Origin of the sequence: Paenibacillus turicensis, from assembly GCF_050461185.1 — a bacterium.
GTDB lineage: Bacteria > Bacillota > Bacilli > Paenibacillales > Paenibacillaceae > Fontibacillus > Fontibacillus turicensis_A.
This window is the reverse complement of sequence record NZ_JBCMOR010000015.1, coordinates 57,672-115,342: the sequence shown is the minus strand read 5'-3', so window position 1 is coordinate 115,342 and position 57,671 is coordinate 57,672. Positions and strand designations below refer to the sequence as shown.

Genomic DNA, 57,671 nt, shown 5'->3' with positions numbered 1-57,671 from the left:
AGTAATCTCTTGATCAAATTTAATAATTTCTCTTAGGTGATCACCTGTCTATATTATCATATTTTAAGGCTCATTTTATATTATTGAATATGCAGGGTCTAAAGTCCCTTGACATCATTTCTCAAAACATTTATTTTGTTAGTAACAATTAGTTATTAACAAATAGATACTAAGATGATTATGCTAACACACAAAAACTAATAGATAGGCACATATCGATTAAATATAAGCAAAGTGGTGAGTGAGGGTATGAGACATGAAGAGGGAAGGACGATCAGAGAGGAAGAAGGAATGCTCCAAAATAAAGAAGAGATGCTCCCAAATGAGGGAATGATTCGAGATCGTAATGGATTAACGGAACCACAATTTTTAGCACAATATGATGTCGGAGATTATGAGCGGCCTTCTGTAGCTACGGATATGGTTATTTTTACGGTGATGGACACCGAGAAGGACAACTATCGGAAGTTGCCTGAGAAGGCACTACGTGTGTTATTGATCCAGCGGGGAGGACACCCATACTTAGGAAAATGGGCGTTACCAGGTGGGTTTGTCCGGCCTAACGAGACAACAGAGCAGGCGGCGGTGCGTGAGCTACGAGAGGAAACAGGGGTAGACCATGTTTATTTAGAACAGCTTTATACATTTAGTGAGCCTCATCGTGATCCTCGAACATGGGTGATGAGTTGTTCATATATGGCTTTAATTGATAGCAGTCAAGTCGAGCTTCAGGCAGGAGATGATGCAGATCATGCAGCATGGTTTACGTTATCTTACCGCCTCATTAGAGAGCAAAAGGAGATCTTGGAAAGTGGTGTCATACGTTCATGGCATTACGAGCTGATATTAACTTCGGATAGGGATACACTTACAGCCCTCGTGGAGCGCAAAATGACGTTGACACAATCAGCAACACATACAGAGTACAACATCCTTTCTAATGATGGCTTAGCTTTTGATCATGCCAAAATTATAGGTGCAGCAATAGAACGCTTAAGAGGTAAGGTTGAGTATACAGGGATCGCCCTTCATTTGATGCCACAGCTATTTACACTTACTGCACTCCAGCAGGTGTATGAGGTCATTTTAGGTAAGGAATTGTTAAAGGCGGCATTTCGCCGTAAGGTGGCGCATCTGGTAACGGAAAGTGATCATTATACGGAAAATGCAGGGCATAGACCTTCTCGCTTATACCGAAGAAATTGGGAGATGATGTCATGATTTATAGTTTAGAAGCTTTACGTAAAGCCCATCAGGCTGGGGAAAAGTTTAAATATTTGTTTTTTTGGGGTCATACGCCACCTGCTGATGGTGTGGTTAATCAGAGCTGCTTTAGTCAGTGGTGGCACAGTTCCTTTGAAGTAAATGGGGTCGCGTACTCTTGTACAGAACAATATATGATGGCAGAAAAGGCGCGTTTATTTGGCGATGAAGAGATGCTGGCGGCGATTATGAAGTCGAAGCACCCGAAGGAAATGAAGGCGTTTGGTCGAGCGGTAAGAGGGTTTGATCCGGAAGTTTGGAATAGCAAATGCTATGACATTGTAAAGGAAGGCAATCTGGCGAAATTTTCACAAAATGAATCACTATGGGATTTTATGAAAACAACAAAAAATCGCATTTTAGTTGAAGCCAGCCCACGTGACCGGATATGGGGAATTGGGATGGGTAAGTCTAATCCAGATGCAGAAAACCCGATGAAATGGCGTGGTAAAAACTTACTGGGCTTCGCTTTAACAGAGGTGCGAGATCAGTTACTTAATCAATAGGAAAACAGATAAAAGATACAAATGTAGGAGGTAAGAAGTGATGCAGATGAATCGAAAAGAGGTTGCGGCAGAAACCGTTAAAATAGTGGAACAAGGGTACTATCTGTATGGAGATCGAAAAATTAATATTGCAGAGGTTCAGCAACACGCAGAAGATCACTGTGTACTAATAACACCCAATGAAGCACAGCAGGTATTGGAAATATATCAAGCCAAGGCGCAAGCGAATCAAGAAAATCATGCACCCAAACAGCATGTTGTGAATCAGGCGGCTGTGGAGGTCATTACTGAGCTTTATCAAGCAGGAATTGAGAACATTGGCGTACTTAATTTTGCTAGTGCAAAAAATCCAGGTGGTGGCTTCCTTAATGGAGCAATGGCACAAGAGGAAAGTCTCGCCGCCTCCAGTGGATTATATGGGACACAGCTTCGCCAGCCTAGATATTACGAGGCCAATCGTGCCTTTAAATCAATGATGTATACCCATCATGCGATCTATTCCCCTGATGTTGTATTTTTTAGAGATGGTAAATTCGAGCTGTTGGCTAATCCTGTATTTGCTTCGGTCTTGACATTACCTGCGGTTAACTATGGTCAAGTTATACTCAAAGGGGAGGATAAGGATCAAGCAGAGATCGTAATGAAGGAACGAATGGCTGTATCCCTTGCTCTATTTGCGAAGAACGGACATCGGACTTTAGTGCTTGGTGCGTATGGATGTGGAGTATTCCGCAACGATCCAGTTAAAGTGGCTCAGTGGTGGAAGGAGCTAATTGAAGAAGAAGGGTATGGAAGCTTCTTTGATGAAATAATTTATGCCGTTTTAGATCGCTCAAAGGATCAAGCCTGTATTGAGGCGTTTGAAAATGCGTTCCCAACTCAATAGTTCAGTAGCGTAGGTTATAAAGGTTGTGTGTAGCCTTATTCTTTTATAACGGAAAGTATTTTTATGAAGACTGAAAGATTTGGTGAACTACTTGGGAGGAAATTATGATTTTATCAGAGATACAAGGAGATTTATTTGAAATTGGTCAGGAATATAAGCTTGCACATTGTATCTCCGCAGATGCGAAGATGGGGGCGGGGATTGCAGTACAATTTACAAAACGTTTTGACCTAAGTGCTTTACAGGCACAAGCGGCGACCCACCCTTTAGAAATCGGGTCATGTTACCCTGTGGGGAGAACACTGAATCTGGTAACCAAAGCGAAGTATTGGCATAAACCAACTTATGGTACATTAACTGCGGCAGTGGCTTCACTGCGGGATGTGTGTTTGGAGCAGGGGATTAGCAAAATAGGAATGCCACAAATCGGTTGTGGGTTAGATCGGCTAAAGTGGGATAAAGTGAAGGCGATTATCACGAAAACCTTTGAAAATACTGAAATTGAAATTGTTGTATGTTCTTTGTAAGAGGAGCATTATAGCAGGTGCGTTATAGGAGGTAAAACATGAATTATTATAATGATGGATCACAGGGGAATGAACCCCAACAAAGCAAGGAAGATGTAAAGCTAGGCCGCTTTCTAAGTCTAGTATTACGTCACAATCCTGCCGCAGCAAAAATTAAGCTAGATCAGCAGGGATATGCAGATGTAGAGCAACTGCTCTCAGGAGTAAATCGAGCCGGCTGGAAAATAGACAGAGATAGATTGGAGCGCATTGTAAGGGAAAACAACAAACAACGATATAGCTTTAATGAAGATGGGACAAAAATACGTGCCAATCAAGGCCATTCCTTAGCTGTAGACGTGGAGCTGGAGCAGCAGGTTCCTCCCATGGTGTTATATCATGGCACAGCATCCCATGCTGTAGATAGCATCAAAGCGAAGGGAATTGTAAAGGGAACGAGACAACATGTCCATTTAAGTGAAGATGTAGATACAGCGCATCGAGTTGGCAGTCGGCACGGGAAGCCTGCAATTTTAACGATTAATGCGTTAGCTATGCATGAGCAAGGTTTTGTATTTTACCGCTCAGCGAATGGTGTATGGTTGTGTGATCATGTCCCTTGGCAATATGTGACGTCTACAGCTTTCGGAAAGTAATAATTTGAAAAAAGCGAGCAGACGAAGTTACTTCACTTCCTGCTGTGCACCTATACTAAAAACCTTTTGTTGTAGTAAATCGACGGCAGCTTCAATCTGCTGTAGATCGGTTATAGGGATGTCCTTAATTAGCTCGTTAAATCTGGCTTCAACAATGGAAAAGGTATGCTTCATCATGGCTTCTCCTTCAGGGGAGAGGCTTATATATTGTTTGCGACGGTCATGGGGAGAGTCATGCTTTAGGCATAGCTGTTTCTCCATGAGTTTTTTTATTTCTCGACTTGTATTGGGCATTGATATATGTTGACACTCACTAATTTGACTTAGTGTAAGGGGCTTGCTCACAGCAAGTTGCTCCAAAATGCGGTATTGCACAGGAGTAACGTCGTCTGCCTTTACATTTTTACTTAGATTTTGTGTAGTTTTAATCACATCAGATGTAAACAGTAGTAACTTTTGAAATAATACACTTTTGTCCAAAATATTCACCTCTTTCAAGTACGATAACAAATTAATTATCATAATACAATTGTCATAAAACAATTATCATTTGACATATAAATAATGACATGATAGGATTTTGTTATCAAAAGATAACTGTTTTTATAATTTTAGAAGAGGTGGAGCATGAACACATTAATTATATATACACATCCTAATCACGAGAGCCTAAATTACGCTTTTTTGCAGAAAGTACTAGAAGGTTATAAGCAAAATCCACAGGTAAAGGAAACTCAGGTGTTAGATTTATATGAAGAGGGCTTCGATCCTGTCCTTGTGCACAATAAGGAATTACGTAGACGCGATATGCATCTTGTACCCGAGCTAGCAAAATATAGAGAACAGCTGCTGTGGGCGGATCAAATTGTGTTTATTTATCCGATCTGGTGGGGGAGACCGCCTGCGATGCTGATCGGTTATATTGACCGTATGTTTGGTTCTAACTTTGCTTATCGAGATAAAGGGGGTTGGTTCCCAGAGGGATTGCTGAAGGGCAAATCAGTAGTTTGTGTATCAACCATGAAGGGACCTACGCACTACCCACTACTTCTGCTTAACAATGCTCATAAAAAATTAATGAAAACAGCGTTGTTTAACTTTGTAGGAATTAAGAAGGTGAAGTTTTTTGAGTTTGGTAATATGGAAAGTCCAAAAGGGAAGCAGGCGCAGAAGCTGGAGAAGGTGCAACGGTATTTTGCAGGGGTGAAGGGATAAAGGACACAGTCGTTGTTTTAGCAAGCTGACCTGTCAACTTTGAACATTAAACTATCTAATACAAAGGATGTCTTTGCACAGAAATACATCTTCAATTTATAGGGTTTGATCGTTTATTTTGGATATTTTTCTGGGCAAAGACAATTGTTTATTTTAACTAGTACTACGAGTTATTTATTTTAGCACTTGTTCTACTCAAGATGTTTAAAGTTTTTGTTATCCTTATCTCTCGTACTCTCACTCGTTGGTGCTACACCACCAGGAAGGACCTTTTGATTTCGGTAGGAATAATAATAATTTACGTCAGGTTCATCTTTGTATATAACCTTAATATTATATTGATCATATCCTAATAACTTATTTACCCAATGAAAATTTACGCTAAGGGAATAATCATTCTGACTGTATCCATGTTCCTGCAGATGCTTAACAACCACTTCTTCAATTTGATCTTTTTGAATCCATGGGTTAACCACGAAAATATATGTGGGAATGGCAATAACAATTATAATCAGTATAACAATAGTATATTTTCTCAATTTACTCATGGAATCCCCCCGACCATTCCTCACGCAACAATCCCATACGGATTGAATCATAATACACGCCTTTATAATAACGGCATTTTCGCATACGACCTTCCATCTGCATCCCTAGCTTTTCCGCACAGTGGATCATTCTTGGGTTGCCTGACCAAGTTGTTAGACCAACACGAGCGATGTCTAGGTTTTCAAATAAGTAACTAATCCATAGCTTTAAGGCTTCTGTTCCATATCCGCCATTCCAATATTGAGAATCATAAATATCAATCCCCATTTCAAGCCAATGTGTCGATTTTTCCTCCCAATAAAAAGACACCTCACCAATCACCTTGTTATCAGCTTCAATAACGAGAACCTGAGCTACGTCCTGGGCGCTCTTAATAGTAATATGTTTTTGCATTTTTTCGGCAAATTGGGTCTCTGTAATAATTTCTAATGGAAAATAAGGAGCATCAAATTGGCGCCATTCGGGATGTGTAGTCCCATAGATGTAACTGTAAAGCTGAGGGAGGTCAGAGGCTACAGGAGGTCGTAGCTTTACTTTTTCACCTATTAAAATAAGATCGGGCATGGATTTCGCCTGCTTTCTATTTTCTTTCACTGTAATAATTTATGAGCTATTCGTTTTTAGTTAATATGGTAGTTGCACGTATATTTCAAAAGAAATATAATAAAGATAGAAATAAGGGGCCGTGCGCTAACACGACACCCTTGCACAATAGCCGCTTTTAAGGGCGGGGCTATAAAGGTTAAATCTAATAAAAAATAGACCATTACCTTGTCAGGGGCGGTCTATTTTTTATTATTATGGAAAGAAAGTATAAGTACAACTAGTGTCGCAAATGAAATCATTAGCGTCAAAGCTTGGTATACTTCCATGGCATCGTCCCCCTTTCCTGGAGGATTTAGCCGACCGCCCTTGCAAGCCTATTCTATTGTGTAAGGATAATTATACCATACTGTGTATTCATTTTATCCATATTCGCATCTGACTTTAGTTAGGGTATACTTAAAATATTAGATTTTTATGAAAAGGGAAATTAAATAATTAATGCTTGATAGCTAGCGAAGTTGGCTACAGTGCAGAGAGTTCTTTCGATCGTTGTTAAACCTATATTCCTTTTTTAATTAAAAATAGTTGTGGGAATCAAGTTTTAAATACGAACGTGTCCACTTCTCCAGAATCTCTCTGCCCCTCCGCTAATTCTGTTAGACGTACAAGTACTAATTATTAGAGCAATCACCCTTTTTATAAGCTGAGTGAAGCTAGAAGTTAGAAGTTAGGAATAAAGGAGACCAACCATGAACAAGCAATCCATCTATGGATTAACATTAGAGCAAATGACGGATTGGACGTTGAAGCAAGACTTTAAGCCATCTCGTGCAAATACATTATGGACACAATTATATCGTGATCGTGTGCATCAATTTAGTGATATGGAGCAAGACAGCAAAGCTGCGATAGCTTATGTTTCTTTGTTACAGGAGCAGTTTCAGATGACGACTCTAGAAGAGCATGTTAAACAGGAGTCCGCGGATGGTACGGTTAAGTTTTTATTCCGTTTACATGATGGGCACTTAATTGAGACTGTGCTTATGCGTCAAAAATATGGGTTATCTGTCTGCGTCACTACACAAGTGGGCTGTAACATCGGCTGTAGCTTTTGTGCGAGTGGGTTGTTAAGCAAAATCCGTAATTTAACGAGTGGTGAAATTGTAGAGCAAGTTATTCGTGTGCAACAGTTTTTGGATGACCGTGGTCAAGGTGAAAAGGTGACGCATCTTGTAGTGATGGGCATCGGTGAGCCATTTGATAACTATGACCATCTTATTAATTTCCTGAATATTATTATAGATCATAAAGGGCTTGCGATTGGTTCACGTCGGATTACGGTTTCTACGAGTGGACTCGCACCTAAAATTAAGGCATTTGCCGATGAAAATTTAAGGGTCAATTTAGCGATTTCATTACATGCGCCTAACAATGAGCTTCGCACCTCAATTATGAAAATTAATGCTGCGTTTCCACTGGAAAAGCTAATGGAGGCAGTGGATTATTTCTGTGAGGTTACGAATCAGCGAGTTGCTTTTGAATATATTTTGCTACAAGGAGTAAATGATCAGCCTGAGCATGCGAAGGAGCTAGCAGAGCTGATGATGAGTCGTAAGGATGTTTCTAGCGTTAACCTGATACCGTACAACCCAGTAGACGAACATATTCAATATGGACGTAGTCTTAAAAATGATGTGCTTGGATTTTATGATATTTTGAAAAAGCATGGCATTAACTGCACGATCCGTCAGGAGCATGGAACAGATATCGATGCCGCTTGTGGTCAGCTTCGTAGTAAGCAGATGAAGCGGGAGGGTAAGGCTCAGGAAAAAATCGTGTAGTCTACGAAGAAGTAGGAGGATATGAGAAGTAAAGAATGTGAGGGAGGCAGGCAACGAAGATATGAAGGCAAACTATTTCGTAGAGCAAGCAACGATTCATGATGTTCCTCAACTCGCAATTCTATTTGATCAATATCGTGTATTTTACGGACAAGCCTCAGATGTGGAAGGGGCAAAGCAATTTTTGCTGGATCGCTTCAATCATGCCGAGTCTGTCATTTTAGTTGCTAAAGACAATGCGAACATTGTGGGCTTTACGCAGCTTTACCCCACCTTTTCCTCTATTTCTATGCAGCGTTCGTGGATTTTAAATGATCTGTATGTAGCTGAGGAACACAGAAAGCAAGGAATTGCAGAGCAGTTGTTAGAGCAAGCTAAACGTTTTGCGATGATAACAAATGCTAAAGGCATTGCGTTGTCCACAGCACCAACTAATAAGCAGGCGCAGGCTCTTTATGAGAAGTTGGGTTATGTAAGAGATGATGAGTTTTATAATTATTTCTTAGGGCTAGTTTAATGAGCAATAAAAATATTTTTTTGATGAGTGTACTCTCAGATATTTAAATAATTTATATCCTCAGACACTTTAAAAATCGCTGAGGGTATTTTTTTGTAACTTACTTTTAAATGTGAGACAGAGACTATTGCAACTAGAGATATAATGAAAATGAGGTGCTGATAATGAAGGTATATAAATATAAGACACATCCTAAATCAATGTTATTGAATTTTGCAGATGTTAATAATTTAGATGAGTATCTTTGTATTGATTTTGATGGAAGCTCTTTTAAGTCGGCATGGTCTCCACCTAAACTAAAAACACAATATAAACGTCAATATAAAGATTTCCCCAATTTTCTCTCCGCTAAACCAGTTATTTCTGCCCGAGTAAAGGGAATTATCGAACCATATGTAAGCAAAGAAGTAGAAATTTTATCTCTCCTACACGACCAACTGGAATTATACATGCTTAATGTAACTAATTTGCTGGATTGTATCGATTGGCAACGATCCATTAAATCAGACCAATCTGGTTCAATTATTCGATTTGATAAACAAGTATTTGACTTTAGTAAAATACCAAGTGATACATATATGTTCAAAATTAAAGAAGATGCTATTATCGAGACTTATTTTACTGATAATTTCAAAAATTTAATAGAAAAGCACAAGATTAAAGGATTAGACTATTCAATCGAATTTGACTCCGAGTTTACTTTGGAGAAGGAGCAAGAGCTACAGCGAAAATATGAAGCTACGCTACGTGCTATTGAGGAGTATGATGGAGAGGTATTTTCTTTTGAAGAAGGAAGAAAACGATTGGAGCAATGCAAGGCGTTTGCAAGTGGGACTTGGAAGATGCAGCTTACGAATAAAGGAGATTTTGTATTAGGACAACTACAGCAAGATTTAAGTTATAGTTGGTTAAGTCCAATCTATATCCCCCCTGTTTTATTAGGACACATGTGGCATGAAGTAGAGCGTTCAGAGATCTAGCTATAAATATTATGATGAAGAAATCTATAATGCCCGAATAGGAGGGGGACGATGAAACGGAAAAAATTCCTCAAATCATTGTTAGTTCTACTTGGTTTAATCATGATTGCAGTTGCAATTTTCTTGTTTAATTATGATTTTCCTAAAAGGATTGATGTTGAGCGTACAGCTGTTGTTTTTAAGCTTACTGATCCTGACTCAGCTAAAAAAACATCTATTAAAATTGCTGAAACGTTGTATAAACCTCTGTTTAAGCAACATAAATTTATTGGTAACTTTATAATAGATGACTATGATTTCACTAAAGAGCAAGAGTTTACTTTTTATATTACGGATAGAAAAAAAGAAATAAATATGAGTGCTCTATTTTATCTAGAAGCTTCCCCGCCCCATGATATTGAAAATAATAGTCTAATCTGGTTTGATGATCAATTCGAGAACATTAATATTTGGCCGTCTAAGGACTGGATAGAGCAGGACTCAACTTATATTGCTACAGGTAACAGCTACGAACAAGCAATAGAAGTACAGAATATGATGAGAGATAAATTTGGTGAATCGTTTGTCCCTCATGCTGTAAAATAAACTGATTGGATCTCGTTATGATTATTCCGGCAATCATTTATACCACAGCAATAATAATGTTTTCCATTTAAATAGCCCATGCATGAATAGATCTATTCCCATGCATGGGCTATTATAATCTCTTTTTATTTACCAAAAACAAGAGTGGTATTGGATGAACCAGCATATTTAACGACGAATTCCTTGATATATTCAGGAGTTCTTACCTCATAGGAGTAATTATTTTTTGGATTCCAATTTGTAGACGGTGATTTTTTATTTTTAATTACTGGGAAGCTGCCTACATCCTTGAAGAAGCCAGTACCTTTATCATCAAGTATACCGCCTTTTTCACTTCCAGCACCAAAATAATTGTTTTCTGAATAGATTTTCGCTTGTGTTGCAATTGTAAATCCTAAGTTGAAGTTATTAATATAATTGTTTTTAATGTGGAAATAACCATATCTCATTAACCCAGGAGCACGAGTATAAACATTTTCAAAATAATTGTTAGCCAGTGTAATATGTGGGAGTCCATTGTATTGTTGTTGTGAGTCATCAGGGTATCCAAGAATAAGTCCGTAACGATGATTCATAAATCTAGAGTTACTTATGGTGATGTAATCAGCACTTTGTCCAATGTACAATAGTTTGTCCAAATCGCTTCCATTAGGATTATAACTATGTCCTGCAAAGGTAACGTGGTCAATCCAATAGTTAGAGCCAGAAGTGAGATATAGCTGTATATCATCGTTTGCATTCATATTTGGGCTATGCTCAAACGTTAAGTTTTGGAAAATAACATTTTTTGAGGCGCCCGTTGTTCTGAGGTTAATGTTTTTCAAAGTATGATTGGCATAAGAGCCCACAAGGGTTTTATTTGCTCCGATGTTTATTTTTACTAGAGAATTAGAGCTAATGTTTTTTTCAATGACTAAAATTTTTGGTGTAGAATCTGGTAGATGCTGCTTTAATTGATCTAGTGTTGAAATATAAATGATAGTACCATTTTTCCCTCCTGTTACGGCGCCCTTGGAAACTCCAAATTCATTTTTGGCATTTCCGGCAAACCCAGTAAGTCCTGTTGATAATGTGTTTGGAAAATTAGCTGCTCCTTGTGTAGATGAGGTAGATAAGATAAACATGATCAATACGATGGTTAGTGATATCAATTTGGTTGGATGGACCTTTCTCAAAATAATCACTTCCTTCATTATTTTTAATCTCTTTTAATAGTAGTCAACTCATAAAAGTTAAAATTAATTTTTACTATATTATACATTAAAAACGCTTTATTTCAATATAATTCCATAAATAGATTATAAAAAAACCTATGCAGGTTGTTTATAATTCTGCATAGATTCATTTAGCATTTCTTATACTTACACTTACTCTAACTCCGCACCATTGCTAGCGATTACATTTTTGTACCAATAGAAGCTTTTTTTGCGTGTCCGTTCAAGACTACCGTTACCGTCGTTATCCTTATCAACATAGATAAAGCCGTAACGTTTTTTCATTTCCCCTGTACCTGCACTAATGAGATCGATACAACCCCAAGGAGTATAACCGATCAGGTCAACCCCATCAATCGATATAGCTTTCTCCATCTGTTCAATGTGTTGCTTTAAGTATGAAATTCGGTAATCATCCTGAATAGAGCCATCTTCTTCAACCGTATCTACAGCACCAAGTCCATTTTCCACGATAAATAAAGGAAGTTGATAACGATCGTATAAATTTTGCAAGGCAATACGTAGACCTGTTGGATCCACTTGCCAACCCCATTCGGACGCTTTAAGGTAAGGATTAGACCCACCACTGAGCATGTTTCCGCCTGCAGCTTTAATCTTTTCTTGGTCTGAAGTAGCCACAAGTGACATGTAATAGCTAAAGCCAATATAGTCTACCGTACCTTGCGCTAAAATCTCTTCATCTCCAGCTTCTATCACGATGTTAATGCCGTTTTTCTGAAAGTAACGTTTCATATAGCCAGGATAATATCCTCTGACATGCACGTCGGAGAAGAAGTAGCTTTTTTTCATCGCATCATGGGCTGCGACCACATCCTCAGGGTTACATGTATCTGCATACGTAAGCGGGTAAAGGAGCATACAGCCGATTTTAAAGTCAGGATTAATCTCATGCCCTAGCTTAACGGCTTTTGCACTTGCTAGCAATTGATGATGAGCAGCTTGGAACACGACTTGCTCTTTTACTTCACCTTCTCGTAGCTTAATGCCTGCCGAAATATAGGGTTGATAAGCGACTACATTGATTTCGTTAAATGTCATCCAATATTTCACTTTATCCTTATAACGGGTAAAAATTATATTGCAGTAGCGCGTGTAATAATCGATTAAAGCACGATTTCTCCATGAGCCATATTCAGTAACGAGGTGATAAGGCATCTCATAATGCGAGATCGTTACGATCGGCTCAATATTATATTTTAAAAGCTCATCAAAGACATCATCATAAAACTGTAAGCCAGCCTCATTAGGCTCTGTTTCATCTCCCTTAGGAAAAATACGTGTCCACGCGATAGACAAACGGAAGCACTTAAACCCCATCTCTGCAAATAACTTAATATCTTCCTTATATCGATGGTAAAAATCGATGGCTTCATGGGAAGGGTAGTGTTTTCCTTCGATAATCCCATCTGTATACTCGCGTGCTTTCATTAATGCTCCCGCAGTAGCCACATCAGCCGTGCTGATTCCTTTGCCATTTAAATTCCACGCACCTTCTGCTTGATTGGCTGCGATTGCGCCACCCCACAAAAAACCATCTGGAAATTGTGTTGTCATTATGTTTCTCCTTATCTACTAGAGCCTAGCATTTCAGCACTGATTTTTATCATTTATTTATTTTTATATAAATCGATAAGTTCTTTTGCCATGATTTCGAGGACTTCCGCACTCATCATTTGATCCTCTGCATGCATAAGTAGTAGAGTAACATCTGTTTTTTCTCCAGAGGCTTCTTTTTTAATGAGTGATTTATGCTTGCTATGTCCTTCGCGGAAGTTGCTTTTCCCTTCATCCATAAGTTCTGCTGCTTTATCAAAATTTCCGGTTTTTGCTTCCTGAATGGCTTCTACATAACAAGAGCGAGCCATCCCAACGGAGGAAATAATTCCGAAACATACGATTTCTAGTTCTTCCATGATTGTGTACTACACCCCTTTATGCTAAGCCTAATGTTTCTAATGCTTTATTTAACACCTTTTCTCCATTCATTGTACCGTAATCAAGTACGTCAATGACTTGTACAGGGATGTCAGCTCCAACTTCTTTGGTTACATCCTTTAGAGCATAACGAATTTGTGGACCTAGTAACACGATTTGAGCTTCACTTTTATGAGCAGGCAATTCTGATTGTGCAATCGCCCAGATTTTTGCTTCTACCCCTTTAGCTGTTGCTGCGGCTTGCATTTTTTTAACTAACATACTTGTAGACATTCCTGCGGAACAACATAATAAAATATTAACCATGATCAATCTCTCCTTCTCTTTGTATAGGATAATTTATAAAATAGTAGTCTTTGCATAGATTAAGCGGTAACAGCTTCGCCTTGTTCTTCTCTTAATGCCATTTTATCGGCATATCTGAAGAAAGGATAATATAGGACTGCGGTAGCAATGATAGCGACAATTGCTCCTAGTGCTGCAAATACACCAGTTTGAATTAAGGCAGTAATCGGTGCTGGCATAATCCAAGGCATCTTGATGAGCGGATTTAATGTATTAAATGCGCCTAGTTTAACGAGTAACATCCCAATACTACCAGTAAGTACAGAAGATAGAGTCATTGGAATCATAAAGATTGGATTAAAGATAATTGGTGCACCAAAAATAATAGGCTCGTTAATGTTAAAAATGTTAGGAATCAAAGTTAGCTTACCTAGTGATTTGAAGCGTTTAGATTTAGAGAAGAAGGTCATATCGAAGGCAAGCCCTAAAGTACATCCAGTACCCCCTAACATGACATACACACTTACGACAGCAAACATTAAATAAGGTAATGGTTCACCTGCTTGGAAAGCTTCAATGTTACCCGTCATTGCAGTAATAAACACCGGAACATATGGACTTAATATTGGGCTTGGATGAACACCAAAACACCAGAAAAGGTTACCAATTGAATAAATAATAATGAGTGAGATTGGTGATGATCCAAAGTTCATTACTGGTTTTGCGACAAGTGTATTAATACAATCAAAAATATTTCCGTAAGAGGTCATGCCAAATGCAATTCTTACAAAGAAGATAACGATAAAAACAATCATAGCAATAAAGGTTGGGCTAAGTGCTTTGGAAATCATATCTGGCACACTGTCTGGGAATTTAATTACAAATCCCTTTTTCTCTAAAAAGCAATACAGCACTGCGATAAGAATACCCGTTAGCATAGCGACAAATATACCCGAGCTACCTAAATAAGAAGATTGTAATACTTTGATTACTTTACCATCTGGAAGCGCATACGTCTGAGGCATCAGAATAATAAACGATCCAAGGGAAAGAACGCCTGATGTCATTGCATTGAAGCCTTTAAGCTTGGCATAGTTATAACCAATAATAAATGCTAGAAACAACGCTAAAATCTGGGTTGTCCCACTGATCACAGCATCTGCATGTGCATTAATTCCATTGGCAGCTAGCCAACTCGTCCAGGCAGGGATAGGGAAGTTTGCAATAATAGCGATAATACTTGTGCCCAAAGTAAGGGGCATCGTTGCCATCATCGATGCAGTGAGTGTCATGATTACTTTATTTGAGCTGATTTTTGCGGTGGCAGGTACTACCTTTTGCTCAATGGTGTCTTTCCAAGACATGATTTAGCCTCCTGTTAGTTACTTTCTTTTTAAGTATAAAATTTATACACTTTATACTCATTTATCAAGATAATAAATAATTATGTATGAGTCAATGTGATTATATTCCTTTCATAATTACCTAAACAATCATGATATACACATTAACTGAAGTGTATCACCCTTAGCTATGTCATTAAGTTGACTTTCTTATATAGTGTTTAACAATTAGTAGCTTCAACTTGTCCAAAGTAAATGTAGATTATACTTTTCTTACACTAAAGGGTGGTGTTTTATACACAAAATTTTTTTCAAAATTTTTAAAATGAAAAATGAAAATGGGCATGAAAGTGTAAAGTGGATATTACTGGAGGAAGACTCATTGTATAATGAGTCTTCCTATTAGGTAGATGAAAGAAAGAAGTAGGGAACGAGAGGGTGTCGTAGAGGTAAAAACGGAATGCAAGAACAACAGTGGAGACTAAGAACAGGGGTGGAGCAGATTAGTTAGGTTGGGTTGGTATGTTAGATGGTTCTGCTATTAGCAGAGCTATTTATAATAGAAATAATATTAGCAAGTTCATTATCATCAAAAATGATGTTAAACTCCTGCTCTAACGGTGCAAAGTTTCGCTTTAACTCTTGATACATTTGTGGGTGGCTATCCATCAGCTCTTGCTTATTCCGATTGATAGGCATCTCGCCACCTTCAAGCATGTGTTCAATACAGCAGGCGATATGCACCATGAGGGCTAATTCCTGCTCCTTCAGAAGATAACGCCCTGACGCTTGTGCAAACTGCTTAAGAGCAGCTGGGAGTAAATGACGAAGCTTATCTACGTTAACAATCGCTAACTCTTCACTCAAATGATCAAAGATGACTTCAAAATCATCATCTCCTTTTTGAAGCAGCATGGAGGAAGGGAGCGCCGCTTGAAGCAAAGCTTGTAGCTCTTTTAACTCATTTTGGAAAATATCCGTAATCGAAATGAAGTGTATACCGATTAGCTGTGGGTCTACACTGCCAACAGCACAGATGATATGGTGTTTTTCCTTCAGTTTGTTCACTTCTTCCAATAAGAGCTGAGAATCTGACATCGATAATGAGATGATTTCTACCCCGTTAAGCTCCAAGTTCTTTTCGATATAACGCTTAATTTGTACAGCACCCCCCTCACCACTCATACAAAGGGTCAAAATAACGTTGTTACTATTTGATCGTTGATAGCTATCATTTCTGCGCTCGATAATCTCACGAAAGCTTTCGTTTACCTCGTTATACACTTCGTCCAGAGACCTGCCAATCATCACCTTACGATTACAATCCAGTCCAAGTAATGTAATGGGAACCTCCAATGACCGGATTTCAATGCCTGTCTCCGCAGAGATCATTTCGCACATCGTTCTAAATGAACCCATGTCATATAAGACAAATACGCCTTTACCTTGGTGGATTTTGAGAATCAATGATTTTAATTCCTCATAGGCGATCTTTGTACTTTTGTCTAAAGGCATGTCATAGGAATACGCGGAATATCCACTTAATGAATTGACTACTTCGACGATAGATCTTGCTGCATGATCGCCGTGTAGCGCTATGAGCAAGACTGGGCGTTGCTTGTTATCAAAATCAGCACTACCTTTTGTCAAAAATAATGTTAAAAAGATAACCTCATCAATCGGTAGCTTTACTTGAAATTGTGCTTCAAGTTGGCTTACGAATTTAAGACAATGTCCATATTCGGCTTCATTGTTTTTAATGATATCCATAATTTGCTCGTTACCTAAGCGTTGTGATTTGTTTCGTGCTGGATTGCTAAGTGTTGAGTTTAGGTGTAGACATAATCCGTAAAAGACAGACACAGGATATACCTTATTAAACTGACCCGTAGCCGCCTCTAAAAAGTCACTTACCATTGAAATTATAGTTTTGTCCACGATTTGAGATAACTGCTCCTTATCAACAATTTGCTCGCTCAGCTTACGGCTGTACTGCTTAAATTCATTTTCAATATCGATGCTTAAAATAAAGTTGATATCCTGCTCCTGAATTCCTCTTGCGCTTAGCTCGGTTGCTTTTTCATCGATCCAGCTATACATGCTTTTTCTACCGTCCGCTTGCCCTTCCTTGGATGAAATGAGGGTCGCCTTTTCCTTCGTAAAGGCATAGCTGTGATGATCAGAGATCAGTTCCTTAATTTCAGTCTTGTGTGCTTTAAAATTAAGGAAGCCAGTGCGCACATGGTAAGGGAAATCAGACATGAGGATTACGATATCCTGCTTGTCTGTATGATACTCTCTCACATAGGCATTCGCACACCCTAATTGAATATCTCTTTGTAGTTGCTTTACATTGCTGTCACAAGGATAGAGTAGCAGACCGATGAACACCTCTCGGTTGATATTAATCGTTTTGTTGCTTGTGCCTGCTTCAATCGTAAGAAAGTGCTGAATGAGGGAGAACCGCTCAGGAAATGTGCGCTCCTGTAAGGACGGAATTGGAATTTTAATAAAAAAGTATTTGCTATAGTTTGCAATTAAACTTCGGTTTACCGTATCATTCATCGCACAAATAATAATGACATTTAACTCTTTTTTAATTCCGTTATACTCTAGAATATTGCTTTCAACGATGCGTAGCAGTGTATTACGCGCAGTAGCTGGCAGTAGCTCAACATTATCGATAAATAACACACCACCTTCCGCAGTGGCTAGATTATTGGCACCCTCTGCACCAAATAGCTCATTTTCCATCTGTTGTGTATTATCACTATAATTGAGGCAATTAAAACGAATGTAGGGTGCGGTTTCTTTGATAATTCTATTCTCCTTGGCGAATTCATACATTAAGCTAGCAAAATAGCTTTTCCCTGAGCCTGGAGGGCCCATAACTAGAGAGTGCAGGCTTCGTCTTGGATATAAAATTGCTGCCTTGGCAAGCTGGATCGCATTTTTTAAACTCCCATCATGACCAATAAGCTGGTTGAAGCAGGACGCTTCTCCTCTAGATGCTAATGCCTCACTTTTTACTCGATATAAAACGGGACGGCCATTTATTTTTTCGATTAGGCCTTCCGCTGTTAGTTCATTTAAAATACTGCTGACATTCGTTCTTTGCATGGCTAAGCGATCCGATACGTATTGTGTTGTGACACCTGCTTCTTGCTCGGCAGTGATGGAGCTAGTACATGTATGAATAAACTCATAAACGATTGTTTTTTTCGATTTCATTAGAACCTCCGAGATGTACATTTGTACACAATATACTGAAACGGTTGTAAATGTATTTTATTTTATTATACAGTATATCGGGTTTATTATACAAAATTCATCACTACTGCTGATAGATATGAGACTAGTGCAGATACGGATACAACAAAATAGGATTATGAATGAAACTTGCCCCTAAGATAACCGCACATAAAATGAAGCGCCTTCACCAACTATACTTTTGGCGTAAATTTCTCCTTTATGTTGCTCCACGATAGAACGTGCAATTGCTAGGCCGAGACCATGCCCACCATTTTTACGCGCTCTCGAGGAATCTGTACGATAAAATCGATCAAAAACACGATCCATATGTTCCGGTGCAATGCCTTCCCCTGTATTGGAGACGGTCAGCATTACATCATGGTTTAGCTTGCGAAGCGTAACGGTCACAGCCCCGTTCGTTCCAGAGTATTTTACGGCATTATCGAGTAGGATTAGAATAACCTGTTTAATCTGCTCACGGTTTCCATGAATGTTCAGATTAGGTTCAATGTTGTAATCGAGAGTAATATTTTTCTCGAAAATAACAGCTTCCATTGGCAAAATAATGCTTTCTACCGCGTCACTCATATTAAATTTGGTGTAGATTGGCTTGTTATGGGAGTCATCCATCTGAGTCAAATACAGTAAATCATTGGTCAGCCCAGACATGCGCTCGGTTTCAGATTTGATATAATGCAGCCATTTGGCCTGATTTTCAATGGTATCCTCCTGATTTGCCAGTAACACATCCGCATTGGTATTAATGATGGCTAGGGGAGTTTTCAGCTCATGAGACGCATCGGCAATAAACTGCTTCTGCTTCTCAAACGCTTCTCGAACAGGCGCAATTGAGCGATTGGCAAAATAACGACTTAAGAAATAGATCACTATAAGCATCATGAGTCCAACGACCGCAAAAGTATATATCAAATTTGTCAAAATACCCTGCTGTGCTGTTACATCCATAAATACAATCATGAGTCCCTTACCACCTGGATCAATGACATAAGCCCAGTCTGTGCCATCCAAAGTAAACTGATCCCTCTTCCGCACCCCTTCAGTAATATTGCTACGATCTACTTTTTGAAGTGCTTCCTTATAAAAGGTATTTTCCATATCAAACCGCGAATGCGTATCCGTTATGTTCCCTTGATCATCTGTTTGAATCATAAAAGAAACAGAACGGGCTTGTGGCGCTTTAACATCTCCTCCTGGTCCTCGATTGCCTAAGTCTGTACCGCCCATTCCACTGCTCCCACCCCTACCAGTCGGAGAAGATTTAGTTGTAGATCGAGAGTCCGTTTTTGATCCTGTCTCAGCGCCTTGCCCATCTTCGCGTTGTATTTTGGAGCCGTTAGAGTTGTAAGGACCATGATAAAAATCAGATGCTTTATAAAGCTCCATATTCGTTTCACGTTGCACATTCTGGTATGTGATGGTGTAAATCGTTATAAAGGCAACCATCATCATGAATGAGATAGATACTAAGTTAACAATCAGGAATCGATTGCGAAGTTTCTTAAACATCACTCCATCACCTCAAGGACATATCCCACGCCCCGAATCGTACTGATACGAACAGATGAATTCAGGAAGGTTAGTTTTTTGCGCAAAAAGGAAATATAGACCTCGACGTTGTTATACTCCACTTCTGAGTCGAATCCCCACAATTTTTCAATAATCTGCTCTTTAGAAGTGATCGCCTGTTTACGGGTAATCAGTAGCTCCAGTAGCTCGTTCTCCTTTAGATTTAGCTTGATCTCCTTATCCTGCACACTTAGTTTTAACTGGGTTGTATTTAGTTCAATATCCCCATACTTCAAACTATCCTCTGGGATTACCTCTCCTTTACGTCTCAAGGCTGCCCGAATGCGGGCAAGCAGTTCTTCTGTAGCAAATGGCTTTGCAATATAATCATCGGCTCCGTAATCCAGACCGGATACCTTGTCAGATAAATCCCCTTTGGCTGTAAGTAGAATTACAGGTGTATGGTTTCCTTCACTGCGCAATGTCTTTAGCACTTTAATTCCATCCATCTCAGGCATCATAATATCCAACAATAACAGATCGTAGATTCCACTCCGCGCATAATCCAGACCTGATCTTCCATCGTGGACGATGTCTACAGAATAGTTGTTTTTTTTCAAAATCTGCGATACCGCTTCGGCTAAATGAACCTCATCTTCTGCAATTAATATTCTCATGATCTAATCATTCCTCTGCTTGAGTTATTCATTTGATTAAAACTGCACGCTTTGTTACATTCCTTTGGTTTAGACGTTTTTATTGTACCAATTAAACCTTGAATCAACCTTAATATTGTAGAAAAAAGAACTATGAGGACTTATTAGATGAAGGTTAAGAAGTGTTAACGTTATGTAAAACTATTTAAGATTCATTCAAGGTTGCTCCTCTAAGATACAGACATGGAAAAAATACACGATGAATTAAAACATACAAATTTTACTCGAAAGGACTGAACCATCTTGGCCATTGAAGTATTTAACCGATATGAGAGCAAGTACCTACTAACTGATGAGCAATACGCCTACTTCTATAATGACCTACTAAAATACATGGAGCTTGATGCGTACAACCAAAAACATGAGTATTACTCTATTAGTAACCTTTATTTTGATACACCACATGATTCACTAATTCGAGCTAGTCTCTCCAAACCAAAATACAGAGAGAAGCTGAGATTACGATCCTACGGCATACCTGAAGAGAAGGCCAAAGTGTATCTGGAGATTAAAAAGAAAGTATTTGGTCTGGTTAATAAACGCAGGACAGCCTTAAAGCTGGAGGAAGCCTATGAATTTGTTTCTTCTGGGCAGGCCCCGAAACTAGCAGATTATATGAACAAACAGGTGCTGGAGGAGATTAAATATTTCCTTCGTATATATGATTTAGAACCGAAGGTGTACTTAGCCTATGAACGTAAGGCGTTGTTTGATAAGGACAACCGTGATCTCCGCATTACTTTTGATACCAACATCCGTAGTCGCAGATACGATCTGAAGCTAGAACAAGGAGATTATGGTGAACCCTTGGTGAAGGATGGTCGCTGGCTCATGGAAGTGAAGGCTGAGAAAACCGTCCCTATCTGGCTATCACAACTGCTTAGTAAACACGGACTTTATCGAACGGGCTTCTCTAAATACGGGAATGAATTCAGATGTATGGTCAAAAGAAATAATGTTAATTACCAGACAACAGGAACACAGTTGGAGTCAGGGGCAGATTCCAAACGAGTGCAGGAACAAGAAAAAACGATTCAAGAAAGAGAGCGTGTAATTTATGCTTGATTCAATATTTAGCTCCGTCCTAGACGGAACCGCATTAAATTTTAGTAGTACGGTTATTACTATCGGCATTGCCATTTTGCTTGGACTTGTTATTAGCTTCACCTATATGAGAACCAATCAGACCACATATTCACAAAGCTTCACTTTAACGATGGTTGTATTGCCTGTCATTGTTGCCATCATCATTTTACTTATCGGTAGCAATATTGCCCGAGCATTCAGCTTGGCAGGAGCTTTCTCTATCATCCGTTTTCGCAGTGCACCTGGTGATCCGAAGGATATTGCTTACGTATTGTTCACGATGGCATCTGGCTTAGCATGTGGTGTAGGAGCCTTCGGTTACTCGATTTTGTTTACTTTCATCCTGTGTGTGCTGATGTTTGTATTACACCATTTTAATTTTGGTGGGAAAAAGAGTTTGCAAAAGACACTGAAGGTTACGATTCCTGAAAATTTGAGTTATGAAGAAGCACTAAACGAAGTATTCCATAATTTTAACGTACCGTTTGAGCTGAAAAAAATTAGAACCACTGAGCTTGGGAGTCTGTATGAACTCGTTTATATTGTGACGGTTCATGAGAGCGTGAATCAGAAACAATTCCTAGATGCGATTCGCACCCGCAATGGTAACCTCGATATCTCGTTAACGATGAGCCCAACGCCAGAATATTAAGTCCCACAGCTTACTTTGAAATTAATTGTTTGATTGTTCGATCAACCCAATATGAATTGAGAGGAATGGTAGATATGAAAAAGAATATAACGAAGCGTAATAATAAAATAACAGGTAGCAAACTATGGTCCATCGCCATGATTACCAGCTTGCTTGCAGCATGTGGTGCTCCAGTAACCACTAGCACTGCTGCTAATGCCGCAGGTTCCACAACAGGCACGTCCAAAACAGCATCTGACAGTAAGTCAACGTTAGTGAAATATGAAGATTTGGTTTCTTTGGATGCAGATGATACCAATGTAAGCTGGACTGAAGCGGATTCCACCTTGATCAAATTGAACGGTAAAACAGCAACCGCGGCAGGCGCCGGTGCTTCCAATGTGAAGGCTGCTAATGGTTCAGTCACGATTTCGCAAGCAGGTACGTATGTGCTCAGCGGTGAGTTAACAGATGGTCAGATTGTGGTCAACGTGGCTAATAAAGGTGTGGTGCAGCTTGTGTTAAATGGAGCAAGCATTCATGACAATGACAGTGCGGGCATATTCATTCAACAGGCAGGCAAAGCAGTAATTACGCTTGAAAAGGGGACTAAGAACTTCGTCTCTGATGGCAAAACTTATGTATATGCTGATAAAAATACCGATGAGCCGGATGCGGCCATCTTCAGCAAAGCTGATCTTACATTTAATGGTGCAGGCCAATTGACCGTTACAGGGAACTATAATGAAGGGATTACAAGTAAGGATGATCTGAAAATCATTAGTGGTTCTATTAGTGTCAAGGCAGCCGATGATGGCATCAAAGGTAAAGACATGGTTGCGATTCAGACAGGAACGATTAAAATCGATGCAGCAGGTGATGGGATTAAATCCAACAATGATAAGGATATCAATAAAGGATTTGTTGCCATTGCAGACGGAACCTTCGACATAGTTAGTGGTAGCGACGGTATTCAAGCAGAGACTACACTGGTCATGGATGGTGGCATTTTTAATATTGAGACTGCTGGCGGAAGCGTAAATGCACCAGATAAAGTTGAAAAAGGTTTTGGCGGGCGCATGGGCTTTGGTGGAGATCGCGGTGGCATTGATCGTGGTGGTCCAATGGATGGAACTACACCTCCAGCGAACATGAATACTAGTAGCACAACAACACATTCAACTACATCAACTCCTTCTGCTTCTACTAGCACAAAGAAAGGGTCTGATTCCAAAGCTGATACAGACAATGCAGTGGCTACAACAGAAGAAGAATCTACTAGTGCAAAGGCACTTAAAGCAGGAACGGAGCTTACTGTGAATGGTGGGACGTATACCATTGATTCAATGGACGATTCCTTGCATAGCAACAGCAATGTGACAGTAAATGGGGGCACCTTCACCATTCAGTCTGGTGATGACGGTATTCATGCTGATCAAGCGTTAACGATTAACGGTGGAACAATTAAAATCACCAAAAGTTACGAAGGACTTGAAGGAGCAATCATTACTTTAAATGATGGAGACGTTGATGTGACATCCTCAGATGATGGTGTAAATGCGGCTGGTGATGAGGCAACAACGAGTGACACAACAGCTAGCACAACGGCTAAAGCCGCAAGTGGCAGCACTTCTACTACGAATACAAGCAAAGCAACCACTGACACAACAAGCACTTCGACAACTGACACAGCTGCCAAAGATACAAATGCTAATCAGCAAAGCCGTGGTTCAAAGGGAATACCTGGTAGATCCTCCAGCAATAACGAGCTTCGCATTAATGGAGGTTTTCTCACTGTGAATGCTGATGGGGATGGTTTGGACTCTAATGGCTCCATAACGATGACAGGTGGAACGGTTATTGTAAATGGCCCAACAGCTAGTGGTAACGGTGCACTGGATTATGATGGGACATTTGTGATCAGTGGCGGATATTTGATAGCAGCAGGAAGCTCAGGCATGGCACAGGGTACATCTGATACTTCGACGCAAAATACGCTAGTCATGACCTTCCCTGAAACACAAAAAGCTGGAACACTCGTTCATGTTCAGGACAGTAAGGGTACTAACATTGTTACATTTGCACCAGCTAAAAACTATCAAAATGTAGTTATTAGCTCCCCGAATCTTACTAAGGATGGCTCTTACATTGTCTATTCAGGTGGAACCTCCACAGGTAAAGCAGTGGATGGATTGTATACAGGTGGAACGTATAGTGGCGGTACTAAATTTGTTGCCTTCCAGTCAACAAGCAATGTGACTTGGGTAAATGAGTCAAATGTAACGACAGCACGATCTGGTATGGGTGGCTTTGGTGGCGGTGGGAAAGGCGGATTTGATGGCGCACGTAACCGCCCAAAGCCAAGTAATTAACACAATTAGACCTCGAAATTACGATACTCGTTAATTTCGAGGTCTAGTTTTTGTTTTATAGGCTATACGGAACTAATACAATCTTCCACACTAAAATGAATTAGCTCAAACTGAAGAAGAATTAGTGCATTCCGACTTTACCTTAATTTATCTTAACGCTTCAAGCTTTCCCCGTTTGTACTAATTACTTCTTTGTACCAGTGGAACGATTTTTTACGGTATCTTTCTAGTGTGCCTGAGCCGTCATCGTGACGATCTACGTAGATGAAGCCATAACGCTTTTTAAGCTGTGCAGTGGAAGCACTAACAAGGTCGATACAACCCCAAGGCGTGTAGCCCATTACTTCTACGCCATCCGCAATCGCTTCACCAACTTGCACAAGGTGATCGTTTAAATATTGGATACGGTAGTCATCCTCAACCGTCTTTTCGCCTTTCTCATTTGTAATCAGCTCATCTACAGCACCAAGTCCATTTTCCACGATAAATAATGGTTTTTGGTAACGATCGTAGAAGGAGTTGAGTACATAACGTAGACCTTTCGGGTCAATTTGCCAGCCCCATTCACTTGCTTCAAGATACGGATTAGGTACGCCAGCAAAAATATTTCCGCCACCTTTATTGTATTTACTTAGGTCAGCAGCCTGACAAATACTTACGTAATAGCTAAATGAGATGAAATCAACCGTGTTTTTCAAAATTTCCTCGTCGCCTGGCTCGAAATGAATGTTGATGTTATTTTCTTTGAAATAACGTTTCATGTATCCAGGATATTCACCTCTTACGTGAACGTCAGCAAAGAAGTCATTTTTATGGTTATATTCCATCGTTGCAATGACATCATCAGGATTTGGTGTAATTGGATACGTCGGCAAGCTAAGCACCATACAACCGATTTGAGCGTCTGGATCAATTTCATGACCGATTTTTACTGCTAACGCGCTAGCTACAAATTCGTGGTGACAAGCTTGGTAAAGATCTTGTTTACTTAATTGTTCTTTTGGCGTCCAGATCCCACCACTCATAAATGGCGCTTCAAGGATAGAGTTGATTTCATTAAAAGTGAGCCAGTATTTCACTTTACCTTTATAGCGTGTAAACAATGTACGTACATAACGCTCATAGAAGCCAACGAGGTCACGGTTAACCCAGCCGTTATATTCCTTAGATAAGTGTAATGGCGTCTCATAGTGAGAAATCGTTACAAGTGGTTCAATGCCATATTTTAAACATTCGTCAAAAAGGTCATCATAAAATTGTAGTCCCTTTTCGTTTGGCTCAAGCTCGTCCCCTTTAGGGAAAATACGTGACCAAGCGATTGAGGTTCTGAACGTTTTGAAGCCCATTTCTGCAAATAACTTAACATCTTCTTTATAGCGATGATAAAAGTCAATTCCAATTAATTTCATGTTGTCTTCGGTAGGCACGTCTGTAATTGGACCGGCGATCCCTTGTGGAGAAATATCTTGTGTAGACCAGCCCTTGCCATCCTCTTCATAAGCCCCTTCACATTGGTTAGCCGCTACAGCTCCACCCCATAGAAAGTTTTTTGGAAATTGTATGCTCATGTTATCCCGCCTTTATATTTTTTAAATGTGGTAAACTAATGAATATAAGCCTTTAATGGCATCGTAATAGATGTAACGCGTTACATGTCAAGTTTTTATTCCAGAAGGAGGATCAGAATGGCGAGTCTAGATCAAATTGCGAAGATTTCCGGTTATTCGAAAGCCACTGTATCTAGAGTTCTGAACAACTCTCCCCATGTTAATCCCCAAACAAGAGATAAAATTTTAGAGATCATGAAGCAACTAGATTATGTGCCAAATCGGAATGCGATCTCCTTAGCTAAAGGGAGGACGATGCAAATTGGTGTCATTACGGCTGTCATCAATGAGGTCATGCTGCCTTTCCTAAATAGCTTTGTGAAGACAGCGGAACGATATGGGTTTCAGAGTATTATTTACATTACATATGGTGACGAAAAAAAGGAGCTACAGGCCTTTAATGATTTGAAACAAAAAAGGGTGGATGGACTAGCTATTGTTAATTCATCTATTAACCCAGATTTAATCGCTACTTACTTGAAATATGGACCAATCGTATCATGGCAACGCATGGATCAACCCGAGCTTCAGTGGGTGTCGATGGATCAGTATGAAGGTTATTCACTTGCTTTAGAGCATTTACTTCAAAAAGGCTATCGACGTATCGCCAATGCTTTTGGCCGAAGTGCAAGTATTAATACTCTGAATAGACGAAGAGCGTATGAAGCTTGGATGAAACAGTATAATTTGCCCGTGATGTCGGATTTTTATTATTCTGATATTCATAGTATTCCAGATGGTGAGCAGGTTATGGTGGATTTAGTGACGACAGGTAAAATTGAGCAGGTGGATGCGATTTTGTGTGCCAATGATTATGTTGCCGCAGGCATGTTTACACAGGCACATCGAGAAGGGATTTCTATACCAAATGAGATTGCCATTATTGGATTTGATAACACCGCAATTTCAAAAACACTTGGCATAACTACCATCGACAATCCAATCAAGCTGCAAGGCGAAAATGCTTTTTTTATTTTGTCACAGCGGCTGCTGAAGGAGCCCATTCTCCTCCATGAGTTAAGCTTTAGGCTAGTGGAGAGGGAGACGACTTAGGAAGAGGGATTGGGGAAGATGAGTGAAGGAATAGCCAGAAAAAGGGAAAAATCAGAATGAGATAGAAAAAAATAGAGATATAAAAAGAGAAGAGACACTCGCCCCCTTTTGAGGAGAGCTACTGTCTCTTTTTTAAATATATTTATTTAGTTTTGTAGCCTAATCGCTCTAAATATTTTAGTAGCTTGGGTCTTATTTCATTTACCTCAGCTTGCTTTTCCTTTGATAAACGATCCCAATGTAGAGTATAACCATCTTTTTCATCGGTTACAGTGGATTTATAGCTCCACATCGTCTCATAAATATGTTTAAAATCTTTATATTCTGTTTCAGTAAACTGCACCTTGGCTTCCTTTAAAGCCTTCTCCCAAAAGGCTGACTCATCCATAGGAGATGTAGCTGTTGTCTGCTTATCTAACATCTCTAATCGTTCAAATAGAGGGATCATTTTCTCAGTTAAAGCTGTATAACGTTCTTGCTCTTGCTTGCTCCACGTTGTCGGATCGATAGTACCGCTAGAATCAGCATATTTTAGATAAAACTGACCATACTCCTTCAATATAGTCATAAATTTACTATACTCTTCATGGCTAAGTTCGCTCTTAGCCATTAATAGCTTCTTTTCTAACCTTTCATACTGTTGCTCCGTCCCTCCCAATTGCAACACGGCTTCTTTAGAGCCATAAATAGTATCTGCTAAGTAATGGTACCCTGCATAAGCACCTACAGGAATAAGTAGTAAAGCGGTAACGATGACGGAAATAAGCCACTTCTTCATTGTTTTACCTCCTTGTGTAGCTGAAATTTCCTTTACAATTTGGTACTGGAGGTGGGAGGGAGCTGTCCAATGCTTGGTATGCTCTTGTAGAGCCTTTTGTAATTGGTGATTAAGGTCATTATGACTCATGCCAGTTCTCCACCTTTCCACTGATTAAAGGAAGTAATGTTTGCTTTTTTCTTAATTTTTGTAATGCTGCATGTATGCGTGATTTAACAGTTCCAAGTGGAATACTTAATATTTCAGCGATCTCTTCTTGAGTGTATTGGTTCAAGTAATGTAAAATAACAACCTGCTTGAGCTTGAAAGGGAGTTTGTTTACTGCATGTATTAACGCTTGCTGGGACATTTTATCCGCTAGTTCAGGAGAGAAATCTTGCTGAATTTCTTCTCTCACTTCGGCTTTCTGTAGCAGACGAAATTGGCGCCATCTTTGTCTCCGATAGGTTTGGATTTGTCGAATAGCAATTGCCATAAGCCAAGGGCGGAAGGGGCGTGTCAGATCATAGTGTTGCAATGAGCGGTACACGGAAATATATATTTCTTGCACAATATCATCGGTATCTGTGAGGTTTGTAACAAGAAACCGAACCGTTCGATATACATCCTGAACCGTGATTTCATAAAGTGTTCGATAAGCTTCCACACTGCCGGCTAGCGTGGACTTAATTAGTTCTTTTTCAGTATCCATGATCTGCTCCCTACCTTCTCTTTTCACACCGCGCGGTGTTTTGCTGCACCTTACATACTATATTGGTTAGATCTTTTAATATCGTTCGATTTATTTTTTAAAAACATTTAATTGCATACAATGGAATTGTGCGTTAATATATATAGTAGCTGAAATGCAGATAAGCATTTTTAAGTTACAAATTAAAAATTAGAAATTTCGGATAAAGCTTAAGATGAGTACATGACAACCTGCTGACTACCGCCTTTATATAGCCGAAATTCCTATATAATTTATGGAAAAGAGGAAATGAGATGGAAATACTTGCGATTGTTTTAGTTTCAATTGTTGCCCTCGAACATGTGTATATTATGATTATGGAAATGTTTATGTGGGAAACGAAAGGGCCAACGGTGTTTGGTTTAGAGCCTAACTTTGCGAAGCAAACGAAAGGATTAGCGGCCAACCAAGGCTTATATAACGGATTTCTTGCGGCTGGTTTAGTGTGGGGGCTTGTTCATCCTAACGCTACTTTTGGTCATCAGCTTACTTTATTTTTCTTAATTTGTGTTGCAATTGCTGCGATTTATGGTGCATTAACATCTAGCAAATCGATATTAGTGAAGCAAGGGATTCCTGCATTTTTAGCGATTATCGCTGTTTTACTATAAAGTAATAATAACAAACAGCCTAACTCCACGAATAAGGGATAGTTACACACATCCCTAATTGAGAAGTTAGGCTGTTTGTTTGTCGTTTTTGATCGATAAAAAAAGTTTCATGTGGAACATTGTCGAAAAATATATGAATTAGGGCTATGAAGCCGAAGAGTTACATTGGTCATCACTTGGAATCTCAATCGTAAATTGTGCAGAAGGAATCCATTTTCTTCGTAAAAAATCTCTTCCTTTTATTTTAATGTGATCCTCATACACCTCTACATAATAACCTTGACTACCCACAACCGGCTCATGCTCATCATTCCATAAATAGGCGGTGGACGCTACATTTAGCATAACTGGACCTTGTGGAGAGGAGGGATCGTAATAGATCGTATTTTTTGATTCCATCTCCCAATGGGTATGCCCTGTAAATAAAATGAGATTGGGGTATTTCAGTAAAATGCTTCTTAGCTGTTCATCTTCCTGTACGCCGTAAAAGCTTTGATCTTCCGATGAGCCTGCAACGGTGTTTATTAGTGGTTGGTGAAGAAATATAAACGTATGGCGATCAAAGTGTTGATCGTGATCCCCTTGCTCCTGTAGCTTTTCCTCAAGCCATTGGAGTTGCGTATCACTTAGTGTACAAAACGATTCCAATCCTTCCTCTGTACCAAGAAAGAGAAAATGATAACCTTTTAGCCAAAGATCGTAATAAGGAGCAGGGGAGTGAGTATAAGATAAAAATTGCTTCAAGCTAACATGGAAGTCGCCAACTCCGACATCATGGTTGCCTAAGGTGTAATGAATATTAGGAAGGTAGGCATGATATTTATTAATGATTCGTATCAGTTCCCTATATTCCTCGCTGTAGCCATGCTCAGTAATATCACCAACATGCATAATCGCATGACTGGATGGAGCTTGTGAATAAATATCCTGTAGAACACGTTCAAAATTTACGTTATATGCATGGGAAGGACTAGGAGTAAGATGGGTATCTGTAATAACCTGAAAGGAGAGCAGGGGCAGCTGTGTTTTCTTTTCCTCAGATTCATGTTGAAGCATCATGCTACCTCCTATTTTGTAATTTCAATTTGAGTGTAGGACGAGATAATCTGATCTGCATCGGGAAATTGTTCAGCAGGGATATAGTTATGGTTTTAGGATTATAGTCAGTGTACTCCCTCTGCATTCGGGTGACATCATAGCTGTATTAAATCTATGTAAAAAAACCCAAACGACCGTCCGCTTAATCCTAAGTTAGAATTTTGCTAGATCATTTGGGTTTAATATTAATTTTGCATGACCGCATCTACACCTACAACGATCATACTTATAATACCTGTGAATACAACCGTTAATTGCTTCTTGCTAAGCTTAATGGGATCAAAGACGATAGGGAGTAGCCATTTCATGCAGAGTAAACCCCACAGGACTACAACACCAATCACAAAAAGCAATCGTTTCCCAAGCCTCAATGTCTGTGCAGACGATAAAGCACTTGAAAATAGTAGTTCTTTGCTTAAGTAAATAGAGAATCCTATCAAAACAAGAAAGGTAACCAAGATAGCCATCGTTCCCATAATATAAGCGACATCTTTATTAAAAAAGGCGGAGACACTTTTTTTCTTCATTTGAGGTAAACCAATTAGAAAAAAGACAATCCCCATCACAAATGCACTTAATCCAAAGGTTAGGATAAGGCTATTTGCGGCGATTCCAATCATACCAATGACTTTTATCAAGATTTTTTAGACCCAATTTTGCTTAGTAGGTTTTGAACCTGAGCATGTAATTGCTTCGCGTCCTCTAGCTCTACTTCGGTATCTTGGAATAGCTTGCAAGGAATTTCATTGGCAGCTTGCTCCATCTCTCTACCCTCAGGTGTCACTGTAATTAATACGTTACGTTCATCGTGCTGATCTCGGGTACGTTTAATTAAGCCCATTGCTTCAAGCTTTTTTAATAGTGGGGTTAATGTACCTGAGTCAAGATATAATCGTTGTCCAAGATCCTTGACCGTGGTATTATCCTGCTCCCACAATGCGATCATCGTAATATATTGGGTATACGTTAAATTAAGATCCTGTAAAATAGGGCGGTACAGCTTCATAATCTCTCTAGAACATGCGTAAAAGGCAAAACATAGCTGATCATCTAGCTTCAAAGTATTTTTATTTTCCATATTGTTATCACCTGCCATTTAATTGTATGCAATTTTTTTTATTATAGCATTGCTTTCATACAGCGTCAAAGTAAAGCGTTCTTTAACAAAATTGACTTCCTAATATAAATTGAATACAATTTAATTAAGGGTAACACAATTAGGAAATAGGAGATGAGCGAGTCATGTCTATTTACGATATTCCAGTAACAACAATTAAAGGGCAATCGGAAACGCTTGCGGATTATAAGGGTAAAGTGATGTTAATTGTAAATACGGCAACAAAATGTGGTCTTGCGCCTCAATTTAAAGGACTACAGAAGTTGTATGACGATTACAAGGAGCAAGGCTTTGTTGTGCTTGGGTTCCCATGTGGACAGTTTGCCAACCAAGAACCAGGGGATAATGAACAAGTCGCTCAAGCTTGTGAGCTTAACTTCGGTGTTAATTTCCCTCTCTATGCCAAAATAGATGTAAATGGAAAAAATGCACATCCACTATTTCAGCATCTCACAACAGAAGCACCAGGTTTATTGGGCTCCAAATCGATTAAGTGGAATTTCACTAAATTCCTGATTGATCAAGAAGGCAAAGTCGTGAAGCGTTTTGCACCTAAAGATGATCCAAAAGAAGTAGATTCTTATATTCGTGAGTTACTTCAAAAGTAAAAAAATGAGTTCGATTTTATAATCACATAAAGTCATTATTATCGTTAAGAGATGTTTTCCATATGGGAAATCATCTCTTTTTCTCTTTTTATAGAAATATAATACTAATTAACCTTTATTTACATTTACGCAGGTTTAGCCGATATATATGATTAAATTACAATTACATACAAGGAGGGTTCTATTTTGAATTTAAAATTGAAAAAGTCAAAAAAGTCAGATAAGTCAAATCAATCAAATAAGTTCATTAATTCTAAAAAGGTACATAGTAGAACAGGATTTAAAAATCGAATGAACAATTTTAAAGTGAAGCTTATTTTTATTACGGTATTTATTTTATTAGTGCCATCTCTCGTTATTGGTTATTTGGCGGCTACTAGTGCCCAAGATGGGATTGTCCAACAGCTTAAAGATAGTGCAAAACAATCGGTAGCTTCCGTTAATATTTTAATTGATCGTATGATTCAACCTAAAATCCATGATGTTGAGCATTTTGCTAACCAAGTCCAAGGTGAAGATGCCCATGCTGAAAATGAGCGGGAATCACTTTTGAATTCTTTTAAGCAATATATCGCATTACATCCTGAAGTAACTCAAATTTATTACGGGTCAAAAAAAGGGGAGTTTATTCAATACCCTGACAGTGAACTACCTAGTGATTTTGATCCTAGAAAGCGAGAATGGTATCAGACTGCAATACAGGGCAACGGGAAAGCCATGATCAATCCTCCACATCTTCCTGCTGGTGGAAATGAAATGGTCGCTTCTGTTTCAATTGAAACGAAGGATGGTGCAGGTGTTATCGGGGTTGATCTTGATATAGAAGAATTTAAGCGTGAGGTTGTGACGGTACAGATTGGGAAACAAGGCTATTCTATTTTGTTAGATCAAAATAAAAAATATATACTTCATCCTACGATTGAGGCGGGTCAAGTTGCCAAGGAGTTTTTTGCATTAAAAATGTTTGAAGGTGAGTCAGGAGAATTTGATTATGAGATTGAAGGAGATAACAAATACCTTCAGTATACAACGAATAAATTAACAGGATGGAAGCTGGCGGGTACACTTTATTATTCAGAGACCGATGAGATTACTAATTCGATTAATAGAACTACAGGCTTTACTGCATTGATATGCCTCGTCATTGGGGGAATCTTAATTACCTTTATGGTCAGATCGATTGTAAAACCAATTAAAACCCTTGTAAAGCAAGCCTCTTATATTAGTGAAGGTGATTTAACACAAGAGGTTCATATCCAGTCGGAGGATGAGATAGGTCAGCTGGCTAAGGCATTTCAGGGCATGCAAAATAAGCTACATGATTTAATTCAGGAAGTAAGAACAAATGCGGAGCACGTTGCCTCCTCTTCCAATGAGCTTAAAATGAGTGCAGAGCAGACAAGCCGTGCGAGTGAACAGGTATCTGTAGCAGTACAGGAAATCGCAGGTGGCGCAGAGAAGCAAACGGTGGGCTTAGAGCTGAACTCGAATGCACTTGCTGAAATTTCAAATGGAGTCACATTGATTGCGGAGCGTTCCAGTGCTGTAGCTGATTTGGCTAGATTGTCTTCAACTCAGGCAGAGGATGGTGGAAAATCATTACGACAAGCAGGAGATCAGATGTATTCAATCTATCAATCAGTGTCTGTTTCAAACGAAACACTACAAATTTTATATCAACGCTCTCAAGAAATTGGAGAAATTACAGGTGCAATTCGTAGTATTGCGAGTCAAACTAATCTATTAGCTCTAAATGCTGCTATTGAGGCTGCAAGAGCAGGGGAACATGGCAGTGGTTTTGCCGTGGTTGCAGATGAAGTGCGTAAGCTGGCTGAGCAATCTGAAGTGTCGGCGAAGCAGATTTCGGATTTGATTACTTTGGTTCAGCAGGATACCGATAGTGCAGTGCAAACGATGAACAAGGTGACGTCCGAAGTGGAGGAAGGTCTAAATATATCTGGAGTTACATTACAAAAACTAGAAGGAACGTTATCTGGTATTCAAGAAACCACGCCACAGATTGAAGAAATCGCAGCTACAGCCGAAGAAATGGCGGCAAGTGTTCAGCAGATTACATCTACAGCAAATGAGCTAGCCTCGATTGCGGTTGGAAATGCAACGATTTGTGAGGAGGTCGCGGCCTCTGCGGAGGAGCAGCTTGCTTCGATGGAGGAAATATCTGCATCGGTACAGATGTTATCAGAGATGGCGTCACAATTAAAGAAAACGATTGAGATATTTAAAGTATAATCGTCATTTTGCTGTAAGACAGAAGGCTCATCACTAATTATAATGATGACGAATCGGATAGAGGTAAGTTAGAATGATGAAAACGGTGTTTTGCTTACAAGCAGAGCATCGTTTTTTAATTTAGCTAATTCTCCCTAATTACCCTCTATTTTACTTCACGAATTACATAGCCGATATATATAATAAGACGATGTGCATTTTAGACAAAAAGGGGAGACAATAATGACAAAAACAAAAAAGGAACAAAAAAGAAAGGAGTTTAAAACTAGGAGCTATAAAAGAAAACGACTAAATATTCGCTTTAATGATTTCAAGGTGAAGATGGTTATGGTTACAGCAGCCATTCTTTTAATTCCATCGCTTACGATTGGTTTATTAGCTTCTAACAGTGCAAAAACTGGGGTTGAGACTCAACTTAAACAGAGTACAAGTCAATCTGTAGCTTCAATTAACGAGTTAATTAATACGATGATGAAACCTAAGGTGCACGATGCTGAGTATTTTGCAAAAGGAATAAACTATGAAAAAATAATGAATGAGCGCGAAGACGTATTAAAATCATTTAATGAGTATTTAACACTCCATCCTGAGGTAAGCCAGATTTATTTTGCAACAAAAGAAGGGGAATACATTAACTTTCCTATGAAGGAAATGCCTTCAGATTATGATCCAAGAACACGTCCTTGGTACGAGCCTGCAATAAATGCAAAAGGAAAGGCAGTAATTAATCAGCCTAATCTATCCATTGGAACAGGGAAGATGGTCACCTCAATATCGGCAGAGGCAGCGGATGGATCTGGTGTAATAGGAATAGATTTAGACTTATCTAACTTTAAGAGTCAAGTGGAAACGATTAAAATTGGTGAGGAAGGTTATGCAATACTTTTAGATAAAAATAAACATTACATATTGCATCCTACATTTGAGGCAGGTCGAGAAGTTAAGGAAGAGTTTAATTTAAAAATGTATGAAGCGGATAAAAATGCATACGATTTTCCATTTCAAGGTAAAGCTAAATATCTTCAATATACTACGAATGAACTGACCGGCTGGAAAATAGCAGGAACGTTGTATTATTCAGAAACAGATAGCATTATGAATACGATTACCTTTACAACGATGATGGCGGCGGGTATATGTCTTGTAATCGGTGGGTTGTTTATATTCTTCATGATCCGATCTATTGTGAAACCTATTGCATTACTTGTGAAGCAAGCTGGGTATGTAAGTGAAGGGGACTTAACGCAAGAAATTATAATAAAATCAGAAGATGAGATTGGTCAGTTGGGTATGGCGTTCCAAGCAATGCAAACTAAGCTACGGTCATTAATTCAGGATGTTAGAACGAGTGCAGAGCATGTTGCTACGTCTTCTGGGGAGCTTACAATGAGCGCGGAGCAGACAAGCCGAGCAAGTGAACAAGTATCTGAAGCGGTACAAGAAATTGCGAGTGGTGCAGAGAAGCAGACGATCGGCTTAGAGCAAAACTCCAATGCACTAGAGGAAATTGCAAATGGCGTCACTCTAATTGCGGAGCGTTCTAGCGCTGTTGCAGATTTGGCGAGATTGTCTTCAACGCAAGCGGAGGAGGGGGGCAAATCCCTTCAGCAAGCTGGAGATCAGATGCAATCGATTTATGAATCGGTGGGTACATCTAATGAAACGTTGCAGGTTTTGTATAAACGATCACAGGAAATTGGAGAAATTACACAAGCGATTAGTGAAATTGCTAATCAAACCAATTTATTAGCCTTAAATGCGGCGATTGAAGCGGCGAGAGCGGGAGAGCATGGCAGTGGTTTTGCTGTTGTTGCGGATGAGGTGCGTAAGCTAGCAGAACAATCAGCGGAATCTACGAAGCAAATCTCAGCGTTAATTACGTTGGTTCAGCAGGATACAGGAAGTGCAGTCCAAACGATGAACAAGGTGACAGCTGAAGTGCAAGAAGGTCTGAATATAACTGAAGTTACCACGCAAAAGGTCGAAGCAACTTTGGCTAACATTAAAGAAACTACGCCGCAAATCGAAGAAATTGCGGCTACGGCTGAGCAAATCTCAGCAAGTGTTCAGCAAATAACATCCACAGCAAACGAGCTCGCTTCGATTGCAGTTGGGAATGCAGCTACATCTGAGGAGGTTGCGGCTTCTGCGGAGGAGCAACTCGCTTCGATGGAGGAAATTTCAGCTTCGGCGCAAACGTTGTCGGACATGGCAGCACAATTGAAGAAAACGATTGGAGCGTTTAAGCTTTAATATTAAAAAAAGGCTGTTCCACAAGTCTAGGAATTGACCCCGTCTTTCAAACGGGAGTCAGTTCCTCAGCTGGGGAACAGCTTTTTTCATTTTTTATCCTTCAGGCAACTGAAGCTAACTAGTAAAATGGACTGATGAGAATGAATCTATACATAAGACGTTATACGATTTTTTTACGTAACGTGCCAGAAATATAATCAATCATCGTAATCATAGCAATAATTCCGAGCAAAATGATCCCTACTCGATCCCAATTCCGAGCTGTAAGGGCGAAGCTTAATGGGGTTCCAATTCCACCTGCCCCTATGAGTCCGAGAATAGTCGCGGAGCGGACGTTAATCTCAAATCGGTACAAGGTGTAGGACAGAAACCCAGGTAAAACCTGTGGAATTACAGCGTACCATAAGATTTGCAGCTTGCTTGCACCTGTAGACGTCAGCGCTTCGATCGGTCCACGATCAATATTTTCAATTTCATCTGCAAACAGCTTACCCATCATGCCAATTGAGTGAACGCCTAAGGCGAGAACACCTGCAAAGGAGGTAGGTCCGACTGTTTTGACAAATAAAATCGCCATAATAATTTCGGGGAACGTTCGGATGAAGCTAAGCAGCATTTTACCTGATCCCGATATCGCTTTAGTTTTACTCATGTTGACAGCTGCCCAAAAAGCAAAAGGGATACATACGACTGCCGAAATAAAAGTACCTAGCACAGAGATAGCAAGTGTATCTAATAAGCCACGCAATAGATCCTCACCGTCAGGCAAATAAACATAACCCCAGTCAGGCGATAAAATACCTGCAAAGATCGCCTTCGTAATTTTCCCCGCGGTTTCCTTAATACCGCTAAATGAAACCCCAGCAAACGCCCAAATATAAATGATGGCAAGTGTGATATACACCAGATAGCGATATGGATTTTTTTTAGGTTTTGGAATAAGCTCACTTCTGATATGATTCATAATAATTTCTCCCTTAGCTTCGCACTGATATAATCAATAATCAGCACAATGACTAATGTGAACACAATAATACTGCTTGTTTTATCGTATTCAAGGAACCCTAATGTCACTTCATAATAATGACCAATTCCACCTGCACCCACAAACCCTAAAATAGCAGCAGCGCGGACATTAATTTCAAACGTATATAGTACATATGAAACAAAGTGAGCTTGAATTTGTGGAACAACCCCATATAAAATCAATTGCAGTTTATTTGCACCTACGGCTGTCATTGCTTCAAGTGGACCTGCATCAATCGTTTCCAGTGCCTCATAAGTTAACTTCGCAATAAGACCTAACGAAAATACAGCTAGCGCAAAAATACCTGGTAATGCCCCAAGTCCAAAAATAGCAACAAAAATAGCCGCAAGCAGTAAATCAGGAATCGTACGAATGAGGTTTAGCATGAAACGGATCGGATAATAAATATATTTGCGTGTCACAACATTACTTGCACTTAGCAAAGCAACAGGAACCGCCATGATTGCCCCTAAGGTCGTTCCGACTACTGCCATTCGTAATGTGTCTAACATCGCGCTAGAAATACGAGCAAAATAACCCCAATTTGGTGGAACCATTTGTTTGAGCAAATCGAACATGTTTGGTAAGCCTAACCATAACTCACTAAAGGAAACTTTCGTCTGAATGCCACTGCCCCATAACAAAATAACGAGGAGGGCAAAAGTAAAATAATGCTTTGTTTTGCTTGGGCGAGTAGGACGGATTGGGCTAGCTCCCGTAATAGCGTTCAATTCAGTTGGTGTACTCATACCACCACCTGCTCCTTCTCTTGCCCTTGTAGCAATTCATCCCTTTGAATCGGGCGACCATAAATTTCAGCAAATACTCCATCTGTCGCCTCATGAACAGGGCCATCAAATACGACCTCACCCGCACGGAGTCCAATAATACGTGTTGCATATTCTCGCGCTAAATCTATAAAATGCAGATTGATGACCGTCGTAATGCCAAGCTCACGGTTTACAGCTTTGAGATCATCCATAACTTGCTTGGTTGTTAACGGATCAAGTGATGCCACAGGCTCATCAGCGAGAATTACTTTTGCTTCTTGAGCAAGCACACGTGCAATCGCTACACGCTGCTGTTGACCACCAGAGAGCTGATCGGCACGAATATATGCCTTTTCTGGAATGTTGACACGTTCTAAGGCTTCAAATGCTAACTCGATATCCTGCTTCGGAAAATTACCGATCAAGGTACGTAGTGTAGAATGGTGACCTACCCTGCCAGCAAGCACATTACGCAAAACCGTACTCCGCTTCACAAGGTTAAAGCCTTGAAAAATCATGCCGATATCTCTACGAAGTAAGCGTAAATCACGACCTGTTGCCTTGGTGATGGATTTACCACCAATTAATATATCTCCATCTGAAATATCATGAAGGCGATTAATGGAGCGAAGCAGGGTGGATTTCCCTGCTCCGGATAGCCCAACGACAGCAATGAATTCACCTTGCTTCATGGTTAAATTAATGTTGTTTAACCCTTTGGTTCCATTTGAATATAGCTTTGTGACGTTTTTTAACTCTATCATTGCTTAGGCTCCTTTTTGTTGCTAGAACTGCTTAACAAGCTTACAGTATACTTACTCAATCTGCTTTTAGTTCAATTTACTTACTCAGTTTTTACCTTTTTGCCGTATTCACGCACAATATCAAACACTTTATCGTCGGATTTCACATAACCTTCGTGGGAATAAATTTCTTTAATGATTTTGTGTCCTTCTTCATTTTTTCCAATGTTGATAAAGGCCTCTTGGATTTTGGTCTTCCAATCTGCGTTCATGTCACTACGTACAGTAATCGTGTCATTTGGAATTGGCTCAGTAAAAGCAAGCACACGAGTATCTTCAAATACAGTTGGGTAGTCCTTCTTCACGACGTTACGTGCATCTTGGAAAATGGCTGCTGCGTCTACATCCCCGTTCAATACCGCAATGACACCTTGGTCATGTCCCTTGACAGTGAGCGCTTGAATGTCCTTTAAAGGATCAATTCCTGCGTCCATCAGCTTAGCAGCTGGCCATACAAAACCAGCAGAAGAGGTTACGTTTTGATAAGCAATTTTTTTACCCTTTAAGTCCTCAACCGTTTTGATGGGAGAGTCCTTTTTGACAATAATCATTGATTTATAAAAGTCCACAAGATCCGTTGTTGGAGCACCTGTTGTATCTTCTACGCCATAACGTTGTGCTTGTAAAATAACGTCTGCTGCCCCTTTTTCTTTAGCTAACACATAAGCTGTTGGTGGCAAAAAGCCGACATCGACCTTTTTTGAAGCCATCGCTTCAATGATCGTGTTGTAGTCAGTAGATACGCTCACACTAACGGGAATTCCTAGCTCATCGGACAATAATTTTTCTAGTGGTTTTGCTTTTGCCTCAAGTGTATCCGCATTTTGAGAAGGTACAAATTGTACAGTTAATGTCTTCTCAGGTGTATAACCTGTATCTGTTGTGCTGGTGTTGGTACTAGCTGCTGGCTTTGAACCTGAATTATTTTTGGATGCCTCACTTGCACTTCCTGAGTTACATCCACTCACTACAGCAGCGGTGATAAGTAAAGGGGCAATAAATTTCATTATCTTTTTCAAAGTAAAATGACCTCCACAAATATAATAGTGTTTTAACATTTCTAACTATAGGCTTGTTGTATTTGCGGAATGTAAGCAGAATGAAAAACTTTTGTAAAAAATTGAAATACCCCATGAAAAATACAAATGAACCTGCTAGAATAGGCTACGATCCAGAGCGTTCTTGCGATTGTGTTAAAATCAAATTGCTTTTTATTAAAGTCTATTGATGGATGGAATTAGATTTTAAGAGACACAAGAAACTAATTTCAAGATTGAGCCTTAAAATCTATAGGAAGAAAAGGGGGAGTTACGGTGGAGAAGGAGATAGATATGGAAATGGAGAGAAATAAGCAAGAAAATAAGCAAATAGCATCCTGTAAATTGTTGATTACCAGTGATATTCACGGACATATTTTCCCTACAGATTATTGTGGAGATGGTGATTTGAATCTAGGTTTGGCAAAGGTAGCTACGCTAATCAGACAGGAGAGAGCATCACACCCAGAGTTGTTGCTGATCGATAATGGCGATTTGATTCAAGGTACACCGCTGTCTATCTATGCTTTGAAGCAAAAAAATGATATCCATCCCGCCATTCTAGCACTTAATGAGCTAGGTTATGATGCTGCGGTATTTGGCAATCATGAATTTAATTATGGTTTGGATACGTTGCAGGGGATTGTACAGGATAGTGAATTCCCATGGCTTTCCGCTAATATTGTGTGGGAGGATGAGAGACAAACTATAGGTAAAAATTCTGAATTGGACGAGTTGACTGGCGCTAGCTTCTTAGGCAAACCTTATCTTGTTAAAATATTAGATTCAGGTGTAAAGGTAGCCATTCTTGGTATTACCACGCATTACATCCCAAATTGGGAACGACCCGAGCATATCGAAGGATTACAATTTAAGGATGCTTTGACACAAACAAAGGCATGGGTGGCACATATTCGTGCTGAGGTTGAGCCAGATTTGCTAGTAGTATGTTATCATGGTGGTTTTGAGCGTGATTTATCATCTGGAGTAGAGACGGAGCGCTTAACAGGAGAGAATCAAGGGGTTGCCATGTGTACGGAAATTGAAGGCATTGATGTTTTAGTAACAGGGCATCAGCATCGCTATATAGCAAGTGAAGTTGGCGGTGTATCTGTGATTCAACCAGGCTGTAAAGGGCAAGCTTTAGGTGTTGTTAACATTACGTTTACAAAAGATGAAGCAGGTACATGGAAAATAACAGATAGGCAGGCTGAATTGAAAAAGATAGATGAAAATGTTAGGGCGGATGAGCAGATTATTGCGCTCATTAATTCAATAGAAGATCAGACACAAGTGTGGCTTGATCAGCCGATTGGACAAGTCAATGGAGATATGACGATTACATCGGCATTTTCCTGTCGTTTAAAGGATCACCCTTTTATAGAATTTGTAAATAAGGTGCAAATGGAGGTAGCAGGTGTAAATGTATCGAATGCGGCTTTATTGAATGAAGGTTCAATTGGCTTTAATGCAAACATTACGCTACGCGATGTGCTAACCAATTTCATGTATCCTAACACGCTAACGGTGCTTAGATTACGGGGACAGGATATTAAGGATGCGCTAGAGCAGACGGCAAATTACTTTATCCTTAATGTAGAGGGACAACCCGAGGTGAATCCAATCTACATCGAACCTAAGCCTGCTCACTATAACTATGATATGTGGGAAGGAATTACGTATGAATTGGACCTTCGGAAACCAATCGGTGAGCGAGTTACCTTGCTACAGTATCAGGGACAGGATTTAACCATGGAACAAGAAATAGATGTCGTCATGAATAGCTATCGCGCTGGAGGTGGTGGTGACTATGACATGTACCGCAATCGCCCTGTTGTAAAGGAAATTATGATGGATATGTCTGAACTGATCGCGGACTATATCGTAGAACGTGGAACGATTGAGGCTACTTGTGATGGGAATTGGCGTGTGGTGTGGTAACATATAGGATGGAGAAAAGATGATTGAGGTAAATTTTAGGTTTTATTTAATTGTTTTTATATTATTATATTGTGCACAACGTATTTTAACCGCAATGATTGTACAAGACGATAGAACTTTAAATGATACACCTGCCAAAAAAAGATATAACCTTTTTACAATTGTTTTTATTATTTTTTTGTTAGGAATGTATTGGCTTAATTCGATCTTAAATATACGAGTTTTTGAACTAGTATTTGGACTATTGTTGCCACTCCATGGCGCATATACTTCAATCTTAGAATATAAATATATTAAAGAAACGAAGCAACATATCGTATCCATTTACTTGCTAATACCAGAATTATTAATTTCAGTCTTTTTAATAGCTCACTATTTTATTTATAATTAAAACCTCTAGATTGATCTTGAAAAATTGACTTATTGTTTGTATATCATACTTCAATATCACTGATCATCCTGACTCTAGAGGCGAATAGTATTTAGGTTATTATCTCCTGTTGTAGAAGTGGGTTTAATTAGGTTTTCCAGCTTAGCAGTTCCCACCTTATTATTAGTTACTCCGTTCACTACATAAATTAATTTAATATTAATCTCATCATTAGATTTAACAGGTGCATTTTGAATTAAGTTTCTTAAAGTATAAGTTATCTTACCATTGTAAGCATCAGGCAAATTAAATGGATCCTCGGCTTGGCTATTCGATAAAATCATTTTGTTATTAATAGATATTTCATAAGCAATATTTGAAAATCTTTTGTTTTCTCCGATTACCTCCAAATATTGATCTGTAACATATACTGAATTAGTAGCAGGATAGACTACAAACTCGATATCTTTTATTTTAAAATCTGATGTTTCAATGGAGAAGCTATACACTCTAGGGTCTTGACGAAGTGAGTTTTGCTGATATGTAAGAATTACAATAGTTATAATTAGTATAAAACATAGTGAGATTAAAGCTAACTTCCCTTTAAACATAAAATACCTCCTTCAATGTTTTAATTCTCTACATAGATCCTAAAAAATCGAATCAATGCTTGTTGTTTGTTTTTTTAACTTGAATTTTTCCTTTGCTCAAATTATCAGATAATAAGCTTATAACTATGAAAACAACCCCAACCACTAGGAATAGAGGGACAAGTTCATTCGTACTTAATTGAATATTTATACCCTCTACTCCGCTCACCGTTGTACCATGAATAGCATGGCCTCCTATTATAATGCCCTGAGAGATGTAAGCAGAAAAACGCTCAAAACAATACATCAATCCACCCATGATCGAAATTACTATTCCACCCCAAAACAATGATTTCCGCATAAGTCCTCCTTTTATTTATTTTAATAACTAATATATTCTAAACAAATCCATAATTATCCTTTGTTGGCTGAAAAGTCATAATTATATTATAGTTAATATATTCCACTGATATTTATGTTTAGGAGTGAATGTATGCATAAGGTTTTGAAATTAAGTACTGTTAGTTTGTTTAACGCGTTTGTACTCTATCTTTTTTTCCTACCTATGGGTAATTACTACCGTCTTGAAAGAATTACAGGCTGGTCGGGAGAAATGATTACTCATCTTTCTAATGCGTTTTGCTTCATATTAATTTTAATCTCGTCTACAACGTTATACTTCCTTGTAAAGAAATACCTCAAGCAGGGATATTATAAATATTGGCTTACCCTATCTTGGACTCCCTTTTATTATGTCTTGCTTAGGCTTAATGTGTGGCTGATTCCGATTACAGAGGCAGGGGAAAGTCCTGCACCAGTGACAGGATTACTAATGATATTCGCTTGGATGCTTTATCCTCTTTACCTTTTGGTGATTACGGTAGTAGCGGATACCTCGGTAAAAGAGGGATATAGTTAAGTCTCTTGATTAAAGTGAGCATCACCAAGCTTTTCAACAGCATGTTTCATTAGGGAGATCAGTAGCTCTGGATCAGTGGATTTTCCTCCAGCATTAATTCGAAAACCAGTCGTTTGCCCCGGTTTGTTTATACCCATCTTAACCGTTAGTGTGATATCAATGCCTAACTCCTCACATACTTTGAGCAGAGGCTCAGAGAATAGTCCATATGGAAAAGCAAGTACATGGTTTTGAACACCCAGCTTTTGCTGTAAAATGTCATTCGCTCGTTTTAGATCTTTAGTAATACGTAACTTGTATTCTTCTTCTGTTTCTTGCCGATTTTCATCTACTAAATACATTGGACCTGCTAATACTGCGTTTTTTGAAGTACCTGAGGCATTAGATTTTGCATACATGTGTGAATGAAATGAATGACTGAAAAATTCAATTCCATTTTGGTGCATGATCTTTATTTGCTCCCAGTTTAATTTTTTAAATCCGCCGTGCTTTGGATTATCGACTTTATCAATGATAAGGAAGCTGGAGGCTGGTGCCTTATATTTTTGTAGCAACGGGTAAGCATACTCATACAACGATTCATAACCATCATCAAAAGTTAACAGTACTGCATTATCAGGAACAGGAGACCCGTGCAGTATAAAATCTCTGTATTCACTCATCGTAATCCAGTGAAAGTTATTTTCTCTCATCAACTCCAACTGTTTTTCAAAATTATCGACAGATAATGTAGAAGGTGTCTCTGGATTAGGGCTAAGATGATGGTACATTAACACTAATACACGGTCTTGGTAGTAAATCTCGTTTGGAGTAGTGGATTCAGGCTTTAATCCATCATATGGAGACTTTGCTATAGCTTGATCAGTAACGGGTAATTTAAGTTGGTAGCGTTGAATTACAAAATAGCCACACACAATTGTTGATACTATTAAAAGCACAGAAAATAAAATGACCTTAATTTTTTTAAACATGTTTCCTCCATACCAAATAAATTAAGTTCATGTACAATTATGCTGAACTTTCTTTAAAGGTTACCTTTAACTAGTTATAATGTATTTATTTTCTTTAAATGGTTCTGATGAAGTGCACTAATAATATGACGGTACATACTATTAATTGGATGAGAAAAATTAATTTTGAGTTTACCACTGGGAGAATCATAATAATTGCGTTCTATAGGATTAGATGGATAACTAAACACTTTAGTTACACATTATTAATAGATTAAATTTATGTTGCTAGTAATAATGAATTTACAAAAGAAGCCGAGAAAATAACCTCGCTTAAAGACGAAAAAACCGATGAACGTTTACGATCGTAAATGTTCATCGGTTTTCTTTTAGATGCTTAGGTGATGTGAGTTATATTATGTTTTTTTTTCATGAGTAATCTACATCCATACCCTAACCATAGGATAAAGATAACACCTAAGACAAGCAAAGACTGCGTTATATAAGTATCATAATCCTCGTTGTATTGAACACCGTCAAGCTTCTCTTCCGCGTGTTTCATAAGAGAGAGCTGTAAGTCAGGATTATTGGACTTCCCACCAGCATTAACTCGAAAACCGTTGGTTTGTCCCGGCTTATTTATGCCCATCTTAACCGTAAAAGTGATATCAATTCCCAACTCCTTACTTATATTCAGAAGAGGTTTAGAGAAGAGCCCATAAGGAAAAGCAAGTACATAGTTTTGGACACCTAGCTTTTGCTGTAGCATATCGTTTGCCTGTTTAAGGTCATTAGTAATACGTAGCTCGTATTCTTCTTCTGTTTCTTTTCGATTTTTATCCTTTAAGAACATTGGGCCAGCAAGCATTGAGTTTTTTTTAGAGCCTGAAGCATTAGATTTTGCATACTCATGAGAATCAAACGTATGACTAAAGAAATCAAATCCATTTTTATGCATGATCTGAACTTGCTCCCACGTTAATTTCTTAACTCCGATGTGCTTCGGATTATCAAGAGTATTAACAATTAGAAAGCTAGAGGCAGGAGCCTGATACTTCTGAAGGAGCGGATAAGCATATTTATAAAATGATTCATAGCCGTCGTCGAAAGTCAGGAGTACAGCATTATCAGGGACAGATGCCCCATTCAATATAAAATCCCTGTATTGGCTCATGGAAATCCAGTGGAAGTTATTATCTCTCATTAGCTCTAACTGCTTTTCAAAATTAGCGAGAGATAATGTCGTCGAGTCCCCAGGTGTAGGACTAATATTGTGGTACATTAACACTAGGACACGATTTTTATAGTAAATCCCGTTTGGATCATTTGCTTCAGGTTTTAAACCATCATATGGCGATGTAGCCGCCCATTTCTTAATAATCGGAATTTTATGTTGGTATCGCTGAATTACGAAATACCCACATACCATTGTAGATATCACTAGAAGGGCAGATAATAAAATGAATTTGCTATTTTTAAACATGCGGTCGCCTCACTACATAAGTTAATAATAAAAATGTAAAATATGAACATATGTAATGATTGTACTATATATTGGAACAGTTAACACCTATCGTGTAAAAGAATTATATTAGAGTGTTACTTATTTTTATTTAGTATAAATGCTGTAAAACTTATCAATGATAATGCAAGAGAAGTCATCAAAAATGTAGTGTAAACGATAGTGTAGGTTATTTAGGTGATGCTTTTCTCAATATTCCGAGCTAGTTTGATAGCACCTTGATCAATATATTTCATATAGTAATGCGATAAAACAAATAAGGGTACCATAGAAATTATAAACGTAATTGCAAAAGCAAGATTATAGCTAAAATGATCAATCACTCTACTAAATAAGAAAGCTGAAAACGTATTTAAGAAGGTGAAATGAATAAGATAAATAGAGAAAGAAATCTGCCCAAGATAAGCAAAAGGTTGCCATGAAAAAGCTCGCTGCATCATATTTGAACGAAGCAACGCAAATAAAACCATAGCTGCACCTAAGTTTCTCGCAAGAAGTCGAGGATCAATTTTAAACTGACTCCACCAATTTATATGATTTGTAACTATTTCTATAGGAGCATACATTGTCCCTATTAATGAGGTATAAGGTGCGGAACCTAAGTAAAGCCCCATAAGTAGCACGAGTATTGTTGTCTTTTTGTTATTGAGCCACTTTAGTCTGAGCAAATCTGCAAGTAACATCCCCCATAAAAAGGCGACAAAATAAGTTTGAATAAAAACAATAGATAAAACTAAATAAACAATCCATCTTTTTTTCATGTTTGCAAATAAAGCGACAAAACTGAAAACTAAAAACGAACCTGCTAATTCATAGCTCATTGTCCATAAGACTGGGTTGTATGGATGTGATTTAAATCGAAAAAATGGATCAAATATTGCTGCTTTAATTACTGTATATAGATTTGTATCTAAAGCGTAGTAATTCATCTTCATATCTGTCCAAGTTAAGTCCCATATTTCTTGTAAATAAACTAGATTACTAATGATGGCTAAATACACTAAAATGACTGATAAAGCTGCAGGAAGAGCAAGACGAATATATCTCCGAATCGCACTGGAGTGCAATAACTTCTGTAGGGCATCGCGATCATGATCCTGTTCAAACATTTTCACACTTAGTACATAGCCACTTAATACAAAAAATAAACATACTGCAAATTGACCATTGTAAAACAAATTAACTGGCGAATATCCATACCATGTATCCCATTTAGAATGAGCCTGCTCTAGTCTTCCATTTAATGCGGCAGGGTAAAATACCTGTATGTAATGAGATATAACTACCGCAAACGCTGCTAATCCTCTTATTCCATCCAAGTAGATTAATTTCCTCTTAGGTGCCTGTGCCTTCATAATTATGCTGAATGTCCTTTCTTCGTAAAAAACATCTGTCTGGTTAACCACAAGTTATGCTCAAAGTCATTTATGCAAACAAATCTATAAATCTATCCTATTTATGATAACATTTTAAATGGTTAATTGTTTAATTCTCAATAGTATTATTTACACTTCCAGAATTCTCTTGTAACTCAAATACCTTATAAATACGATCATTTATTTTTGCAAAAAGTTTATTTTCATCGAGTTGATAAATTTCTGTCCCGACCGCCAATTCATTTGCAAGTATTTCATCATTAGAATGCTCATGATCATCTGGAACTTTGTTGTTTAAAATCTTTGTTGTAACCCTGCTTACTTTTGGGAAATCATAAAATTTAATTCGAGAAGTGCCCTCATTCCCTATATACATTTGATTTTTGTAAATTAAAATAGATGCTTCGGAAGTGTCAACGTCTCTATTACAGCCTGAAATGGTTATTATTGCGCAGATAAAAATGAAATAGATCATCGTTTTTGGCATTGTATGACTCCTTGACTTTGAAAATTTCATTGCAATAGTTGAGTAGTATCTTTATTTATCCAGAATGTCACTTAATTTATCTAGGTTATGATCTTTAAGAAACTGTAGACTCGTTTCCTCAAGTATTTTTAATGCTTCCACCCACACAGGATCAGATACTTGGAGAGAATATTCATCTTCTGCATATTGATCTTTAAAATGACCAAGTTCGTTAAATATTTTTGTTTTATGAAATAAAGCATCAATTAATTGCGAATTGTACTGACGGAAGGTAGTAATAATATATCGGTTCTCATCACTAATTGGCCTAGAAGGATCAATTTTACTATCAAAGTATGCACTGATTGTGTTTAGAGATTTCTTTAAACTACTAGGTATATATTCGGCAATATAACCCATCTCATAACTTAAGGTTTCAAGCCTAGAGAGGATTGATTGGATATTTTCACTCCGATAAGTTAGTGCAAAGGCTTCTGTTTTAGATCCATCATAACCATAATTTCTGGTGAATTTATTATCAATTAAGATAGTGCGAAAAAGGACTTCGCTTTGTATTAGATCTTCTCTAATGCTATTGAAATCTTGCCTTAATTGTTGGGAAATATAGTTTTTGTAATGTATTTTTGATTGGTGTTCATAATATATACCTACTAGTAAACTGATAATGCAGAGGGTTGCGATTATGAGGATATAATATTTTTTGATAAATATTTTCAGCGAGACCCCTCCCTTGAAATTACATCACTAAGTTTTTGCAGATGTCGCTCCTCTAAAAACTGTGTACTTTCTTTCTCAAGTAATAGAAGTGTTCTTAACCAGACAAGATCAGATACTTGGAGAGCAGATTCCTTATATTTTTCCTTAAAGATTAAGGCATTCTCATAAGGTTGAAATAATTCTGACTTGGTTAATGCCTTAATTAATGCCTTATTATAGGATTGGAACGTTAATAATATTTTCTTGTCCTTGTCAGTAATCGGTTGGTCTGTTTTAACAACTTCAAAAAAATATGTGCTCACTGTAGATAGAGAATCCCCTAAATATTTTGTTGGATATTCGTCTAAATAACCAAAATCTTGGCTTAAGAAAAACCATTTGTCTGTTAATAACATAATGTCACGAAGACGGATATATATGAAATCTGCTTCATTCCTTGTCGCCTGATAATTATATTGATTTGTAGTTAAAATACTATCGTAAAATCTATCAATTTCCATAAATTGATTTGCAATCTTGCTAATATCACTGCGAAGTTGGGATGAAATTTGGTCTTTGTACATTTTTTTTTGCTGATACTCACTGTAGCCTATTGCAATTAGGCAAATAATAAATAGGACAGTAAGTAAAATAAGGTAATGGTTCTTAATAAATAATAAGTGTTTTTTCATACATTTCATCACCTTCTTTATATAATATCTTAACGCATATTACTATATTCCATTAAACCCTAAATAAGGTAAGTGCTTGACTCTAAGCCGATTAAAGAAGCATATAAAAAAGGAATGCTTAGTTTACTTAGCTCCCTAAAATAGCTCAATCTCAGAAATTAATCTTAGTATTTAATTGTTGGAAAATATAGTTTGTGTAACATGTTTTTGATTGATGTTGATACTAAACATATGTTAGTAAACAACTGATGATCATACCTGTGATGACGGTAGTGAAATGTTTATAAATGAGCTGTTTAAGTGTAATCGCCCTTTTTGGAAAGCATTAACTTCATTTGGGAAAACTAACCTTGCTCTAAAGTAACCTTTAGCTCATTTTGTTCAAATCTTTCATTAATAACTAAAGTCCACACCAAGCTTTGACTTGCTTGTAAAACTGTTGCTTCTTTCCTGACCCCATTTTTAAATTCAATATATACTTTTCCTTTAGGAGGTTGAGTCAAAGTCCCATAATAGACAGAGTAGAAGGTTCCACCTAACTCAGAGGCACTATAGTGCCAGTTCAGCTTATTATTATTTTGGTTTAAATAGCCGTTAATACTTGTCTTTCCTTTTTCTTTAGATGGAGGAATAAAAGCCACACCTATATCTTTATGACTCTCTTTTTCAAAAAAAACTATGTATCCCTTTTCTAAACGTAATGTACTTAAAGTGATTATTTTATCCTGTACTATATTTGTATCTATAGCATCTTCTATGTTAGTGGAACAGGATACAAGAAAAATTAGAGAAAGGATAGGTAGCCAAAGTAGTTTCAATATGTTAGTAGTCATAAGTTCCTCCTAAATTATAGTGAAAGGGCCGCAATAATTTTTGCGGCCTTTCAAAATATTATCTTTATAATTAAAGTTGGTTTTTCTGTTTTTTATACACTTTTAGTCTAATCAGGATAGTTTACTCATCTCCAACACATCACCCATCAGATTTTTAAACTTTGTATTCCCCGCATAACTCTCATGTTGAAGACTAATCTCAAATATTTCCATAATACATTTTAGTTTAATATCCTTACTATTGATCCTAATCGCAGATTCTAGACTATCTATAATATAGCGAATCCCTGTGTCTAGTTGTCCTTTGTTTAAATAATAGATTCCCAATTCTCTTAGAAGGTTTGTGTATCTTTCTAAAGTCACTTGATTAGAGATTGTTGATATTTTGGTTTGCTGAGGTTTAAAGGATAGATATTCTTTGAAGCGTTCAATAATGTTATCTACGTCGAGTTTGAACTTATTAGCAACCGTGATAATATGATATATTCCTAAAAATTTCTCATGTTCCAGTGTACTGATGTATTCTACATAGTCAGGTAATACTTCAATTTTTCCATCCCTTAATTGATATAATAAGCGATTAGCCTCTGCCCATTCTTGAAATAGTTCAATAATTTTTAATTCTTCTTGAGTAGGATTATTCACCCATCCAGTATTGGCATACATATCAATATATTCTAATCCTTGCTTATATTGTTCAAATTCAAATTGAACGTGAGCTAATTCCAAATACGCATATAAGATATAAAATAATATTGGTCTATTGTTTTTTAAATTGACGCTACCCTCACCCAATAGCTTATATTGTTTAGATGACTTTTCTAATAAGATTTGGGCATACTGCTGTAAGTTTGTCCATCTTGAAAGAGATATATTTATATTTATTAACTTATGAATTGCTTCCAACTGATACCCTTCCTCTAAGCGTTCCACATAAGGTTCAAATTGATTAACAAGCAATAAGTTATTTTCCATATCATTATTTAACTTCAACGTAAACAATCTATAGTGGCATAAAGCCAGTCGCTCTGAATGTTGATTCCGTTCACTTTCTGCAATCCCTTGGTATAGTTTGATCGCTACTTCCTTTTTTCCTTGAATATAAAAATGCTCCGCCATATCAAATAGCAGAGGGATATAATTTAGATTTTCCAATGTAAGCTGTAATATTTGCTCAATTTCGTAGAGCATATTAAGCTCAGCACATCTTGAAAGTAACGGTCTCAGCCTTCGCCAATCCATGGTTCCTTGTTCAAAATTCTCAGTAATATATAAACTATAAAAGTGACCTTGTTCTAACCCCATACCTGCTGTAACTTGGTCTAGTTGTTTTACTGAAATTGATCGCTTACCACTAATAATGTTGCTAAGTGCACCTACATTCATGTGAATGGAATCCGCAAACTTATTCATAGTTAAGTGATTATTGTCTAAAAAGCGCTGAATAAAAGAAGGAATAGATGATATAGAATTCAAGGGAATCACCTCTAATACTATAAATGCTATAAATAAATTTTTAATTTTTAGGAATAAGAAAAAGAGGATTATTTATTTGAACTAACATGTTTGTTTAAGCTTAAAGCGTTGTCGGTTATATTGGTTGATGAGTTCATCAAGCACCATAGACTGTTGAATGACTTCGGGGTGAATGAGGGAACCACATTCTACTTCGATGTCATATAATTGTTGCCTAGCTTGTTCTATTTTATATTTTAGAAAATCGCAAGAATCCATATATAACACCTCCCTTTATGTAATATTTTAGGATATATTGGCATAAAGTGGGTTAAATATAGAAATGCAATAGGATAAAATAATTAAGACTTTCTGCTTACCTCTAGTACATCATTCATAAGGTTTTTAAAGGTTGGATTCGTTGTATATTCTTCATGCTGTAGGCTAATTTCAAAGATAGCCGTAATGCACTTTAATTTTGTGTTTTTATTGTTAATTTTGATTGCTGATTCTAGGCTTTCAATAACGTACTGGATACCTGTATCCAATTGACCTTTGTTTAAATAATAGATACCTAATTCTCTTAGAATGTTGGTATATCGTTCTATTGCGACTTGTTTCATCATTTTAGAAATTTGAATTACTTGCTTTTTAAATGATAATTCTAGTTGGAAGGTTGAGAGCATATTATCTATGTCTAGGTTATATTTATTTGCTGCTATGACAATATAATACATTCCGATGAACTGTTCATTTTCTCTTGTATTTATATATTCTACATATTTAGATAAGACCTCAACATGACCTGCCATGAGTTGATATAACAGTTGATTCGCGTTAGCCCATTCTTGGAATTGTTGTAATATTACTTTTTCCTCACTGTTTGGCTCAGATACCCATTCTACATCTGTATACATTTTTATAAAATTCAAAGCCTGATCATATTCCTCCAATTGAAAATAAGCATCGCCTAATGACAAATAAGAATATAAGATATAAAAGATTAATGGTCTATCACTGAGTTTATTTTCGTAACTTTTACCGAATATCTTATATTGTTTAGTTGCCTTTTCTAATAATTTTTTTGCAATTTCCTCTGTTTTGTCCCATCTAGAAAGAGACAAATATGTATTTAATAAATAATGAAAGGCTTCTAACTGATAAACTTCCTCTAGTCTCTCTATATATGGCTCAAATTGTGTAGCAAGCAGTAAATTGTTTTCCTGATCGTCATTAAGTCGTAGCCAAAATAATCTAAATTGACATAGAGCTAATCGCTCTGAATGTTGATTTTTTTCACTTTCAGCAATTCCTTTATAAAGTAGAATCGCAGCATCATGTTTTCCCTCATTAAAAAAAAGCTCTGCTATATCAAATAGCAAAGGAATGTAGGTGAGATTTTCAAGTGTGAGCTGTACAATACGTTCTATATCCTCCAACCTATGTAAATCAGCACATCTTTTTAAGAGTGGTTTTATCTTTCTCCAATCCATAATTTCTTGTTCAAAAATTTCAGTAGTATATAAACTATAAAAGTAACCTTCCTCTAACCCCATACCTGCTGTAATTTGGTCTAGTTGCTTTACTGAAATTGATCGCTTACCACTTATTATATTGCTAACAGCGCCTACGTTCATCCCAATGGAGTCTGCAAATTTATTCATGGATAGGTGATTTTGTTTAAGAAAGTCCTGTATGAGGGTACGAATGGTAGGAGTTAAATTCAAGAGATACACCTCTTTAAATTCTATAATACTGTTTAATTTTTTGTATAAAATAACAACAAAGTTATTATGTAATATTTTAGTGTTAATTATCATAAAAAATGATTGTTTAATTTTCGCAATATAAATAAAAGGATGCATTAATTATCGCATGCATCCTTTCGAACTTTATAAAGTTCCAATTCCATGGTTGTGTAAGTTCATAATAATGGGTTCATCATTATTACGAATGTTTACATCTGTGTTTGCTGGTGGTGTTAAGATTAAAAAACATGTTGATAAGGTCACAATATAAATTAATTTTTTAACCCATTTTTTTTTCATTTAGCTTTAACACCTCTTTAATAAGTTGTTTATATGTGTTTTGTGCTTGGACTGATGCTGAACTCCGATGTTGTTCATAAATTGCTATGCATTGCAACATTGCATTCTCATTATTAATTTTAATGGCTAATGCAAAACTGTTTATAAGATAATGAATTCCTTTATCTGGGTCATTCCTCTTTAAATAGTAAATTGCTAGTTGTTTAGAGAAATCAGTATATTGACTTAACATAACATGTTCACTTTTTTTCCCAATAGAATTGTCCTGTTTTCCAAAATTCAAATACTTAGAAAATCTAGTGAGAACGTCATCAATGTCTAATTCAAACTGATTAGCAACGGTTACTATAGTATAAACACCAATAAATATTTCTTTTTCTCTATCAGCAATATATTCTATATATTGAGGTAAAACTTCGAGCTGTCCTGCCATTAATTGATATACATAACGATTAGCCACTGCCCAACTTTGAAATTGCTTAATTATGCGTTTTTCCTCATCATCAGGATCTTTTATCCAATCTACGTTGTCATACATCTCCACATATTCAAGTGACTTTGAAAATTGGTTTAGTTGGTAATGAACATAACCAAAAACCAAATAAGAATTTAATATATAGAATATCAAAGGGTGTGAATGATTTTTATTACAATTTTTTTGACCCATGAGCTTATATTGTTTTAAAGCCTTCTCTAACAATCTTTCCGCATTTTGCTCAACCCTGTCCCATCTTCTCAAAGAAATATTTATATTCAACAACTCATTTATGGCATCCAACTGATAATCCTCATCTAATCGCTCCACAAAAGGCTCGAAATACGTGGCTACAAGCAAGTTGTTCTCCTGATCGTCATTCAATCTTAATAAAAACAAGCGATATTGGCACAATGCCAAGCGCTCTGAATGTTGGGTTCGTTCGCTTTCTGCGATGTTTTCGTAGAGGAGAATTGCAGCTTCCTTTTTACCCTCTTCAAAAAACTGCTCTGCTAAATCAAAAAGTAATGGGATGTAGTTTAAATTGTCCAACGTATAACGCAAAATAAGCTCCACATCTTCTAGTCGATTTAACTCCGCACAGCGGCGCAAAAGGGGACCAAGACGCCTCCAGTCGGGGCTTTCCTGATCAAAGCATTCCTTAATATATAAATCGTAGTAGTGGCCTTCCTCTAAGTCCATTCCTGCTGTAATACGGTCTAGTTGCTGAACTGCAATCGGGCGATTGCCACTTAAAATATTACAAATGGTTCCCGCATTAATCCCGCTTATATCTGAAAATTTATTAATCGATATCTCATTTTCATCTATAAATTGTTGTAGGTATGTTCGAATGGTAGGCATCACAGCCAAGAGAAGCACCTCTTTTACATTTAATCCATAAAATAGCAATCTATAATACTATATTATGGATCATAATTACATTCGTCAACATTTCCTATCTTTGGTATTACCCATGTAGATCGTGTAGAGTGTGTAAAACCTCCATATATTCCTTCTTACTTATTTGATAATTGGGATAATAATCTGCAGAGCCTTGAAATAGCCCACCTGCGATGCAAGCGATCATGCAGTCACCCCAGTTTGTGTATTTACTTTGTAAAGTTCTAGCTGCTGCAATCACGTTGGACTGACGCTCACTCTTTGATAAGAAACCTAATACATTACCAATATACTGAAGTCCAATATACGTGATGTAATCATAGGCTAATATACCTGAGCTACTTAATATGTTTTGATATTGCAAAATAATTCGTAGCTTCTCCTGCTCCTGCTCAACAAGCTCAGCCTTTTCTATATAACTAACTAGTTGTTCATAAGGAAAGGTAGCTAGCTTGGCAGAGTATTGCTCATATTCTGCTCGATAACCTTGTTCTAATAGCCAAGAAGCTTGGAGGGAAAAGGAGGAGAAATCCTCAATATCCCATTTATATAGCCAGTTCAATAAAGTTTCCCTATCAAATAGCTCCAATTCGTCCCACCTACGCATACCATCACGATATACGCCTTCAGCTAAATACCAAATATCAGATAAATATTGGATGAAATGCTCGGTATCATAGTGCTCAATTGTCATAAATGTCCCTCTTTATAATGTGATTTCCTAAATTATTTAAAAAATATATACAAGAAGACAATCACCATAACAATGCCTACAAATTGCATAAATCGATCATAGTTTCTATAAAATTGTACTGTTTTATATTCTTTGATCAGCTCAAACCGGAATAAAAGCTCATTGATTTTAAACAAATGTCCATTTGGAGCATCTGGCATCTTTTGTTGAAGTGCACGAAGCTGTTTTCGTGCTAATTTCTCTTGCTTCATATAAATAAAGCATTCTGCTAGTTTTATTTTCGCATCCATATTTTGAGGCCAATACATTTTGATATGGAGATATACGCCTGCGGCTTCTGTGTAGTTGTCATTGTTAAAAAGGAGGTTCGCCTTATACATATACCCGTCTATTTGCTTAGGTGCAATCTCGATTAGCTTTTCTGCTAAGGAAAGTGCCTGCTCAATATGTTTATACTGAAGCTCACATTCTAGTAATAAGCGAATAACGTCTTGGTCTTGATCATAGATAGCATAAGCTTGCTTCAAATAATAACGTGCTTCTATCCATGATTGTTCTTGTAACGCTCGATAACCTTGATCTCTTAATTGTACAAAGCTCGCCCCCTGCTGTCCGTTAAGAGTTAATAAGCCATCGTAACTTAAGGCAGGTTCGTTAAGCTGTGACAAGTAATAAGCCTGAAAGTCAGGGAAATGCTCATGGATATAAGCACTATACTTGCGATCCTCACTCCAAAACGCCTTGAACTCAAACAACTCTTCAATGGTGAGCCATACCTGCTGGGGTAAATAGCGATGTTGGTCCAACACTTCAATTAGGTTCATGATAAGCGCTGTGCGATGCTGTAAATCCCAACATATATCGCTATCAAAGAGGGTACGCCATTTTTCAAGCTGAAGACGGGACGGAAAATCGTTATAAAGCTCAACAAGCTGCTTTTTAAAGTTAGATAAGAGGAGGTCAGCTCGCCCTGATGCCGTTATTAATGGTGAAGCTACATCTTCGTTCTCCTGATTGCTGTACTGCGGTGGTTCATGCCCATCACCCTGTAGCCACAGGCGAGGTGGCGTTAAAATGTGATTATCCATATTATCGAGAACATTCATAGCGTTAGCGTTCTTGAGAATATCACCATTCTGAAAATCCTCCTCTTCCTGAGGTTCAGAAAAAGGAGGGGAATATACCGCGTGTGCCTTAATCTCCGTCATAATTTGCTCATAGGCTTGGCGTAATTGCTGGTAGCCCTCAGGATCTTCTTCTGGATGATACCGCTTTAGCTGCTGGGCGTAAGCACGCCGAATCGCCTTGGCATCATGGGTCGGTTCAAGCTGAAGTCGTTTCCAAGGTGACATCGATTAGATTTTCCACCTTTCCATGTTGTCTAAGTTTTGCTTCAACACTGCCGCCTCACTGCGAATCAGCGTATCATCCTGCGTAGCGAGTACACGTTCAAATTCATAGGTTAGCTGAGCGATATATTCACGCTCTTGTCCAATGTATTCCTCATATAGTCGCTCACATCTTGCCAACAATAGACGGTTTTCAC

Annotated in this window: 59 protein-coding genes (1 of these 59 only partly in view); 21 read left to right on the top strand and 38 right to left on the bottom strand. The window is 37.9% G+C overall.

Annotation, left to right across the window (positions count from 1 at the left end; all coding sequences use genetic code 11):
* Positions 1-330 precede the first annotated feature (330 nt).
* The 5 genes from ABE099_RS18005 to ABE099_RS17985 all read left to right on the top strand — a co-directional run bounded on the left by ABE099_RS18005 (position 331) and on the right by ABE099_RS17985 (position 3,817).
* Complete coding sequence (locus tag ABE099_RS18005; protein WP_430032812.1) at positions 331-1,221, top strand: NUDIX hydrolase; 891 nt, start codon at positions 331-333, stop codon at positions 1,219-1,221.
* Complete coding sequence (locus ABE099_RS18000) at positions 1,218-1,769, top strand: NADAR family protein (protein WP_430032512.1); 552 nt, start codon at positions 1,218-1,220, stop codon at positions 1,767-1,769. The genes ABE099_RS18005 and ABE099_RS18000 overlap by 4 nt, the downstream gene beginning before the upstream one ends.
* A gap of 40 nt (positions 1,770-1,809) precedes the next feature.
* Positions 1,810-2,655: a TIGR02452 family protein gene (locus ABE099_RS17995; RefSeq protein ID WP_430032510.1), complete on the top strand. Its 846-nt coding sequence runs from the start codon at positions 1,810-1,812 to the stop codon at positions 2,653-2,655.
* Between the two features lie 104 nt (positions 2,656-2,759).
* Positions 2,760-3,182, top strand: coding sequence for a macro domain-containing protein (locus tag ABE099_RS17990; RefSeq protein ID WP_430032508.1), 423 nt, complete (start codon positions 2,760-2,762; stop codon positions 3,180-3,182).
* A gap of 38 nt (positions 3,183-3,220) precedes the next feature.
* On the top strand, positions 3,221-3,817 hold the full coding sequence (locus ABE099_RS17985; protein WP_430032506.1) for an RNA 2'-phosphotransferase: 597 nt from the start codon (positions 3,221-3,223) through the stop codon (positions 3,815-3,817).
* 27 nt (positions 3,818-3,844) lie between these two features.
* Here the strand turns inward: ABE099_RS17985 and ABE099_RS17980 are convergent, their stop codons facing one another.
* Entirely contained in the window at positions 3,845-4,306 is a 462-nt protein-coding gene (locus tag ABE099_RS17980) for a MarR family winged helix-turn-helix transcriptional regulator (RefSeq protein WP_430032810.1), read from the bottom strand.
* Between the two features lie 138 nt (positions 4,307-4,444).
* Here ABE099_RS17980 and ABE099_RS17975 point away from each other — a divergent pair, with 138 nt between their 5' ends.
* Positions 4,445-5,032, top strand: a complete 588-nt coding sequence (locus ABE099_RS17975; RefSeq protein ID WP_430032504.1) for an NAD(P)H-dependent oxidoreductase — start codon at positions 4,445-4,447, stop codon at positions 5,030-5,032.
* 191 nt (positions 5,033-5,223) lie between these two features.
* Here the strand turns inward: ABE099_RS17975 and ABE099_RS17970 are convergent, their stop codons facing one another.
* From ABE099_RS17970 to ABE099_RS17960, 3 genes are all read right to left on the bottom strand, one after another.
* Positions 5,224-5,580 carry a DUF3139 domain-containing protein gene (locus ABE099_RS17970; protein WP_430032502.1) on the bottom strand — a complete coding sequence of 119 codons (357 nt, stop codon included), beginning with the start codon at positions 5,578-5,580 and terminating at the stop codon, positions 5,224-5,226.
* Positions 5,573-6,145 carry a GNAT family N-acetyltransferase gene (locus tag ABE099_RS17965; protein ID WP_430032500.1) on the bottom strand — a complete coding sequence of 191 codons (573 nt, stop codon included), beginning with the start codon at positions 6,143-6,145 and terminating at the stop codon, positions 5,573-5,575. The genes ABE099_RS17970 and ABE099_RS17965 overlap by 8 nt, the downstream gene beginning before the upstream one ends.
* 221 nt (positions 6,146-6,366) lie before the next feature.
* The gene (locus ABE099_RS17960) at positions 6,367-6,453 is read right to left on the bottom strand and encodes a putative holin-like toxin (protein WP_430032808.1); all 87 of its coding nucleotides are present in this window, start codon (positions 6,451-6,453) and stop codon (positions 6,367-6,369) included.
* Between the two features lie 423 nt (positions 6,454-6,876).
* Between ABE099_RS17960 and rlmN the strand changes: the two genes are divergently transcribed.
* From rlmN to ABE099_RS17940, 4 genes are all read left to right on the top strand, one after another.
* Positions 6,877-7,968 carry a 23S rRNA (adenine(2503)-C(2))-methyltransferase RlmN gene (rlmN, locus tag ABE099_RS17955; protein ID WP_430032498.1) on the top strand — a complete coding sequence of 364 codons (1,092 nt, stop codon included), beginning with the start codon at positions 6,877-6,879 and terminating at the stop codon, positions 7,966-7,968.
* Between the two features lie 61 nt (positions 7,969-8,029).
* Positions 8,030-8,485, top strand: coding sequence for a GNAT family N-acetyltransferase (locus ABE099_RS17950; RefSeq protein ID WP_430032496.1), 456 nt, complete (start codon positions 8,030-8,032; stop codon positions 8,483-8,485).
* A gap of 164 nt (positions 8,486-8,649) precedes the next feature.
* Entirely contained in the window at positions 8,650-9,465 is an 816-nt protein-coding gene (locus ABE099_RS17945; RefSeq protein ID WP_430032494.1) for a hypothetical protein, read from the top strand.
* Between the two features lie 51 nt (positions 9,466-9,516).
* On the top strand, positions 9,517-10,050 hold the full coding sequence (locus tag ABE099_RS17940) for a hypothetical protein (RefSeq protein ID WP_430032492.1): 534 nt from the start codon (positions 9,517-9,519) through the stop codon (positions 10,048-10,050).
* Positions 10,051-10,175: 125 nt separating this feature from the next.
* Here ABE099_RS17940 and ABE099_RS17935 read toward each other — a convergent pair whose 3' ends face one another.
* The 8 genes from ABE099_RS17935 to ABE099_RS17900 form a co-directional block, all read right to left on the bottom strand.
* The gene (locus tag ABE099_RS17935) at positions 10,176-11,174 is read right to left on the bottom strand and encodes a pectate lyase family protein (protein ID WP_430032806.1); all 999 of its coding nucleotides are present in this window, start codon (positions 11,172-11,174) and stop codon (positions 10,176-10,178) included.
* Positions 11,175-11,417: 243 nt separating this feature from the next.
* Positions 11,418-12,839 (bottom strand): 6-phospho-beta-glucosidase, encoded by a 1,422-nt coding sequence (locus tag ABE099_RS17930; RefSeq protein ID WP_430032490.1) that lies wholly within the window; start codon positions 12,837-12,839, stop codon positions 11,418-11,420.
* Between the two features lie 53 nt (positions 12,840-12,892).
* Positions 12,893-13,198, bottom strand: coding sequence for a PTS lactose/cellobiose transporter subunit IIA (locus ABE099_RS17925; RefSeq protein ID WP_430032488.1), 306 nt, complete (start codon positions 13,196-13,198; stop codon positions 12,893-12,895).
* Between the two features lie 19 nt (positions 13,199-13,217).
* Entirely contained in the window at positions 13,218-13,526 is a 309-nt protein-coding gene (locus tag ABE099_RS17920) for a PTS sugar transporter subunit IIB (RefSeq protein WP_430032486.1), read from the bottom strand.
* Between the two features lie 59 nt (positions 13,527-13,585).
* Complete coding sequence (locus tag ABE099_RS17915; RefSeq protein ID WP_430032484.1) at positions 13,586-14,869, bottom strand: PTS sugar transporter subunit IIC; 1,284 nt, start codon at positions 14,867-14,869, stop codon at positions 13,586-13,588.
* A gap of 504 nt (positions 14,870-15,373) precedes the next feature.
* Positions 15,374-18,079: a PRD domain-containing protein gene (locus tag ABE099_RS17910; RefSeq protein WP_430032482.1), complete on the bottom strand. Its 2,706-nt coding sequence runs from the start codon at positions 18,077-18,079 to the stop codon at positions 15,374-15,376.
* A 174-nt stretch (positions 18,080-18,253) separates the two neighbouring features.
* Positions 18,254-19,627, bottom strand: coding sequence for a sensor histidine kinase (locus ABE099_RS17905; protein ID WP_430032480.1), 1,374 nt, complete (start codon positions 19,625-19,627; stop codon positions 18,254-18,256).
* Positions 19,627-20,304, bottom strand: a complete 678-nt coding sequence (locus ABE099_RS17900; protein WP_430032478.1) for a response regulator transcription factor — start codon at positions 20,302-20,304, stop codon at positions 19,627-19,629. Before ABE099_RS17900 ends, ABE099_RS17905 begins: the two co-directional genes overlap by 1 nt.
* Positions 20,305-20,586: 282 nt before the next feature.
* On the opposite strand from ABE099_RS17900, the gene ABE099_RS17895 reads away from it, so the two are divergent.
* From ABE099_RS17895 to ABE099_RS17885, 3 genes are all read left to right on the top strand, one after another.
* Complete coding sequence (locus ABE099_RS17895; protein ID WP_430032476.1) at positions 20,587-21,408, top strand: polyphosphate polymerase domain-containing protein; 822 nt, start codon at positions 20,587-20,589, stop codon at positions 21,406-21,408.
* A complete protein-coding gene (locus ABE099_RS17890; protein ID WP_430032474.1) occupies positions 21,401-22,081 on the top strand; it encodes a DUF4956 domain-containing protein in 681 nt (226 codons plus the stop codon). The genes ABE099_RS17895 and ABE099_RS17890 overlap by 8 nt, the downstream gene beginning before the upstream one ends.
* A gap of 74 nt (positions 22,082-22,155) precedes the next feature.
* Positions 22,156-24,432 (top strand): carbohydrate-binding domain-containing protein, encoded by a 2,277-nt coding sequence (locus ABE099_RS17885; RefSeq protein ID WP_430032472.1) that lies wholly within the window; start codon positions 22,156-22,158, stop codon positions 24,430-24,432.
* 152 nt (positions 24,433-24,584) lie between these two features.
* Here ABE099_RS17885 and ABE099_RS17880 read toward each other — a convergent pair whose 3' ends face one another.
* On the bottom strand, positions 24,585-26,000 hold the full coding sequence (locus ABE099_RS17880; protein WP_430032470.1) for a glycoside hydrolase family 1 protein: 1,416 nt from the start codon (positions 25,998-26,000) through the stop codon (positions 24,585-24,587).
* Between the two features lie 117 nt (positions 26,001-26,117).
* Here ABE099_RS17880 and ABE099_RS17875 point away from each other — a divergent pair, with 117 nt between their 5' ends.
* On the top strand, positions 26,118-27,092 hold the full coding sequence (locus ABE099_RS17875) for a LacI family DNA-binding transcriptional regulator (protein WP_430032468.1): 975 nt from the start codon (positions 26,118-26,120) through the stop codon (positions 27,090-27,092).
* 142 nt (positions 27,093-27,234) lie between these two features.
* Here ABE099_RS17875 and ABE099_RS17870 read toward each other — a convergent pair whose 3' ends face one another.
* Together ABE099_RS17870 and ABE099_RS17865 are read right to left on the bottom strand one after the other, a co-directional pair.
* The gene (locus ABE099_RS17870) at positions 27,235-27,999 is read right to left on the bottom strand and encodes a DUF3600 domain-containing protein (RefSeq protein WP_430032466.1); all 765 of its coding nucleotides are present in this window, start codon (positions 27,997-27,999) and stop codon (positions 27,235-27,237) included.
* On the bottom strand, positions 27,989-28,561 hold the full coding sequence (locus tag ABE099_RS17865) for a sigma-70 family RNA polymerase sigma factor (protein WP_430032464.1): 573 nt from the start codon (positions 28,559-28,561) through the stop codon (positions 27,989-27,991). Before ABE099_RS17865 ends, ABE099_RS17870 begins: the two co-directional genes overlap by 11 nt.
* Positions 28,562-28,854: 293 nt before the next feature.
* Between ABE099_RS17865 and ABE099_RS17860 the strand changes: the two genes are divergently transcribed.
* Complete coding sequence (locus ABE099_RS17860; RefSeq protein WP_430032462.1) at positions 28,855-29,211, top strand: DUF1304 domain-containing protein; 357 nt, start codon at positions 28,855-28,857, stop codon at positions 29,209-29,211.
* Between the two features lie 144 nt (positions 29,212-29,355).
* On the opposite strand, the gene ABE099_RS17855 is transcribed toward ABE099_RS17860, so the two are convergent.
* From ABE099_RS17855 to ABE099_RS17845, 3 genes are all read right to left on the bottom strand, one after another.
* Positions 29,356-30,267 (bottom strand): metallophosphoesterase family protein, encoded by a 912-nt coding sequence (locus tag ABE099_RS17855; protein WP_430032460.1) that lies wholly within the window; start codon positions 30,265-30,267, stop codon positions 29,356-29,358.
* A gap of 227 nt (positions 30,268-30,494) precedes the next feature.
* The gene (locus ABE099_RS17850; RefSeq protein ID WP_430032458.1) at positions 30,495-30,947 is read right to left on the bottom strand and encodes a hypothetical protein; all 453 of its coding nucleotides are present in this window, start codon (positions 30,945-30,947) and stop codon (positions 30,495-30,497) included.
* On the bottom strand, positions 30,944-31,387 hold the full coding sequence (locus ABE099_RS17845; protein WP_430032456.1) for a MarR family winged helix-turn-helix transcriptional regulator: 444 nt from the start codon (positions 31,385-31,387) through the stop codon (positions 30,944-30,946). The genes ABE099_RS17850 and ABE099_RS17845 overlap by 4 nt, the downstream gene beginning before the upstream one ends.
* A 164-nt stretch (positions 31,388-31,551) precedes the next feature.
* On the opposite strand from ABE099_RS17845, the gene ABE099_RS17840 reads away from it, so the two are divergent.
* The 3 genes from ABE099_RS17840 to ABE099_RS17830 all read left to right on the top strand — a co-directional run bounded on the left by ABE099_RS17840 (position 31,552) and on the right by ABE099_RS17830 (position 36,537).
* Entirely contained in the window at positions 31,552-32,034 is a 483-nt protein-coding gene (locus tag ABE099_RS17840; protein ID WP_430032454.1) for a glutathione peroxidase, read from the top strand.
* Positions 32,035-32,220: 186 nt separating this feature from the next.
* On the top strand, positions 32,221-34,284 hold the full coding sequence (locus tag ABE099_RS17835) for a methyl-accepting chemotaxis protein (protein ID WP_430032452.1): 2,064 nt from the start codon (positions 32,221-32,223) through the stop codon (positions 34,282-34,284).
* 222 nt (positions 34,285-34,506) lie between these two features.
* On the top strand, positions 34,507-36,537 hold the full coding sequence (locus ABE099_RS17830) for a methyl-accepting chemotaxis protein (protein ID WP_430032450.1): 2,031 nt from the start codon (positions 34,507-34,509) through the stop codon (positions 36,535-36,537).
* Between the two features lie 160 nt (positions 36,538-36,697).
* Here the strand turns inward: ABE099_RS17830 and phnE (ABE099_RS17825) are convergent, their stop codons facing one another.
* The 4 genes from phnE (ABE099_RS17825) to ABE099_RS17810 form a co-directional block, all read right to left on the bottom strand.
* Positions 36,698-37,501, bottom strand: a complete 804-nt coding sequence (gene phnE / locus ABE099_RS17825) for a phosphonate ABC transporter, permease protein PhnE (RefSeq protein ID WP_430032448.1) — start codon at positions 37,499-37,501, stop codon at positions 36,698-36,700.
* The gene (gene phnE, locus ABE099_RS17820; protein ID WP_430032803.1) at positions 37,498-38,295 is read right to left on the bottom strand and encodes a phosphonate ABC transporter, permease protein PhnE; all 798 of its coding nucleotides are present in this window, start codon (positions 38,293-38,295) and stop codon (positions 37,498-37,500) included. The genes phnE (ABE099_RS17825) and phnE (ABE099_RS17820) overlap by 4 nt, the downstream gene beginning before the upstream one ends.
* A 14-nt stretch (positions 38,296-38,309) precedes the next feature.
* Positions 38,310-39,098, bottom strand: coding sequence for a phosphonate ABC transporter ATP-binding protein (phnC, locus tag ABE099_RS17815; protein ID WP_430032446.1), 789 nt, complete (start codon positions 39,096-39,098; stop codon positions 38,310-38,312).
* A gap of 80 nt (positions 39,099-39,178) precedes the next feature.
* Positions 39,179-40,156: a phosphate/phosphite/phosphonate ABC transporter substrate-binding protein gene (locus ABE099_RS17810; RefSeq protein WP_430032444.1), complete on the bottom strand. Its 978-nt coding sequence runs from the start codon at positions 40,154-40,156 to the stop codon at positions 39,179-39,181.
* A gap of 318 nt (positions 40,157-40,474) precedes the next feature.
* Here ABE099_RS17810 and ABE099_RS17805 point away from each other — a divergent pair, with 318 nt between their 5' ends.
* Entirely contained in the window at positions 40,475-42,115 is a 1,641-nt protein-coding gene (locus ABE099_RS17805; protein WP_430032801.1) for a bifunctional metallophosphatase/5'-nucleotidase, read from the top strand.
* A 19-nt stretch (positions 42,116-42,134) separates the two neighbouring features.
* Complete coding sequence (locus tag ABE099_RS17800) at positions 42,135-42,506, top strand: hypothetical protein (RefSeq protein WP_430032442.1); 372 nt, start codon at positions 42,135-42,137, stop codon at positions 42,504-42,506.
* A 74-nt stretch (positions 42,507-42,580) separates the two neighbouring features.
* On the opposite strand, the gene ABE099_RS17795 is transcribed toward ABE099_RS17800, so the two are convergent.
* Together ABE099_RS17795 and ABE099_RS17790 are read right to left on the bottom strand one after the other, a co-directional pair.
* Positions 42,581-43,096, bottom strand: coding sequence for a hypothetical protein (locus tag ABE099_RS17795; protein WP_430032440.1), 516 nt, complete (start codon positions 43,094-43,096; stop codon positions 42,581-42,583).
* A 52-nt stretch (positions 43,097-43,148) separates the two neighbouring features.
* Complete coding sequence (locus tag ABE099_RS17790; protein WP_430032439.1) at positions 43,149-43,436, bottom strand: hypothetical protein; 288 nt, start codon at positions 43,434-43,436, stop codon at positions 43,149-43,151.
* 132 nt (positions 43,437-43,568) lie between these two features.
* On the opposite strand from ABE099_RS17790, the gene ABE099_RS17785 reads away from it, so the two are divergent.
* Positions 43,569-43,994 carry a hypothetical protein gene (locus ABE099_RS17785; protein ID WP_430032437.1) on the top strand — a complete coding sequence of 142 codons (426 nt, stop codon included), beginning with the start codon at positions 43,569-43,571 and terminating at the stop codon, positions 43,992-43,994.
* On the opposite strand, the gene ABE099_RS17780 is transcribed toward ABE099_RS17785, so the two are convergent.
* From ABE099_RS17780 to ABE099_RS17715, 14 genes are all read right to left on the bottom strand, one after another.
* Positions 43,991-44,965 (bottom strand): polysaccharide deacetylase family protein, encoded by a 975-nt coding sequence (locus ABE099_RS17780; protein WP_430032435.1) that lies wholly within the window; start codon positions 44,963-44,965, stop codon positions 43,991-43,993. The genes ABE099_RS17785 and ABE099_RS17780 overlap by 4 nt on opposite strands.
* Positions 44,966-45,341: 376 nt before the next feature.
* Complete coding sequence (locus tag ABE099_RS17775; protein ID WP_430032433.1) at positions 45,342-46,427, bottom strand: polysaccharide deacetylase family protein; 1,086 nt, start codon at positions 46,425-46,427, stop codon at positions 45,342-45,344.
* 212 nt (positions 46,428-46,639) lie between these two features.
* Complete coding sequence (locus ABE099_RS17770) at positions 46,640-47,821, bottom strand: acyltransferase family protein (protein ID WP_430032431.1); 1,182 nt, start codon at positions 47,819-47,821, stop codon at positions 46,640-46,642.
* Between the two features lie 130 nt (positions 47,822-47,951).
* Positions 47,952-48,329, bottom strand: a complete 378-nt coding sequence (locus tag ABE099_RS17765; RefSeq protein ID WP_430032429.1) for a hypothetical protein — start codon at positions 48,327-48,329, stop codon at positions 47,952-47,954.
* A 51-nt stretch (positions 48,330-48,380) separates the two neighbouring features.
* Positions 48,381-48,728, bottom strand: a complete 348-nt coding sequence (locus ABE099_RS17760) for a hypothetical protein (RefSeq protein ID WP_430032427.1) — start codon at positions 48,726-48,728, stop codon at positions 48,381-48,383.
* A 314-nt stretch (positions 48,729-49,042) separates the two neighbouring features.
* Positions 49,043-49,717, bottom strand: coding sequence for a hypothetical protein (locus ABE099_RS17755; RefSeq protein ID WP_430032425.1), 675 nt, complete (start codon positions 49,715-49,717; stop codon positions 49,043-49,045).
* Positions 49,718-50,061: 344 nt separating this feature from the next.
* On the bottom strand, positions 50,062-50,550 hold the full coding sequence (locus ABE099_RS17750) for a hypothetical protein (RefSeq protein WP_430032423.1): 489 nt from the start codon (positions 50,548-50,550) through the stop codon (positions 50,062-50,064).
* Positions 50,551-50,661: 111 nt separating this feature from the next.
* Positions 50,662-52,026 (bottom strand): transcriptional regulator, encoded by a 1,365-nt coding sequence (locus ABE099_RS17745; protein WP_430032421.1) that lies wholly within the window; start codon positions 52,024-52,026, stop codon positions 50,662-50,664.
* A gap of 81 nt (positions 52,027-52,107) precedes the next feature.
* Positions 52,108-52,284, bottom strand: coding sequence for an aspartyl-phosphate phosphatase Spo0E family protein (locus tag ABE099_RS17740; RefSeq protein ID WP_210089033.1), 177 nt, complete (start codon positions 52,282-52,284; stop codon positions 52,108-52,110).
* A gap of 83 nt (positions 52,285-52,367) precedes the next feature.
* A complete protein-coding gene (locus ABE099_RS17735; protein WP_430032419.1) occupies positions 52,368-53,870 on the bottom strand; it encodes a helix-turn-helix domain-containing protein in 1,503 nt (500 codons plus the stop codon).
* A gap of 163 nt (positions 53,871-54,033) precedes the next feature.
* Positions 54,034-55,392 carry a transcriptional regulator gene (locus ABE099_RS17730; protein WP_430032799.1) on the bottom strand — a complete coding sequence of 453 codons (1,359 nt, stop codon included), beginning with the start codon at positions 55,390-55,392 and terminating at the stop codon, positions 54,034-54,036.
* 106 nt (positions 55,393-55,498) lie between these two features.
* Positions 55,499-56,125: a DUF1266 domain-containing protein gene (locus tag ABE099_RS17725; protein WP_430032417.1), complete on the bottom strand. Its 627-nt coding sequence runs from the start codon at positions 56,123-56,125 to the stop codon at positions 55,499-55,501.
* A 32-nt stretch (positions 56,126-56,157) separates the two neighbouring features.
* Positions 56,158-57,477 (bottom strand): tetratricopeptide repeat protein, encoded by a 1,320-nt coding sequence (locus ABE099_RS17720; RefSeq protein WP_430032415.1) that lies wholly within the window; start codon positions 57,475-57,477, stop codon positions 56,158-56,160.
* Between the two features lie 3 nt (positions 57,478-57,480).
* Positions 57,481-57,671 carry the final stretch of a molecular chaperone HscC gene (locus ABE099_RS17715; protein WP_430032413.1) on the bottom strand. 1,507 nt of this gene lie beyond the right edge of the window, so only the last 191 of its 1,698 coding nucleotides appear in the window; the start codon falls outside the window, past its right edge — the gene reads right to left on this strand; the stop codon is at positions 57,481-57,483.

Excerpts from the sequence above, each read along its gene's own strand:
- ABE099_RS18005 (WP_430032812.1), top strand. The coding sequence starts at position 331 with ATGATTCGAGATCGTAATGGATTAACGGAACCACAATTTTTAGCACAA.
- ABE099_RS18000 (WP_430032512.1), top strand. The coding sequence starts at position 1,218 with ATGATTTATAGTTTAGAAGCTTTACGTAAAGCCCATCAGGCTGGGGAA.
- ABE099_RS17995 (WP_430032510.1), top strand. The coding sequence starts at position 1,810 with ATGCAGATGAATCGAAAAGAGGTTGCGGCAGAAACCGTTAAAATAGTG.
- ABE099_RS17990 (WP_430032508.1), top strand. The coding sequence starts at position 2,760 with ATGATTTTATCAGAGATACAAGGAGATTTATTTGAAATTGGTCAGGAA.
- ABE099_RS17985 (WP_430032506.1), top strand. The coding sequence starts at position 3,221 with ATGAATTATTATAATGATGGATCACAGGGGAATGAACCCCAACAAAGC.
- ABE099_RS17975 (WP_430032504.1), top strand. The coding sequence starts at position 4,445 with ATGAACACATTAATTATATATACACATCCTAATCACGAGAGCCTAAAT.
- ABE099_RS17970 (WP_430032502.1), bottom strand. The coding sequence starts at position 5,580 with ATGAGTAAATTGAGAAAATATACTATTGTTATACTGATTATAATTGTT.
- ABE099_RS17965 (WP_430032500.1), bottom strand. The coding sequence starts at position 6,145 with ATGCCCGATCTTATTTTAATAGGTGAAAAAGTAAAGCTACGACCTCCT.
- ABE099_RS17960 (WP_430032808.1), bottom strand. The coding sequence starts at position 6,453 with ATGGAAGTATACCAAGCTTTGACGCTAATGATTTCATTTGCGACACTA.
- rlmN (WP_430032498.1), top strand. The coding sequence starts at position 6,877 with ATGAACAAGCAATCCATCTATGGATTAACATTAGAGCAAATGACGGAT.
- ABE099_RS17950 (WP_430032496.1), top strand. The coding sequence starts at position 8,030 with ATGAAGGCAAACTATTTCGTAGAGCAAGCAACGATTCATGATGTTCCT.
- ABE099_RS17945 (WP_430032494.1), top strand. The coding sequence starts at position 8,650 with ATGAAGGTATATAAATATAAGACACATCCTAAATCAATGTTATTGAAT.
- ABE099_RS17940 (WP_430032492.1), top strand. The coding sequence starts at position 9,517 with ATGAAACGGAAAAAATTCCTCAAATCATTGTTAGTTCTACTTGGTTTA.
- ABE099_RS17935 (WP_430032806.1), bottom strand. The coding sequence starts at position 11,174 with ATGTTTATCTTATCTACCTCATCTACACAAGGAGCAGCTAATTTTCCA.
- ABE099_RS17930 (WP_430032490.1), bottom strand. The coding sequence starts at position 12,839 with ATGACAACACAATTTCCAGATGGTTTTTTGTGGGGTGGCGCAATCGCA.
- ABE099_RS17925 (WP_430032488.1), bottom strand. The coding sequence starts at position 13,198 with ATGGAAGAACTAGAAATCGTATGTTTCGGAATTATTTCCTCCGTTGGG.
- ABE099_RS17920 (WP_430032486.1), bottom strand. The coding sequence starts at position 13,526 with ATGGTTAATATTTTATTATGTTGTTCCGCAGGAATGTCTACAAGTATG.
- ABE099_RS17915 (WP_430032484.1), bottom strand. The coding sequence starts at position 14,869 with ATGTCTTGGAAAGACACCATTGAGCAAAAGGTAGTACCTGCCACCGCA.
- ABE099_RS17910 (WP_430032482.1), bottom strand. The coding sequence starts at position 18,079 with ATGAAATCGAAAAAAACAATCGTTTATGAGTTTATTCATACATGTACT.
- ABE099_RS17905 (WP_430032480.1), bottom strand. The coding sequence starts at position 19,627 with ATGTTTAAGAAACTTCGCAATCGATTCCTGATTGTTAACTTAGTATCT.
- ABE099_RS17900 (WP_430032478.1), bottom strand. The coding sequence starts at position 20,304 with ATGAGAATATTAATTGCAGAAGATGAGGTTCATTTAGCCGAAGCGGTA.
- ABE099_RS17890 (WP_430032474.1), top strand. The coding sequence starts at position 21,401 with ATGCTTGATTCAATATTTAGCTCCGTCCTAGACGGAACCGCATTAAAT.
- ABE099_RS17885 (WP_430032472.1), top strand. The coding sequence starts at position 22,156 with ATGAAAAAGAATATAACGAAGCGTAATAATAAAATAACAGGTAGCAAA.
- ABE099_RS17880 (WP_430032470.1), bottom strand. The coding sequence starts at position 26,000 with ATGAGCATACAATTTCCAAAAAACTTTCTATGGGGTGGAGCTGTAGCG.
- ABE099_RS17875 (WP_430032468.1), top strand. The coding sequence starts at position 26,118 with ATGGCGAGTCTAGATCAAATTGCGAAGATTTCCGGTTATTCGAAAGCC.
- ABE099_RS17870 (WP_430032466.1), bottom strand. The coding sequence starts at position 27,999 with ATGAGTCATAATGACCTTAATCACCAATTACAAAAGGCTCTACAAGAG.
- ABE099_RS17865 (WP_430032464.1), bottom strand. The coding sequence starts at position 28,561 with ATGGATACTGAAAAAGAACTAATTAAGTCCACGCTAGCCGGCAGTGTG.
- ABE099_RS17860 (WP_430032462.1), top strand. The coding sequence starts at position 28,855 with ATGGAAATACTTGCGATTGTTTTAGTTTCAATTGTTGCCCTCGAACAT.
- ABE099_RS17855 (WP_430032460.1), bottom strand. The coding sequence starts at position 30,267 with ATGCTTCAACATGAATCTGAGGAAAAGAAAACACAGCTGCCCCTGCTC.
- ABE099_RS17845 (WP_430032456.1), bottom strand. The coding sequence starts at position 31,387 with ATGGAAAATAAAAATACTTTGAAGCTAGATGATCAGCTATGTTTTGCC.
- ABE099_RS17840 (WP_430032454.1), top strand. The coding sequence starts at position 31,552 with ATGTCTATTTACGATATTCCAGTAACAACAATTAAAGGGCAATCGGAA.
- ABE099_RS17830 (WP_430032450.1), top strand. The coding sequence starts at position 34,507 with ATGACAAAAACAAAAAAGGAACAAAAAAGAAAGGAGTTTAAAACTAGG.
- phnE (WP_430032448.1), bottom strand. The coding sequence starts at position 37,501 with ATGAATCATATCAGAAGTGAGCTTATTCCAAAACCTAAAAAAAATCCA.
- phnC (WP_430032446.1), bottom strand. The coding sequence starts at position 39,098 with ATGATAGAGTTAAAAAACGTCACAAAGCTATATTCAAATGGAACCAAA.
- ABE099_RS17805 (WP_430032801.1), top strand. The coding sequence starts at position 40,475 with ATGGAGAGAAATAAGCAAGAAAATAAGCAAATAGCATCCTGTAAATTG.
- ABE099_RS17800 (WP_430032442.1), top strand. The coding sequence starts at position 42,135 with ATGATTGAGGTAAATTTTAGGTTTTATTTAATTGTTTTTATATTATTA.
- ABE099_RS17795 (WP_430032440.1), bottom strand. The coding sequence starts at position 43,096 with ATGTTTAAAGGGAAGTTAGCTTTAATCTCACTATGTTTTATACTAATT.
- ABE099_RS17790 (WP_430032439.1), bottom strand. The coding sequence starts at position 43,436 with ATGCGGAAATCATTGTTTTGGGGTGGAATAGTAATTTCGATCATGGGT.
- ABE099_RS17785 (WP_430032437.1), top strand. The coding sequence starts at position 43,569 with ATGCATAAGGTTTTGAAATTAAGTACTGTTAGTTTGTTTAACGCGTTT.
- ABE099_RS17780 (WP_430032435.1), bottom strand. The coding sequence starts at position 44,965 with ATGTTTAAAAAAATTAAGGTCATTTTATTTTCTGTGCTTTTAATAGTA.
- ABE099_RS17775 (WP_430032433.1), bottom strand. The coding sequence starts at position 46,427 with ATGTTTAAAAATAGCAAATTCATTTTATTATCTGCCCTTCTAGTGATA.
- ABE099_RS17770 (WP_430032431.1), bottom strand. The coding sequence starts at position 47,821 with ATGAAGGCACAGGCACCTAAGAGGAAATTAATCTACTTGGATGGAATA.
- ABE099_RS17765 (WP_430032429.1), bottom strand. The coding sequence starts at position 48,329 with ATGCCAAAAACGATGATCTATTTCATTTTTATCTGCGCAATAATAACC.
- ABE099_RS17760 (WP_430032427.1), bottom strand. The coding sequence starts at position 48,728 with ATGGGTTATATTGCCGAATATATACCTAGTAGTTTAAAGAAATCTCTA.
- ABE099_RS17755 (WP_430032425.1), bottom strand. The coding sequence starts at position 49,717 with ATGAAAAAACACTTATTATTTATTAAGAACCATTACCTTATTTTACTT.
- ABE099_RS17750 (WP_430032423.1), bottom strand. The coding sequence starts at position 50,550 with ATGACTACTAACATATTGAAACTACTTTGGCTACCTATCCTTTCTCTA.
- ABE099_RS17740 (WP_210089033.1), bottom strand. The coding sequence starts at position 52,284 with ATGGATTCTTGCGATTTTCTAAAATATAAAATAGAACAAGCTAGGCAA.
- ABE099_RS17735 (WP_430032419.1), bottom strand. The coding sequence starts at position 53,870 with ATGCATCCTTTTATTTATATTGCGAAAATTAAACAATCATTTTTTATG.
- ABE099_RS17730 (WP_430032799.1), bottom strand. The coding sequence starts at position 55,392 with ATGCCTACCATTCGAACATACCTACAACAATTTATAGATGAAAATGAG.
- ABE099_RS17725 (WP_430032417.1), bottom strand. The coding sequence starts at position 56,125 with ATGACAATTGAGCACTATGATACCGAGCATTTCATCCAATATTTATCT.
- ABE099_RS17720 (WP_430032415.1), bottom strand. The coding sequence starts at position 57,477 with ATGTCACCTTGGAAACGACTTCAGCTTGAACCGACCCATGATGCCAAG.